Raw genomic sequence first — 57671 nt, 5'->3', positions numbered from 1 at the left:
CTACGGCGGGAACAACAACTGGTTCGCCGCCTACGCGTACTGGTATTTCAAGCTGTACGGCCACGACAAGGTCAAGCTGCTCGACGGCGGCCGCAAAAAATGGGAGCTCGACGGTCGCGCGCTGTCCAGCGACACCGTCAGCAGGCCGGCGACGTCGTACACCGCCGCCGCACCGGATAACAGCATCCGGGCGTTTCGCGACGACGTCATCGCGGCCATCAACGTCAAGAACCTGGTTGACGTGCGCTCCCCCGACGAGTTCTCCGGCAAGATCCTGGCGCCGGCGCACCTGCCGCAGGAGCAGAGCCAGCGACCCGGCCACATCCCCGGCGCCATCAACGTGCCGTGGAGCAAGGCCGCCAACGAGGACGGCACCTTCAAGTCCGACGAGGAGCTCGCCAAGCTCTACGCCGACGCCGGCCTGGACGGCAAGAAGGAAACGATCGCCTACTGCCGCATCGGCGAGCGTTCGTCGCACACCTGGTTCGTTCTTTATGAATTGCTCGGGCATCGGAATGTGAAGAACTACGACGGCAGTTGGACGGAATACGGCTCCCTGGTGGGTGCCCCGATCGAGTTGGGAAGCTGATATGTGCTCTGCACCGAAACAAGGACTGACGTTGCCCGCCAGCGTCGACCTGGAAAAGGAAACGGTGATCACCGGCCGCGTCGTGGACGGCGACGGTCAGGCGGTGGGTGGCGCGTTCGTCCGCCTGCTGGACTCCTCGGACGAGTTCACCGCCGAGGTGGTGGCGTCGGCCACCGGTGACTTCCGCTTCTTCGCCGCTCCGGGATCCTGGACCCTGCGCGCGCTGTCCAAGGCCGGTAATGGTGACGCCGTGGTGGCGCCGTCGGGTGCCGGCATCCACGAGGTCGACGTCAAGATCGCCTGACCCGCCAGCCGCCCCCGACGGGGAGGCCGCGGGACGAATAGACTTGCCGCCGTGGTGCTGTTCTTCGAAATCATGCTGGTGGTGTCGGTCGTAGTGATCTCCTGGTTCGCCCTGTACACCCTCTACCGGCTCATCACCGACGAGTCGTGACCCGCCCCGGCGACGACCCGTCGAGCTCCGCGGGCTCCGGCGACCGGGCGGTGGCCGCCGCCGCCGAACGCGCCAAGCTGACCGCCGGGCGCAACGTTCCCTCCTACGATGACCTGCCCCTGCCGGCCGACACCGCCAACCTGCGCGAGGGCGCCGATCTGAGCGATACCTTGCTGGCGCTGCTGCCGCTGGTCGGCGTCTGGCGCGGCGAGGGCGAGGGCCGTGGACATGACGGGGACTACCGGTTCGGCCAGCAGATCGTGGTCTCGCACGACGGCGGCGACTACCTGAACTGGGAAGCCCGCTCCTGGCGGCTCAGCGAGAAGGGCGACTACGAAGAGCGGGGGTTGCGCGAGAGCGGATTCTGGCGCTTCGTCAACGATCCGGACGACCCCGGCGAATCCAATGCGATCGAACTGCTGCTGGCGCATTCGGCTGGCTACGTCGAACTGTTCTACGGCCGCCCCCTGACCCAGTCGTCATGGGAGCTGGTCACCGACGCGCTGGCCCGCAGCAGGTCGGGTGTGCTGGTCGGCGGCGCCAAACGCCTCTACGGCATCGTCGAAGGCGGCGACCTGGCCTACGTCGAGGAGCGGGTGGACGCCGACGGCGGTCTGGTCCCCCATCTGTCGGCGCGGCTGTCCCGGTTCGCCGGCTAGCAACCGGCCCGAGGCCGACCTTTCTGCGTGTACTGTTCGACGTCCAAGCGTCCGATGGTCGACGATATGCCCGAGAAGGGAGGTCGGTTGGATGCGTCCCACGCGGTCACCGTCGCGCATTCTGCACCGGGCGGTCAGCGCGACCGGCCTGCTGCTCATCCTGTATCTGGCCGTCCTGGATCTGCAGCCCGCGGTCCTCGACTCGCTGCCGCCTTCGCTCAATTGGTTCGGCCGGCCAGGATCGATGGCGACGCTGGCGATCGTGGTCACCGTGCTGATCGCGGCGTGCGTGCTGACATTCCGATCGGACAGCAGCCACCGGGTGGTCGGGGTTTCGTTCACCGTGATCGCTGCGCTCGTCAGCATGGGCGCGGTGCTGGGCCTCACCTCCTATTGGGGATGCCACGACGCCAACCACCCGGCCTTCTTCACCCCGCTGATGGCGACGGCCAGTCTGGTCAAGGGCGGCACCGGCGACTTCTCGGTGAGCGGGCGAACCTGCCCCAACCCCACGCCGGTCGGGCTCGAACTGGCCCGGATCGCAGCGCTGGCGGCGATTTTCACCGGACTGGGCGGCGTGGTCGTCGGCGTGTTCCGGTCCCAGGTGGACCGGTTGCGAGCCAACCTGGCCGACTCGGTCACGGCCATCGTCGGGGTCGACGCTGACACCCAATCGATGATCAGCGCGGTCGCACGGACCCTGGACCGCCGCAGCACTCTGGTCGTCATCACCGGCGCCAGCGACGACCGGGTGGCGCGGGCCCGCAGGCAGGGCGCCCGGGTGGTGCTGGTGGATTTCAACACCCCGTCCACGCTGGTTTCACTTCGGCTGTGGCGCAACCTTTCCCGGCTCTACCTGATGGCTCCCGACCCGGCTATCAACCTGCTGTGGCTCGATCTGATCAGCCGCCGGCTCGCCGAGGTCGCCCACAAGCGGCGGTTGCCCCTCATCGTGCGCATGGACGACCCATGGCTGGCCCAGGCGTGGCGCGCCCAGCAGTTCGGCGGATCCGACACCCGATGGGCGGCCGACGTCGTCGGCAAATACGAGGTGACCGCCGGCAGGCTCCTCGATGCCATCGGCGCGACTCACCGAACGCAGCGCGTATTCGTCTGCGGCACATCGCAATTGACCCTCGCGCTGTGCGCCAATCTGACCCAGCGCGCCCTGGAGCGCGACTTCTACACCCCACCCGATGCGGTGCCGTTGCCAGCGCTCACCCTCGTCGAACGCGACGCCGAGGATTACCTGGCCGATCACGAGTTCTACCGGCAGCAGGCGGGATTCATGTCGGACGGTCCGGCCATCGACGCGGTGGCCGAGGCGCCGACCGTGCCGACCATGCTGAAGTTGATCGGCGAGGCCGACCCCGCCACGTGCGCGGTGATCTTCGTGGACGCCCACGCCGCGACGACGGCCGCCCGGCTTGCCGCCCGGTTCCCCGAAATGCCCATCCATGCTTCGGATCTCAACACCAGCATCAGTGACGACTCGATCCAGGTCGTCGGCCGGCTGCAGTCCTACTCGCTGGTGCTCGACACCCAGGAGGGCCAGGTCCAGGACGCCTGGGAACGCGCGGCACGGCTGATCCACGAGCGCTACGTCTCGACGATCGACCCGGCGGCGCCACGGTCGGCGGCCGCACTGCCCTGGGCCGCGCTCAACGAGTTCTACCGCGGGTCCAACCGCCGCCAGGTGCGCAACGCGCTGTGGATGGTGGAACAGATTGCCGGACATACCTGGAACACCTGGGGCAGCCCGCCGGCCCAGCTGTCCGGACGCGACATGGCGGGATTGCCGCCGTTGCAACAGCTGGCGTTGATGGGCTTCGACGACGACGCGGCGATGAGCATGGCCAGGGCGGAGCACGAGGACTGGTGCCGCTACTACCGCCGCAACGGCTGGAAATACGGTTCGCCGCGGGATGACTCGCGCAAGATCCACGACAAGCTGGTCGACTGGTCGACGGTCGAGACCAACCCGGATCTGCTCAACGCCGCGGTCCGCAGCCTGGCCGGCACCCTGTGGAGCCTGCGGCAGCTGGGCTTCCGCTCACGCCCGCTGTGGCAATCCTTTTCCCGGGTGGGGACGGTCAGCGCGGAGCAGCGCAGCACCCGCTGGACGTGGACGTCGGATTCGGGTCACACCATGCGCGCCGACGCCGGCGATTGGGCGATCACCGAAGACGGCAAGCTGTGGTCGGTGCGCGACGACATCTTCCGCGACACCTACGAACCCGCCGGCGATGGCCGGTGGCGACGCAAGGGACGGGTGCAAGCCCGCCCGGCCCAGCCCGGCGAGACCGTCGACACCCTCGAGGGACCCACGATCGCGGCCGACGGCGACTGGGTGGTACGCGGGCGGGCGGGCGAGCAATGGCCGGTCCCCGGTGCGGAATTCGCGCGCCGTTACGCCGAAGTCCGCCCGTCCGAAGAAGCCGGAATTCTCGACGCCTCCGACGGTTAGGTTTCGGCCGCCAGCAACCCAAATGGCAGTGAATTTGCGCCTTCTGATAGGGCCCAACACTGATACGGTATCGGCGCACGTGCAATAGCCGCCGCATCCGGGGCTTTCGCCCGAGTGAGTTCGCTCCACCTCACCAAGGAGACTTCGATGGCGCTGTTCATCAGCTACTCGAGCCAAGACCGGGCGACGGTCGATGCCCTGACGAGCGCCCTTCGGCGCGGACAGCAGCAGGTTTGGTTCGATCAGGAGCTCGGCGGCGGCGAATCGTGGTGGAACAAGATCTTGGAGCAGATCCGCTCGTGCGACGTGTTCATCGTCGCGCTGTCGAACAACTGGCTGCAGTCCAAACCCAGTCAGGCCGAGTTGCGCTACGCGCGGGCCCTGAACCGGCCGATCCTTCCGGTGCGCATCGGCGACGTCGACAGCATGCGCGTGAATCCCCTTGCCGCGTTGCAGATCATCGACTACCGCGAGCCGACCGTCGACGCCGGCATCCAACTGGTCACCGCGGTGCACGCGCTGCAGGGCAAGCCGGTGCCGTTGCCCGACCCGCTGCCCGAAGAGCCGCCGGTGCCGTTCGGGTACATCACCCGGCTGGGCAACATCCTCGCCGAAAAGGAGTTGAGCCCCCAGCAGCAGACACAACTGCTCATCGAACTCCGGTCGGGCCTCGACGAGGACGGCGACGACCCCAGCGCTCGCGGCGATATCGGCCAGCTGCTGCGCATGCTGCGCCTGCGCCACGACGTCACGTACCGCACCCGAACCGAAATCGACAACGTGCTGGCCGAAATCGAGGCCAAGAACACCGCGGGGGGCAGCCCGGCGCCCGCCGCCACGACACCTGCCGCCCCGCCCGCCGCGAAGGCGCCGGCCGGCGCGGCACCGGCCGGCGGACCGTCGACCAAGGCCCCCATCCCACCCGCGGCGGCCGGCGGATTTAACAAGCGGCTGCTGATCATCGGCGGCACCGCCGTCGCCGTGATCGCGGTGATCGCGATCGTCGTCGTGCTGGCGATGCAGGGCGGCAAAACCAAAGCGCCCAAGGCGGGCCCGAATTCGGCGCCCGCCGCCGGTTCGGGGCCGGTGGCGGGCAACGGTTCGAATACGTCGAAGCTGGACTCTTATCTGCTCGGGCCCGCCGAGATCGGTCCCATCATCGGCGACCAGGACCTGGTGGTCTCCGAGAAGGCCGGACAGCTGCGCAACCTGCGGGCGACGCTGTCCAACCCGAACTGCAAAAACGCCTGGGAGCCCATCGAAAGCTCGAACTATCAGAACGCCGACGGCTACACCGCCGTCAGTGGGCAGGCCGTGCACACCGCCGGCGAGAACCCGCCGCACCGGGTGTACGAAGCCGTCGCGGCGTTCTCGTCGCCCGAGAAGGCCGCCGCGTTCGTGCAGGCGACGGTCGACAAATGGAAGGCGTGCGCGGGGCAGTCGATCACGATGAGCTTCAACGGCAAGTCGTATGGCTGGACATTCGGCGACGTCACCGGAGCTCCGCCGAAGATCTACCAGCAGCGAACCCAAGCGGACGGAACCCGGGTCTGCCATCACGCGCTGCACGCGGCATCCAACGTGGTCGTCGACTTGTTGGTGTGCGGCCCTGACGCCGGCACCGGTCAGGCCGGCAAGATCGCCGGGGACATCGCCGCGAGGGTGAACCAGTAACCGCTCCAGACATGGAGCGGCCCCCGAGCCGTGTTCCTGGTTGGACAAAACCGGAAGCTCGGGGGCCGGGTGACTGCGGGGAATTCGCTAGCGCACTTGTGACGCCAGCTCTTCCGAGCAGGTGCTGCTAGCGCGCAGCCACCTCACATGTCCATGAAGCTATCAATTTCGCGGACCACCTCCTTCCTTGTGTACGGCCGACCGTACCCGCGGATCGGCCAGCCGACAACAGAATTCAGCGCTCAGCGATCGCTGACGATGGCGGCGTCGATCAGTTCGGCGAATTCCGCGGCCATCGGGGACGTTTGCAGTGGGCGGCCGTCGAGGGTATGCACGCGGGCCGCCAGGGTCATGCTGGAGATCAGCCAAACACCTTGAGCGGCATCCAGATCCGCGACGCGCAGCGCCCGGTAGTCGCAGTCGTACCCCTTGTCCCTGGCCACCTCGAAGAGGGCTTGCTGGGTGGTGCCGCGCAGGATCGGATACCAGGGCGGCGGTGTCAGCAGGCACGGCTGACCGTCCTGCGTCTCGGCGGCGGTGGCGATCACCACGGTCGAGCGGGGGCCCTCCAGGATGTAGCCGTCCGTGCTGACGAAGATCACGTCGCCGGCGTCTTGGCGGGCGGCATGGCGCAGGGCGGCCATGTTGACCGCATACGACAGGGTCTTGGCGCCGGCCAACAGCCACGGCATCGCGTCGACGCCGGTGGTGGACAGCCCGCGGTCGAGCGTGATCGCCGCCAGCCCGCCACGCCGGACCGCCGTCACCCGGTCGGGAACCGCGGTGACCATGACGTAGGCCGTCGGCACCGAACCACCCTCGCGCCCGCGGCTGTAGATCAACCGCATCGCGCCTTCGTCCGCGTTGCCCGCGCACCACTGTCGGGTGGCTACCTCGATCGCGCTTCGCCAGCGCGGCAGACCCGGCGCGGGCAGATCGGTCATCGCGGCTGACTGGGTCAGCCGCTGCAGATGCGGCTCGATCAGACAGGCCCTACCGTCGCGGACCAACAGCGTCTCGAAGACGCCGTCGCCGCGGACCGCCGCCAGGTCGTCGGCGTGCACCAGCGGCGCATCCGGCGAATGTATTTCGCCGTCCAGCGTGACAATCACTCCCGTCCGCCCGGCCATGGTCGAGAAGCCTATCCAATGAGGTCGACCTCACGACCGCGAGCGGGCGGAGCGACTGATGCGGTCCGTAGAGTTGACGTGTGAGCCACCCCGTCCCCGCACCCGAAGAAGGCCCCGACGCCGGTGCCGTCTGGCATTACGGCGATCCGCTGGGCGAGCAGCGTGCCGCGGAGACCGAGGCGGTATTGGTCGACCGCTCGCACCGCGGTGTCCTCACGTTGACGGGGAAAGACCGACAAACCTGGCTGCACAGCATTTCGACGCAATTCGTCAGCGACCTTCCCGACGGCGCCAGCACGCAGAACCTCAGCCTCGACGGCCAGGGCCGCGTCGAGGATCACTGGATCCAGACCGAACTGGCCGGCACTACCTACCTCGACACCGAACCGTGGCGGGCCCAGCCGCTCCTGGACTACCTGCGCAAGATGGTGTTCTGGTCCGAGGTCACCCCGGCCGGCGCGGATCTGGCCGTGCTGTCGTTGCTCGGCCCGAAGCTGGCCGACCAGGCCGTCCTCCACGCGCTCGGGGTGGCTGCGCTGCCCGCCGAGCTGACCGCGGTCCCCGCCGGTGATGGCTTCGTGCGGCGGATGCCGGGCGCCCCGGCCGGCCAGATCGAGCTGGACCTGCTGGTCCCGCGTGCTGCGGCCGGCGAGTGGCGGACTCGCCTGACGCAGGCCGGTGTGCGGCCCAGCGGAGTGTGGGCCTACGAAGCCCACCGCGTGGCGGCCCTGCGACCCCGCCTCGGCGTCGACACCGATGAACGCACGATTCCGCACGAAGTGGGCTGGATCGGTGGCCCCGGCACCGGGGCCGTCCACCTGGACAAGGGCTGCTACCGGGGGCAGGAGACGGTCGCACGGGTGCACAACCTGGGCCGACCGCCCCGGATGCTGGTGCTGCTGCATCTCGACGGGTCGGTGGACCGGCCGTCGACCGGTCAGCCGGTGCTGGCCGGTGGCCGCACGGTCGGCCGCCTCGGCACCGTGGTCGACCACGTGGATCTCGGGCCGATAGCGCTGGCGCTCGTCAAGCGTGGGCTGCCCGCCGAAACGGAGTTGGCGACCGGACCGGAGGCCTCGGTGGCTGCGGTGATCGATGTTGATTCGCTGCCCACCACCGAACAGATCGGCGCCGGACGGTTAGCTGTTGAACGGTTGCGGGGCGGTGCGGGATAATGAACGGTAACGTCCGCCACAGCTAGCAGGGGGCTCCACCGCTCGGTAGCGAGGCACGGTAAACTGTTGGCAGGACAAAACGACACCAGGAGATCGGAGCCGCCTACTCGTTAGGCCGCTCCGTTATTGCGCGAGGGGGTTCCCCCATGGGCCGCGGCCGGGCTAAGGCAAAGCAGACCAAGGTTGCTCGAGAACTCAAATACAGTTCTCCGCAGACCGACTTCCAGCGGCTTCAGCGCGAGCTGTCAGGGTCGGATTCGGATGAATCCGCGGACCTGGACAGCGACGGATCCGACGAAGCCTGGGATAACCAGGACAACTGGCGTCGTTAGACCAACGCCCCGGCGCCGATGCGTAGTGCACCGGCGCCGCGTTAGTTCGGCCGAGGTGCGAGCTTCCTAAAACCTCGGATGCTGACCGGCCATCTTCGCCCGCGGGCCCTCTTTTCCGCCTTTGCCGACGGTGCCCAGCACCCAGCAGTCCAAATGCCGTGCCGTCAGGATGGCCAAGGCACGGTCGGTGTCCTCGGGAGCCACGATGGCGATCATGCCGACGCCCATGTTGAACGTCTTCTCCATCTCCTCCCGCGTCACCCGGCCGCGTTGGGCGATCATGGCGAACACCGGCGCCGGCGTCCAAGTGCCGCGGTCCATCTCGGCGACCAGCCCGTGCGGGATGACGCGCTCCAGATTGCCGGCCAGTCCGCCGCCGGTGACGTGGCAGAAGGTGCGGACGTGGGTTTCGGCCGCGAGCGCCAAACAGTCCTTGGCGTAGATGCGGGTGGGTTCGAGCAGCTCCTCGCCCAGGGTGCGGCCGAACTCCTCCACGTAGCCCTCGAGATTCATCCGGTCGATCTCGAGCAGCACCGTGCGCGCCAACGAATAGCCGTTGGAATGCAGACCGGACGAGCCCATCGCGATGATGACGTCGCCCGGTTTGACCCGGTCGGGCCCCAGCACGTCGTCGGCCTCGACGACACCGATACCGGTGGCCGAAATGTCGTAGTGGTCGGGTTCCATCAGGCCGGGGTGTTCGGCCGTCTCGCCGCCCAGCAGCGCGCAGCCGGCCCGCACGCATCCCTCGGCGATGCCACTGACGATGGCCTTCAGGCGTTCCGGCACCGTCCGGCCCACCGCGATGTAATCCTGCAGGAACAACGGCTCGGCGCCGCACACCACGAGGTCGTCGACCACCATCGCGACCAGGTCCAGCCCGACGGTGTCGTGCTTGTCCATCGCCTGGGCGACCGCCAGCTTGGTGCCGACGCCGTCGGTGGACGCGGCGAGCAGCGGCTCGCGGTAGTCGCCCCGTAGCGCGAACAGGCCGGCGAATCCGCCCAAACCGCCCCGAACCTCGGGTCGCGTGGCTTTCGTGGCCAGCGGCTTGAACAATTCGACGGCGCGGTCGCCGGCTTCAATGTCCACCCCGGCCGACGCGTAGGTGATGCCCTGATTGCCGTGGTGGCGGTCGGGGCTCTTTCCGGGATCCGTCATCGCGATAAAGGCTACCGGGCGGCGTTGACGGCCGGTATCAAACGTCGATCAAGGAGTGCAACCGGACGCTCTCAGTGCACAATCGGCACTTCGTCGGCCGCAAGGTCGTCGAGCCCGGCGCCGCGGGCCGCATTGGCGAGCATGTGCTCGATGACGTTCTTGCCCAACGCGGTTTCCCCGGGCAGTTCGATCGGATACTGGCCGTCGAAGCAGGCGGTGCACAGCCGCGACGCCGGCTGCTCGGAGGCCGCGACCAGGCCGCGAAGCGAGATGTAGCCCAGCGAGTCGGCGCCGATGGCATGCCGCACCGCCTCGAGCATCTCCTTCTTGTCTTCGACCGCGTTGGCGATCAATTCCGCCGGTGACGGGAAGTCGATGCCGTAGAAGCAGGGCCATTTGACCGGCGGTGAGGCGATCCGCACGTGTACTTCGACGGCACCGGCCTCGCGCAGCATCCGCAGCAGGGCGCGCTGGGTGTTGCCGCGCACGATCGAGTCGTCGACGACGATGAGTCGCTTACCCCGGATCACCTCGCGCAGCGGGTTGAGCTTCAGCCGGATACCGAGCTGGCGGATGGTCTGCGACGGCTGGATGAAGGTGCGCCCGACGTAGGCGTTCTTCATCAGCCCCTGGCCGTAGGGAATGCCCGACTCCTGCGCGTATCCGACCGCGGCCGGGGTGCCCGACTCCGGCACGCCGATCACCAGGTCGGCCTCGACGGGGCGTTCGCGGGCCAGCCGTCGACCGATCTCCACCCGGGTCGCGTGGACGGACCGGCCGGCGATCGTGCTGTCGGGTCGGGCCAGGTACACGTACTCGAAGATGCAGCCCTTGGGGGTGGGGTTGGCGAACCGCGTCGAGCGCACGCCGTCGGCGTCGATCGCCAGCAGTTCGCCCGGCTCGATGTCGCGCACGAAGGAGGCGCCCACGATGTCGAGCGCCGCCGTTTCCGAGGCCACCACCCAGCCGCGGTCGAGCCGTCCGAGCGAAAGTGGCCGCACGCCATGCGGGTCGCGACAGGCGTACAGGGTGTTCTCGTCCATGAAGGTCAGGCAGAACGCGCCGCGCACGGTCGGCAGCAGGTCCAGCGCCGCCTGCTCCAAGGTGGAGTCCGCGGCGCCGTGGGCCAGCAGCGCGCCCAGGATGTCGGAGTCCGTGGTCGCCGGCGCCGGGGCGCGCCGCGCGATCAGTCCCTCGTCGCGGGCGCGGGCGGCCAGCTCGGCGGTGTTGACCAGGTTCCCGTTGTGTCCCAGCGCAACCCCGGTGCCGGCCGCGGTGTTGCGGAACACCGGCTGGGCGTTTTCCCACGTCGTGTCGCCCGTGGTCGAGTAACGGCAGTGGCCGATGGCGACGTGGCCCTGCATGGCCCCCAGCGTCTGCTCGTCGAACACCTGGCTGACCAGGCCCAGGTCCTTGAAGACCAACACCTGGGATCCATCGGCGACGGCGATGCCGGCAGCTTCCTGACCGCGATGCTGCAGCGCGTACAAGCCGTAATAGGTGAGTTTGGCGACGTCCTCGCCCGGGGCCCAAACCCCGAATACACCGCATTCTTCACGGGGTGCGTTGAAGTCCTCTTCGGGTTCTTGGACGGTCACGATTAGGCAGCTCCCCGGGGAACGGTTGGTGACGTACGGGAGTCTACGGGCACCTTGGCCGCGCCGCCGAATCCGTAGGGCGTGTTGAGCGACGAAATCCCGTTCGGAAGAGCTAAACCTGCAGTTCAGGGTTACATTCAGCCCACATCGAACAGAGGCAGGCAGTGTTCAATCTCACCGGCGCGCGAGCCGGAAAGGCGCAGCGCACCGGTGTGCTTCGCGTCGGCGAACGACGACATTCCGGTGGCCAGCAACAGCCAGGTCCGCGGTTCGGTTTCCACCACGTTGGGCGGTGTGCCGCGGGTATGCGCGGGCCCGGCGATGCACTGCACCGCGACGAACGGCGGGATCCGCAGCTCCACGCTGCGCCCGGGCGCCACCGCGGCCAGGGTGCGGGCGGTCAGCCGAACGGCCGTCGCCAATTCCTGGCGGTCGGGCGCCGGACGGGATTCGTCGCGCAGCCAATCCGCGACGGCCAGCACAGCGTGGCGGGTCTTGGCCGGATCGGCTTTGTCGCGGGGGGCCATACCCTAGGGTCTCAAAATCATGAAGCCCCGTCGCTCAAGGGCGCGGCCGCCGTTTAAGACCGCAGGCCTGGTGACGATCGTGGTCACGGGGCTGATCGGGCTGCTCCTGTACCTGCAATTTCGGGGCGACCTCACGCCGAGCACGAAGTTGACGATGGTGGCCGCCCGGGCGGGCCTGGTGATGGATCCCGGCTCCAAGGTGACCTACAACGGGGTGCAGATCGGCCGCGTGTCGAGCATCTCGGAGACCACGCACGACGGACTTCCGGCGGCCAAGGTCGTCCTGGACATCACGCCGAAATACATCAAGCAGATCCCGGCCAACGTCGCGGCGGCCGTCAAGGCGACCACGGTGTTCGGCAACAAATATGTCGCGCTGAGCTCGCCGAAAAACCCTGCGACGCAATCGATCACTCCCTCGATCGTGATCGATGCGACGTCGGTGACCACCGAGTTCAACACGCTGTTCGAGACGCTCACTTCGATCGCCGAGAAGGTGGATCCGGTCAAGGTGAACCTCACGCTCAGCGCGGCCGCGCAGGCGCTGACCGGATTGGGCGATAAATTCGGCGCCTCGCTGGCGAACGGTAACGCCGTCCTCGACGACCTGAACTCCCGGATGCCGGCCCTGCGCAACGACATTCAGCGGCTGGCGGCGCTGGGCGACACCTACGCGCGAGCCGCACCGGAGCTGTGGGACGCGCTCGACCACGCGGTGACCACCGCGCGCACACTCAACTCCCGGCAGCGCGACCTCGACGCCGCGCTGCTGTCGGCCGCCGGATTGGGCGACGCCGGCGCCGACGTCTTGGGCCGCAGCGGGCCCTTTTTCGTCCGCGGCGCGGCCGACCTGGTTCCCAGCAGCCAGCTGCTCGACGAGTACAGTCCCGAAATCTATTGCACCATTCATAATTTCGACGAGGTCGCACCGCGAATCCACAACGCGTTGGGGGATAACGGCTACTCGCTGGGCGCCCACGCGTCGGGCGCCATCGCGGGTGCCCCCAACCCGTACATCTGGCCGGAGAACCTGCCACGAACCAATGCACGGGGCGGTCCCGGCGGGCGGGCGGGCTGTTGGCAGAAGATCACCCGCGAACTGTGGCCCGCCCCCTTCCTGGTGATGGACACCGGCGCGAGCATGGCTCCCTACAACCACTTCGAACTGGGGTCGCCGCTCGCGGTCGATTTCGTGTGGGGCCGCCAATTGGGCGACTACACCATCAATCCCTGACGGCTGGTCAGCGGTTCGGCGGCTTCGCGGCCAGCACGGCGACGGCGCCGGCCTCGTTGATGGCCAGGTGCGCCAGCATGGGCGCGGCCAGGCTGCCGGAACGGTCTGCCAGCCAACCGAAGAGCCACCCCGCGATGCCGGTGACCAGCACGGTGGCGGCCACCGGCTCGCCCGTCGTGCGGGCGTCGGCGACGTGCGAGAGACCAAAAGCGCTGGCCTGCAACAACCGTCCACCGCGCGCACCGAACGCGGCGCAGCCTGCGGCGGCCAGCGCCCCACGGAAGGCGGACTCCTCCGACCACACGGTGCCCAGGGGTATCCGCCACAGCAGCCAGTCCGGCGCCGCCGCCGGTGGCTCACGGTCGGCCATCGATTGGCGCACCGGCGGCAGCAGCGTCGTCGCGGCCACCGCGCTCACCGCCGAGGACGCCGCCAGTGCACCCAGCCGCACGCCGGCCCATAGCCGGGGCGGGCCCAGGCCCAGCGGCGCCCGCGTCACCCACACCATCAGACCGCCCGCGCCGGCCTGCAGCACCGCCCGCCACACGGCCGGCAACCGCGGACCGATGAAGCTCCAGCCGACCAGCGCGGCGGCCAAAGACAATGCGCTGGCCTGACGAAAAAGCCTGGCCGACATCAGGACTCGCTGCGAGAACTCATCCGAAGAGCCGCGGCAGCACCGCCTCGGAGGTCTCGCGCAGTTCGGCCAGCGCAACCGTGAACAGCCCCTGGACCTCCACCGCGTCGGAGGCCTGGTCGACGACGCCGATGCGCACCGCGGGCAGTCCCCGCGCCTCGCACATCGAACGGAACCGGCTCTCCTCGGTGCGCGGCACCGCCACCAGCACGCGGCCCGCCGACTCGGAGAACAGCATCACAAACGGATCGGCATCCTCGGGAAGCACGATGCGGCAACCGGTTTCACCGGTCAGGGCGGCTTCGACGACGGCCTGCGCCAGGCCGCCTTCGGACAGGTCGTGCGCGGCGGACACCAGTCCGTCGCGCGATGCCGAACGCAGCACCTCGGCCAGCAGCTTCTCGCGGTCCAGGTCGACCTTGGGCGGCAGCCCGCCCAGATGGTCGGCGGTCACCTGCGCCCAGATCGAACCGTCGAATTCGTCGCGCGTATCGCCAAGCAGCAGCAGGGTTTCCCCGGGTTCGGTGCCCAGGCCGGTGGGGATGCGCCGGGCGACGTCGTCGATGACGCCGAGCACCCCGACCACCGGGGTGGGCAGGATCGCGGTCGATCCCGTTTGGTTGTAGAAGCTGACGTTGCCGCCGGTCACCGGAATTCCCAGGGCCACACAGCCGTCGGCCAGGCCGCGCACCGCCTGGGAGAACTGCCACATCACTCCGGGGTCTTCGGGCGAACCGAAATTCAGGCAGTTGGTCACCGCGACCGGGGTCGCCCCCGTGACGGCGACGTTGCGGTAGGCCTCGGCCAGGGCGAGCTGGGCGCCGGTGTAGGGATCCAGTTTCGTGTAGCGGCCGGACGCGTCGGTCGACAGCGCGATGCCGCGGCCGGTGGATTCGTCGACGCGCAGCACACCGCCATCGGCGTGCTCGGCCAGCACGGTATTGCCCCGCACGTACCGGTCGTACTGCTCGGTGATGAATGCCCGGCTGCACAGGTGCGGACTGCCCAGCAGGGCAAGCAACGTGGCGCGCAGCTCGTCACCGGTGACCGGTCGCGCCAGCCCCGCCGAGCCGTCCGCATTCAGCGCGTCCTGCGTTTCGGGGCGCGCGACCGGACGCTGGTAGACGGGGCCTTCGTGGGCGACGGTGCGCGGCGGGACATCGACGACCGTCTGGCCGTGCCAGGTGATCCGCAACCGGTCGCCGTCGGTGACCTCGCCGATCACCGTGGCCAGCACGTCCCATTTGCGGCACACGGCCAAGAAGGCGTCGACGTTGTCCGGGGTGACCACGGCGCACATCCGCTCCTGGGATTCGCTGCAGAGGATCTCCGCGGGCGTCATCTGAGTAGTGCGCAGCGGCACGGTGTCGAGCCGGATCGCCATCCCGCCGTCACCGGCTGACGCCAATTCCGAAGTGGCGCACGACAATCCGGCACCGCCCAGGTCCTGGATGCCGACCACCAGGTGACCGGCGTACAGCTCGAGGCAGCACTCGATCAGGACCTTCTCCATGAAGGGGTCGCCGACCTGAACCGAGGGCAGCTTCTTGCGGGATCCCTCGCTGTCGAAGGTGTCCGAGGCCAGCACCGACACCCCGCCGATGCCGTCCAGCCCGGTGCGGGCACCGAACAGGATGATCTTGTTGCCGGTGCCCGACGCAAAGGCCAGGTGCAGGTCCTCCTGGCGTAAGACGCCGACGCACATGGCGTTCACCAACGGGTTGCCGGCGTAGCACGCGTCGAATACGGTCTCGCCGCCGATGTTGGGCAGCCCCAACGAGTTGCCGTAGCCACCGATGCCGCGCACCACGCCGTCGACCACGCGACGGGTGTCCGGGGCGTCGGCCGCGCCGAACCTCAGCTGGTCCATCACCGCGACCGGTCGCGCGCCCATCGCCATGATGTCGCGGACGATCCCGCCGACACCGGTGGCCGCACCCTGGTAGGGCTCGACGTACGACGGGTGGTTGTGCGACTCCACTTTGAAGGTGACCGCCCACCCGTCGCCGATGTCGACGACGCCGGCGTTCTCGCCGATGCCGGCCAGCATGCCGGTGCGCATCTCGTCGGTGGTGGTCTCGCCGAAGTAGCGCAGGTGCACCTTGGACGACTTGTAGGAGCAGTGCTCGCTCCACATCACCGAGTACATCGCCAGCTCGGTGTCGGTGGGGCGGCGGCCCAGAATCTCGCGGATGCGCTGGTATTCGTCGTCTTTTAGGCCCAGTTCGGCGAAGGGCTGCGGCTCGTCGGGAGTGGTGGCGGCGTGCTCGACGGTGTCGATGGCCTGGGTGCGCGCACTCGTCCCGGAGACAGTCACGCCAGACAGTCTAGGGCTGAGCTTCGGCTACTGGCGCACGACGCAGAAGACGTTGCCCTCGGGGTCGGCCAGCACCACCCAGCGGAAGGTATCGCCGAACTGGTGCCGGCCGACCTCGGTCGCTCCGGCCGCCGTCAGCCGCGATACCTCGGCGTCGACGTCGGACGCACCCAGATCGAGGTGCACGCGGTTCTTTCCGGGCGTGGGATCGGGCACCTTCTGGAATCCGAGCCGCAGCCCTTCGCCGAAGGTCACCGCGGTGAACTCGTCGGCGAGCACCTCGTGCGTCGTCCCGCCGAATTGTTTGGCCCACCAGCCGGCCAGCTTCGCGGGGTTGTCGCAGTCGAAGGTCAGCATCTCCACGTTGAGCGCCATACCGGCAGACCCTATGCCGCTAGGTGGGGGAAAGGAACGCCTGCATCGCGGCCGAGTAGGCGGCCACGTCGTGAGCGCCCATCAACTCGCGCGCGGAGTGCATCGCCAGCTGCGCGGCGCCGACGTCGACCGTCGGGATGCCCGTCCGCGCCGAGGTCAACGGTCCGATCGTCGACCCGCACGGCAGGTCGGCCCGGTGTTCGTAGCGCTGCAGTGCGACTCCGGCCTGCCGGCAGGCCAGCGCGAACGCCGCCGCGGTGCGGCCGTCGGTGGCGTAGCGCAGATTCGGGTGCACCTTGAGCACCGGCCCGGCGTTGACCGCGATCGGGTGGCCCGGCTCGTGCCGCTCCGGGTAATTGGGATGGGTGGCGTGCGCCATGTCCGCCGAGGCCAGCAACGATGCCGGCAGCCGGCGCAGATAGTCCTCGCGGGTACCGCCCGCCGCCAACACAATTCGCTCCAGCACGGTGCCCAGCAAGTCGGACTGCGCACCGTGGTCCGACGACGAACCGACCTCCTCGTGGTCGAAGAGCACCAGCACCGGCAGATAGGACGCCGGTCGTTCGACGGCCACCAGCGCCTCCAGCCCCGCATAGCAACTGGCCTGATTGTCCAGCCGGGGCGCACTCAGCAGGCCGCCGTCGGCGCCGATCACCCTTGCGGAGGTCAGGTCGTGGGTCATCAGGTCGGCGGCCAGCACGTCGGCCGGCGTCACCCCGGCGCGCTCCGCGACGAAATCGACGAATGACCGCACGCTCTCCCCGACGCCCCAGACCGCATTGACGTGCCGCTGCGGATCCAGCGTCAGCGACTTGCGGTCCTCGGCCAGATGAATGGCCAGTTGCGGCACCCGAAGAATCGGCTCGTCGATCCGCACCAGTTGGTGCGCGATCCCGCCGTCGTGATCGTGCGCCCGCACCGACAGGCGCCCACTGATTCCCAGATCACGGTCCAGCCAGGAGTTGAGCCACGCGCCCCCATAGGGTTCCAGCGCCACCACCCGCCAGCCGGCGACCACCCGGTCGGGATGCTGCTTGACCCTGAGGTTGGGACTGTCGGTGTGCGCACCGATGATCCGGAACGGGCCGTGCGCCCCGTCCGAACTCCAGGCGACCAACGAGCCCGCCCGCACCGTGAAGTAGCGCCCCGGCTCGGACGGCCAGTGTTTAGCCTCGCTCAGTTCGGTGTATCCGGCAGCGATCAGCCGAGCGGCCACCGTGGCGCAAACATGAAATGGCGACGGAGAGGCGTCGATGAAATCGCAGAGTCCTTGCGCACTCGCTGAGGACTTCGCTTGGTTTCGAGGCCCGCCGGACATGCTCAACATCATCGCTGTCCGCCACCGGACGGTTCACGCTGGGTTCGGTTGCGCGGTCCTTGCTCGCTCCGCTTCGTGCGCTCGCCGTCGCCACGCTGGGTTCGATTGCGCGGTCCTTGCTCGCTCCGCTTCGTGCGCTCGCCGTCGCCACGCTGGGTTCGGTTGCGCGCTCCTTACTCGCGCCGCTTCCGGCGCTCGCCGTCGCCACGCTAGGGTCACCAACGTGCCCCCCGTCCAACCGCAACCCATCCTCGCGCCGCTCACCCCTGCGGCGATCTTCCTGGTGGTGACCATCGACGACGGCGGGGAGGCGACAGTGCACGACGCGCTGCCCGACATTCCCGGGCTGGTGCGTGCGATCGGTTTCCGCGAACCACAGAAGCGGTTGTCGGCGATCGCCTCGATCGGCTCCGACGCCTGGGATCGCCTGTTCTCCGGACCGCGCCCCGCCGAATTGCATCGGTTTCCCGAGCTGAAGGGACCGCGGCACACCGCTCCCGCCACCCCGGGGGACCTGTTGTTCCACATCAGGGCCGAGAGTCTGGATGTCTGTTTCGAACTGGCCGACCGGATCCTCAAAGCGATGGCCGACGCGGTCACCGTGGTCGACGAGGTGCATGGCTTTCGCTACTTCGACAACCGTGACCTGCTCGGATTCGTTGACGGCACCGAGAACCCGGACGGCGCGTTGGCGGCCAGTGCCACCGCGGTCGGCGACGAGGACCCCGACTTCGCCGGCTCTTGCTACGTGCACGTGCAGAAGTACCTGCACGACATGTCGTCGTGGAATTCGACTCCGGTCGCCGAGCAGGAGCGGGTGATCGGCCGCACCAAGCTCGATGACATCGAGCTCGATGACGACGTCAAGCCGGGCAACGCCCACGTCGCCCTCAATGTGATCACCGACGACGACGGCACCGAACTGAAGATCGTGCGGCACAACATGCCGTTCGGCGAGCTTGGCAAGCGTGAATACGGCACGTATTTCATCGGCTATTCGCGTACGCCGAAAGTCACCGAACAAATGCTGCGCAACATGTTCCTCGGCGATCCGCCCGGCAACACCGACCGCATCCTCGACTTCTCCACGGCCGTCACCGGCGGCTTGTTCTTCTCCCCCACCCTCGACCTCCTCGATGACCCGCCGCCGCTGCCCACCGCGCCGGCGGCGGAAACGCCTGTTGCACAGGGCGGCTCACTTTCGATCGGCAGCCTGAAAGGAACCACTTCATGAACAACCTCTACCGCGACCTGGCACCGGTCACCGAAGCCGCCTGGAAGGAAATCGAACTGGAGGCGGCGCGGACCTTCAAACGCCACATCGCCGGGCGCCGGGTCGTCGACGTCAGCGAGCCGGGCGGTCCGGTCACGGCCGCGGTGAGCACCGGTCGACTGACCAACGTGGCGTCACCCACCGACGGCGTGGAGGCTCACCTGAGGGAGAGCAAGCCCCTTGTCCGGCTCCGGGTTCCATTCACCCTCTCGCGCTACGAGATCGACAACGTCGAGCGCGGCGCCAATGACTCCGACTGGGACCCGGTGAAGGAGGCCGCCAAGAAGCTGGCGTTCGTCGAGGACCGGGCCATCTTCGAGGGTTACTCCGCGGCGTCCATCGAGGGCATCCGCTCCGCCAGCTCGAACAAGTCGCTGACCCTGCCCGCGGATCCGCGCGAGATTCCCGACGTCATCACCCAGGCGATCTCCGAGCTCCGGCTGGCCGGTGTCGACGGCCCCTACTCGGTGCTGCTGTCCGCCGAGGTCTACACGAAAGTCAGCGAGACGACCGAACACGGCTATCCGATCCTCGAACACATCGACCGGCTGGTTCCCGGAGACATCATCTGGGCCCCCGCCATCGACGGTGCCTTCGTGCTGACCACCCGCGGCGGCGACTTCGACCTGCAGCTCGGGCACGACGTGTCGGTCGGGTACACCAGCCACGATGCGGACACCGTGCAGCTGTATCTGCAGGAGACCCTGACCTTCCTGTGCTACACCGCGGAGGCGTCCGTCCCGTTGACCCCGTAGGAATAAATGCGCGCGGGCCAAGGACTTCGCCTACAGGTCCAGCACCACATCGGTTTCCGGGACCGCCGAACAGATCAGGACCGACCCGTCGCCGGGTGACTCCAGCGGTCGCTGAACGTAAGTGGTCGTCCCGTCGACGATGCCGGTGACGCACACGTGACACACCCCGCTTCGACAGGAGAAGCGGGTCGGCACGTCGCAGGCTTCGGCCAGATCGAGGATGCTCCGGAATCGGGGTGGCCAGTTGACCGTTAATCCGCTGCGCGCGAACGTGATCGCCGGCCCGGTGCCCAGCGTTCCGACGGGCGGGTGCGGCGGCCTGCGCTCCCCGATGTCGACAATGCCCGGGTTGATCGCCGGCAGCGCGCCGAACAGCTCGCTGTGCATGCGCCCCGGGTCGAACCCCATGACGGCCAGGTCCTCGCGCATGTCCGTCATGAATTGCGTTGGACCGCAAAGGTAAACGGTGGCGCTCACCGGCAGACCCAAGGCCGCGAGGGACTCGCGGCGCAGGCGGCCCTGCGTTGCGGTATAGAAGACCTGCTGTCTGGCGTGCGATAACGACTCGATGAGCGTCGTGACTTCCTCTGCGAACGCCTGGGTTTCGCGATCGCGAGTGGTGTGCAGCCACCAAATGTCACGCCGGCTCCCGGCGGCCGACAGCGCATGCAGCATCGCCAGTACCGGAGTCGCGCCGATTCCGGCGGAGAACAGAACGACCGGGCCGCTGTCGTCGGTGAGGTAGAAATCGCCGCGTGGGGCCGCCGTCGCTATCAGCGACCCGGGACGGATGTGGGCGTGCAGCCATCGGCTCACCACACCGTGCTCCTCGCGCTTGACGCTGATGCGGTAGGACCCGGTGGAGGAATCGTCCGACAGGGAGTAGCTGCGCAACGGCGCGGGATCGCCGGCGCCGGCGATCTTGACCGTCAAGTACTGGCCGGGAAGCGCCGGCGGTAAAGGATTCCGGTCGTCGGCTTCCAGCCGGATCGACAGCACTTGTGCACTCTCCCTGTGGGTTTGGGTGACGCGCAGGGACCGAAACCCCGTCCACGCGGGTTCGACTCCCACGGGTGGCGCTACCGCGGGAACCGCACCCTCGTGTGCGGCCAGCAGGTCGTGAAAAGACTGCTGCCAGCCCGGACTGAGCGCCGGAACGTCGACGGCCTTGCGCAGCGTTTCGACGTTGCGGTCGGGCAGATAGAGCAGGGCGTCGACGTCGGCGACGCTGAGTTCGTGACGGCCGCGGCGCGTCCGCACGATGTCGTCGCCGGCCCGCACCTGCCCCTCGGTGATCACGCGGAGGTAGAAGCCCGGACGATGTTGGGAGACAAGCAGGTTGGGCATGTCGGGCTCGTCGAGCCGGATGCCCACGCGAAAGCAGGTGACGCGCGGCTGGGTGACCTCGAACTCGGCATCGCCGATGCGGTAGCGGTCGCCGATGCAGACGTCGTCGTCGGCGAGCCCCGTGACGGTGAAGTTTTCCCCGAAGTGGCCCGGCTGCAGGTCGTCGCGACCCAGGTAGATCTTCCAAAAGTCATAGGACTCGCTCTGGTACACCATGACCGCGCGTTGTTCCCCGCCGTGACCGGCGAGGTCGCCCTGGCCGTCGCCGTCGACGTTCAGCCGGCGCACCATGACCGGGCCCGCGACAGGGGTCTTCCAGATCCCGGTGTAGACGGTCTTATCCCGCCAGTGCACGTCTTTGGGCGTGCCCACGTTTACCGAAACGAGCCTGCCCACTGTGTCACCTCGAACCAGCCCCTATCGCGCGAGCCGTCAACTGGGATGATCGGCCCAGAGTATGGCAGGCCGGTGCGCTGGGCAACATATCCGCTTCGCGGCCTGTTGCCTCTCGCCGGTTTGGTGCATACTGGGTCGTGTAACCCAGAACTTGTGTTCTGGATTTCGCCCACCTACATCGGACGCCACCACGACGCTCGGTGCCGAATCCCGTTGAGTCAGGGGAACCTCGTGCCTGCCGTTCATCATCGATACGCCACCGTCGACGGCCATCGGCTCTTCTATCGCGAGGCCGGGGATCCCACCGCCCCCGCGGTGGTGCTGCTGCATGGGTTTCCCACCAGCTCCTACATGTTCCGCCACCTGATCCCGGCCCTCGCCGACCGCTACCGCGTCATCGCACCCGATCACCTGGGATTCGGCCTGTCCGACGCCCCACCGGTCGAGGAGTTCGACTACACGTTCGACGCGCTGACCGAGCTCACGGCGGGTCTGCTGGGAAGCCTGGGCCTCGACCGGTATGCCATTTATGTCCAGGACTACGGCGCGCCGATCGGCTGGCGACTCGCACTACGCGACCCGTCCGCGATCACCGCGATCATCAGCCAGAACGGCAACGGCTATGACGCGGGATTCGTCGAAAGCTTCTGGAAGGTCGTGCAGGCGTACCAACGGGAGCAGACGGCGGAAACCGAGGCGCCGGTGCGGCAGTTCCTCACCCTGGAAGCCACCCGGTGGCAGTACCTGACCGGGGTGGCCGACGAGACGCTGGTCGATCCCGAGTCGTGGTATCACGACTACTCGCTGCTCTCCCGCCCCGGCAACGATCTGGTGCAGCTGAAGCTGTTTCGCGATTACGCCACCAATGCGCCGATGTATCCGCGCCTGCACGAGTACTTCCGTGCCACCCGGGTGCCCCTGCTTGCGGTGTGGGGGCGCGGCGACGAGATTTTCGGGCCGGCCGGCGCCGAAGCGTTCGCCGACGACCTGCCCGAGGCCGAGATCCACCTCCTCGACGGCGGGCATTTTCTGCTGGAGTCCGCGGGCGAGGACGTCGCCCGGTTGATCCGGGCCTTCCTGGCCAGGCGAGTCCAGCCCTGATCCCGATGTATGGGCTGGATATCCCATAAATGAAGGGGCTCCCGGGTTAGCCTGACGCGATGGCCCATCCCGATGTTCACGACGAACAACGGTTGACCGCCAAGGGGCGGGCCACCCGGGACCGGATCGTGCAGGCCGCCGCCCAGCTGATCGTCACCGAGGGCCTCTCGGCGGCCAACATGGAGAATGTGCGGCGCGCGGCCTCGGTCAGCGGCTCACAGCTTGCCCACTATTTCGCCGATAAGGCGGCGCTGATCCGCGCGGTGATCCGCCGCCAGATCGGCGTGGTGCTGGATTTTCACCGCCAGCCCACGCTTCGGGGCCTGGGTTCTTTTGACGACTTCGAGCGGTGGATCGACCTGAACATGCGCTACCTGCGCCGCATCGGGTACTTCGGCACGCCGACCTATCACGCGCTGGCGGCCCAGTTGGCGAAATCCGACGACACGACGCGCGACGCGTTGGCGGCCGGTTATCGGCGGTGGGTCGACTTGTTGCAGAGCGCAATTGCGCGAATGAAGGACGACGGCCTGCTGGTCGCCGATGCCCACCCTCGGCAACTCGCGTGGGTGATCGTCGCCGCGCATCAAGGCGGCGGCGTGTTGACCTTCACCTACCAAGAGGAGTGGCCGCACGCCGACGCGATTCGTTTCGCGGTGAACTACCTGCGCATGTTCGCCACCGACAGCGCCGAGCGGGCGCCGCGTCCGCCGCGCCGGTCGCGGGTCCGCCGCCCGGCACGGCAAGCCGGCTGACCCTCCACGTCCAAGGTGCCAACATGACCGAACAGCCCTCATCGCGGTTCACCCGCAAGGGATTGGCGACCCGGGCGCGCATCATCGAGGTCGCCGCCCGGCTGATGTTCGAGCGTGGCGTCGCCAACACCAGTGTCGACCAGGTGCGCCGCACCGCCGGGGTGGGCGGATCCCAGATCTCGCACTACTTCCGCGATAAGCGCGACTTGACCCGGCACGTCGTCGAGGCGCGCCGAAACGACCTGCGGGCGTTCCACTCCCAGCCGCGGTTCGCCGGCCTGGACAGCTTTGATGCGCTGCAGGCGTGGGCGAAAGCCTGCGTGTCCGACATCGACGCCGTGTACCGGGTCGGGGGTTGCGTCTACGGGTCTCTGGCGGGCGAATTGATCGAGGCCGATCGCGAGATGCACGACGACCTCGCCGCGGGATATGACCAATGGATCGAACTGTTTCGGGCGGGCCTTGAGTCGATGCGCGAGCGCGGCGACCTGCGTCCGGACGCCGACCCCCGGCATCTGGCGGTATCGCTGGTCGCCGCCCACCAGGGCGGCGCGATGCTCACCCACGCCACCGGCGATCCGCAACCGCTGCGGGCCGCCGTCAATGCCGCCGTCGACTACGTGCGCTCCTTCGCACCTCAACACCCCTCGCGCAAGGCGCGATCCACGTCGTCGCGCGGCCGACGCAAAGCCTGACGGCGCCACTCCCCTGGACATAGTGGGAAGCTGCGCCCATAATAATGGGTCATACGGCCCATTCGGTGCCATAGACCGAGCACCACTAACGATCTGGAGGGGGCGGTACGTGGCTGCCACCGATTCGCCCCGGCTGCCCACCGCGCCCGCGGTGGTACGCGAGCAACCCGGCGGGGAAACCATGCGGGCGATCATCCTGGAACGGTTCGGCGGACTGGACAGCCTGGTCTACACCGAGATCCCCAAGCCGTTGCCCAGGGACGGCGAAGTCGTCATCGCGGTAAAGGGTTTCGGGATCAATCACGCCGAACTCCACATGCGCCGAGGGGAATGGGCAGAGGCCGCCGAGGTCAGCGGGATCGAGTGCGTCGGCATCGTCGACTCATGTCCGGGAGGCGAGTTCCCGGTCGGCGCCAAGGTGGCCGCACTGATGGGCGGCCTTGGCCGGACGATCAACGGCAGCTATGCCGAATACACGCGCGTGCGCGCGGCGAATGTCGCCCTCATCGAGTCGGACCTACCCTGGTCGGATTTGGCCGCCTTGCCCGAGACCTACGCCGTCGCCTGGACATGCCTGTTCCGCAACCTCGACCTGAAATCCGGACAGACGTTGGTGTTACGCGGCGCCACCTCATCATTCGGCCAAGCCGCGCTCAAGATGGCGGTCGCCGCCGGCGCGCGGGTCATCGCCACGGCACGAAGCAGCGATCGCTTCCCGATGCTGGAGCGGCTCGGTGCTTCGCGCGTCGAGCTGGAGAGGCGCGACCTCGCCGCCCACATCGCCGAAGCCAAACACATCGACGCGGTCCTGGACCTGGTGGGCAACAGCACCATCCTCGACTCCCTGGACATGTTGCGGCGCGGCGGAACGGCATGCCTGGCCGGATGGCTGGGCGGACTCGATCCGATCGGCGATTTCAACCCGCTGCTGCGCATGGCCAGCGGGGTGAACTGGAACTTCTTCGGCAGCTTCGTCTTTGGAACACCGGGTTTTCCGCTCTCCGACGTGCCCCTGCGAGACATCGCCCGGCAGGTCGCCGACCGCGAGCTGGATGCCAAACCGTCACACGTCTTCGCTTTCGACCAGATCCGCGAGGCGCACCGCGTGATGGAGGCGGGCGAAGCCGGCGGGAAGATGGTCGTCGTCATGCAGTGACGCGATCGTGGGCGCCGGCAGATTTTGTTCGAAGGAGGGACACGACGATGGGGCTGGCATGGCAGCAGGGTCCGCTTGCGACCGGCTCGGTGGGACATTTCCTGACGGAGCAGCCGCTGCCAACACGGTTGCTCTTCGCCGAGCCACTACGGCGACGCATGAGAGTTCGCTTCGCGGACAGCTGGATAGCCGACAGCGAAGACGTGATCCTGTTGCACGAGCCGGGTCGCTACCCGGTGGCCTACTTTCCGCTCCGTGACATCGAGGCCGGGATCCTGGTGGCCGAGGACCGCGTCACACAACACCGCGATCTCGGCGCGACCCAGTGGTTTGCGGTCAAGGCCGCGGGGCGCGAGGTTGGTCACGCGGCGTGGCAACACACCGCGCTTGCCCCTCATGCCGCCGTTCTCGATCGCCGGGTGGCGTTTGCCTGGCGCGCGATGGATGCCTTCTACGAAGAAGAGGAACGGATCGTCGGCCACGCCACGGACGCCTATCATCGCATCGACATCCGCTCCACGGCACGTCATCTCGTGGTACGGGACGGTGACCAGGTGATCGCCGACACCCACCGCCCGCTGGCGCTGTATGAATCGGGTTTTGCGCCTCGCTGGTACGTGCCGCGCGACGACGTCGACGAGGCCGCCCTCAAACCCGTTGATGTACAGACATTTTGCCCCTACAAGGGAATATGTTCTTACTACGACATCGGCAGCCACCAGCGCGCGGCGTGGTCCTACGTCGACGCTTGGACGGGGGTCGCACGGGTCCGCAACCTGCTCTCCTTCGAACCGGACAAGATCAGCGTGCAGCTTGACGGCAGACAACTGCGGCTGGAACCCGGCCAGACCGTGATCCCGCACGGCGTCGACCGCGGACTCGACACGGACGAGGTCTTAACGAAGAACTCGACCGGGAGTGCGTCATGAGCGCATCCGCGCGGAAAACCAGCCCAGACCGGGTGGGGGCATTCTCCGACGGGGTGTTCGCCGTACTCATCACGATCCTCGTACTGGAGCTCAAACCACCGAAGGCCTTCACGTTCAACGCGCTGCTGCCTGAGTGGCCCACCGGGTTGAGTTATGTTGTCAGCTATGTGTTTATCGCGATCGTGTGGGTAAACCATCACCACCTGTTCGGCTATGCGGAGGTGGCGACGCCGCGACTGGTCTGGGCGAACTTTGCGCACCTGTTCTCGGTGTCACTGATTCCGATCACCACCGAGTGGATCGCCGATAGCCGACTGGCCGCCGCGCCCGTGACCTTGTATGCGTCGGTGTTCGTGCTCGTCAACATCACCTATCTGGCCCTGTGCCAGGAAGTCGTCGATCGGCCCGCCCATGACGACCTCACGCAGCGCGTGCGACGACTCCTGCGGATGAGATCGTTCTTCACGGTCGGCGTCTTCGCCGCGGCCGCAGTCGTCGCACTCAGGTGGCCGGCGGCCGGGATGGCACTGATCTGCCTCTGCCTGGCCGGGTATCTGCGGCCGGACATTCCCACCGCGAAGAAGGCCGAGTCCTAGCATGCCGAAACCGCCCGTCCTGGTATTCGACGTCAACGAGACGTTGCTCGATATCGATTCCATCGCACCGCTTTTCGACGAACTGTTCGGCGACGAGCGAGTGCTGCGGGACTGGTTCGCGCAGCTGGTCATGTACTCGATGACCATCACGCTGTCCGAGCATTACGTGACGTTCCCGGTGCTTGGCCAAGGGGTGCTGCGCATGCTTGGGGATATCCATCGGGTGAACATCACCGAGGGCGATCTGGACCGCCTGAAGAACGCGCTGCTCACCATGCCGGCACACCCCGATGCCGCCGACGGGCTTGCGGCCCTGCGCGACAACGGTTTTCGGCTGGTGGCCTTGACCAACTCCCCGCCCAATCCCGACGGCCCGACGGCGCTGCAGAATTCCGGGCTGGCAGGCTTTTTCGAACACCAGCTGAGCGTCGACGCCTGCAGCGCCTTCAAGCCGTCGCCCGCCGTGTACCGGTACGCGTGCGAGACGGTCGGGGTCGCCCCGGCGGATTGCATGATGGTGGCCGCGCACGTGTGGGACACCATCGGCGCCCAGCATGTCGGATTCAGTGGAGCCCTGCTCACGCGGCGCGGCAACGCGCCGCTGCCGGTCGACGGCCTGCCGCAGCCGGACATCGTCGTCAGCGATGTGCGCGGGCTCGCCGAGCGCCTCGGGTCCACTGACCACTGACGCCTCGGGGCCATGGCCATCTACCCATGCGAAAGGATCGTCGATCATGGCATCAGCCACCGGAGGAGACTTCGACGTCGTAGTGCTCGGCGCCGGACCGATCGGGCAGAATGCCGCCGAACGTGCCCGGGCGGCAGGCCTGCGCGTGGCGCTGGTCGAACGCGAACTCGTCGGCGGCGAGTGCTCGTATTGGGCGTGCGTGCCCAGTAAGGCATTGTTGCGTCCGGTCATTGCCATTGCCGATGCCCGCCGGATCGACGGCGCGCGGGACGCGGTCACCGGTTCCATCGATGTCGACGGCGTGTTCGGCCGCCGCAATCGCTACGTCACCGACTGGGACGACAGTGGCCAGGCCGACTGGGTCGACGGAATCGGCGCGACGCTGATCCGGGGACATGGACGATTGGACGGCCCGCGCCGAATCGTCGTCATCAACGGCGACGGCGAACGAGTGAGATTGACCGCACGGCATGCGGTTGTCATATGCACCGGAAGCCGCTCGGCATTGCCCGATCTGCCGGGCATCACCGAGGCGAGGCCATGGACCAACCGGCACGCCACCGATAGCAGTGTGGTCCCGCAGCGCCTGGCCGTAGTGGGCGCGGGCGGCGTGGGCGTCGAAATGGCGACGGCCTGGCAAGGCTTGGGCTCCCGGGTGACACTGCTGGCACGCGGGCCGGGACTGCTGCCCCGGATGGAGCCCTTCGTGGGCGAGCTGATCGGACGCGGGTTGACCGATGCCGGCGTCGACGTGCGGCTCGGGGTCTCGGTTCGCGCGCTGCGCCGGCCGGACGACTCCCACGTGATCCTCGACCTGGACGACGGCACCGAGTTGCAGGTCAACGAGGTCCTTTTCGCCACCGGCCGTGCACCGCTGACCGACGACATCGGCTTGGAGACAGTGGGATTGACACCGGGGAGCTGGCTCGAGGTGGACGACACCTGCCTGGTTCGCGGTGCCGACGAGGACGGCTGGCTGTACGCGGCGGGCGACGTGAATCACCGGGCGTTACTCACTCATCAGGGCAAGTATCAGGGCCGAATCGCGGGGGCGTCGATCGGAGCCCGCGCAGCGGGGAAGCCATTGGACACCAAACCGTGGGGTGCGCATGCGACGACCGCCGACCATCACGCGGTGCCGCAGGCCTTCTTCACCGACCCCGAGGCCGCCGCCGTCGGACTGACGGCTCAGCAAGCCGAACAAGCCGGATACCGAGCCCGCACGGTCGATATCGAGATCGGCGATGTGGTGATGGGTGCCAAGCTCTACGCGGACGGATACGCGGGCCGGGCGCGGATGGTGGTCGACCTGGATCGCGGCCACCTGCTCGGCGTCACCATGGTCGGCCCGGGCTGCACCGAGTTGCTGCACTCGGCCACCATCGCCGTCGCCGGGCAGATTCCGATCGACCGGCTGTGGCACGCCGTACCGTGCTTCCCGACCGTCAGCGAGCTGTGGCTCAGACTGCTCGAAGCGTATCGGGATGTCGCGGACGATAATTGAGTAATGGCCACCTCAGATGGATTCCATCCGGACTTCGACGACACCGCGGCACCGGTCGCACGCAACCGGGTACGCCACATCAAGGCATCCGAGATCAGCTCCGATACCGCGCAGTCGGAGGGGCTGCGGCGCTTCGCCGCCCTGTCCGGCCGGTCGGTCGGTGCGGAGAAGCTCTGGATGGGTGAGACGCACGCTGCGCCGCAATCGGCCTCGGACAACCATCACCACGGTGAATCGGAGACGGCCATTTATGTGCGAAGCGGCAACCCGGAGTTCGTCTTTCACGACGGCACCGACGAGGTTCGCATCGCGGCCGCGCCCGGCGATTACGTCTTCATCCCGCCCTATCTGCCGCACCGAGAGGAAAACCCCGACCCCCACACCACCGCCGAGGTCGTGATCGCCCGTAGCACCCAGGAAGCGATCGTGATCAATCTTCCCGCGCTGTATCCGCTGGCCGGACCTCAGTAAACGGCGATCTCGATCAGGTTCCCGTCGACGTCACGGCAGTAGTGCGAGGTCATCTCCCCCAGCGCCCGTTCGTACCACGCGGCGGTGGCCTCGACGTCGCGGCAATTCACGACGACGTGGTCGAACCGTTCCACGGCGATCGACACCTTCGACCCTCCTGACCCGCGCGATCTGCAGCCGCCCGCTCGTCGAGCGGCGCTACGCGAAAAGCGTTCGGTACCACAGTAATCCGCACCGCTAGCCGCCCGCGCCCGCGGCCATGCTTTACGGCCGGCGAATAGGACGTTTTAATACCTTTCGTGGCCCCTGACCAGTTGGACCTCGACGTTGCCGACCTCCGGATCTCTCGCGGTAGCGTGCCGGCCAGCACCCAACTCGCCGAAGCCCTCAAGGCGGCCATCGTCCAACAACGGCTGCCCCGCGGCGCGCGCTTGCCCACCGAGCGAGAACTGATCGATCGCACCCGCGTGAGCCGGGTGACCGTGCGTGCGGCGGTCGGGCTGCTCGAACGGCAAGGATGGCTGGTGCGCAAGCAGGGCCTGGGCACCTTCGTCGCCAACCCGGTCAAACAGGAACTCGGGCCCGGCGTGCGCACCATCACCGAGGTGCTGGCCAGCTCCGGGATCACGCCGAACGTTGACGTCCTGTCGCATCGTGTCGAAGACGCACCGCAGCGGATCGCCGACACGCTGGGTCTGTCGAAAGTCCTGTGTGTGCACCGGCGTTTTCGCGACGGCGACCAGCCCCTCGCGCTGATGATCGCCTACCTGCCACCGGGATTGGGCCAGGCCGTGGAACCGCTGCTGAAGAGCGCAACCGACGAGCAGACCGCGCAGGCGTTGGAAAGCACCTACACCATGTGGGAGCGGCGCCTGGGCATTCCTGTCGCCCGGGCCAACTACGAGATTCACGCGGCCGGCGCATCGCTGGAGGTGGCCGGCGCCTTGAATCTGCCGCTCGGGTCTCCCGTCTTGGTGCTCGAACGCACCAGCTACGGCCATGACGACAAGCCTCTCGAGGTCGTGGAATTCCACTATCGTCCCGAGCGCTACAGGTTTTCGGTCACGTTGCCGCGCAACGTGCCCGGCCCCGGGGCCGGTATCGTCGAGCGGCGCGAACCCACCTGAGCGCGGGAAAAGGCTGCCGGCCGGCACTCACTCAGCGAATTCTCAACAAATTCTTCGGTGCCGCATCGCTCGGCTCCAAGCATTCCCAAAGTCACCGGCCGCACCATCAATCCATGACGAATGAGCAGCTGTGCGCAAACCTCGTCGAACGGTACCTGCGCACCCGCGGGCGGCGCTATTTCCGCGGCCACCACGACGGCGAATACTTCTTCGTCACCAACGCCCCGCGGCGCTTGCACGTCCACTTCGAGATCTCTCCCGCGCACGACGACGTGTTGATCATCCGCGTCACTCCCGGGCGCTATTTCCCGGCGGCCGACCGCCCCTGGCTGACGTACTTCTGCGACAGGTGGAACCGCCTCGACCGCCAGGTCACCGCGATCGTGCACGGTTCATCCGATCCGCAGCGCATCGGTGTGGCGGCCCGCAAGTCGCAATGGATCCGGCGCGACATCTCCTTCAGCGATTTCGCGTCCTTCGTCGACCGGACCATCGCGGACGCCACCGAACTCTTCGAGGGGCTGAGCCCCACCGCCGAACCGCTGTCCACGGAACGGCCGTTGCTGCGCGACGCCGGCTGACGTGCCGGCCCGCTACCTACTTCGGCGGAGCATCCGGGCGAGGCTCGCCCAACTTCGCCCGGATCGCACCCCACGGATCGGCGTAGCGTCCGGGGGTATCCCGGTAGGCCGCACGGCGTTTGAGGAACTGCCGCGCGAGCGGCGAGATCAGCCGCATCGGGTAGCGCCGCCACCGGGCAATGGCCCGCATCTCGTCGAGCATGTCCGGCCACGAGTGGCGCTGAAATTGCAGAACCTGTTGGGCGCGAACGGTGTCCATCCAGTCGGTGACAAACCAGTCATCGTCGCTGTCCGGATCGCCCGGCCGACCGCCGGGCAGGACGTCGGCCAAACCGCGGGCGGCGGCCAGGGCCTTGCCGACATCCCCCTGCCGAAGGCGGTGCGACTCGTCACCGGCGATCAGCAGCGTCTCACCGGCGACGTCCGCTGTGACCGCCGCGGCGAACGCGCGCGCGACATCGCGGACGTCGACGGTATGGATGCGGCCGTCGGTCGGCAGGGCGCTTTCGAAGAACAACGCATCGACGCTGAACGGCATCGCGTCCGGTTCGACGCTTATCACCCCGGCCAGCCGCAGGTTGACCCAGTCGAGATCGGAGGCCCGGATGTGCTGTTCCGCTTCGGCCTTGTGCGCGCCGTAGAGGTCGGCCGGGTTCATCGGGGAGTCCGGACGTAACAGTTCGTGATGGCGGTAGGGGTTGCGCGCGCCGTACACGGCGTTGCTCGACGCCTGGATGAACCGCACCGGATGCGGCCGCGACTGCGCCGCGCGCAGCAGCGCGACGGTCGCGTCGACGTTGACGCGGCGCCCCACTGCGGGCCGGCGATAGATCAGCGGCGGGATCACGGCGGCCAGATGGACGATGGCGGTGGGTGAGGTCTCGGCGAGCAGGCGGTCAACCTGACCAGCGTCGGTCAGATCCGCCCAGTGCGCCTCGGCACCGGCGGGCAGCGATGTCGCGGCTTTCCGCTGGGCGGCGGAGCCCAGGTCGGCGGCGACGACGCGATGGCCGTCGGCAACCAGGCGGCGCACCGTTTGCGAGCCGACGAGGCCGAAACCGCCGGTAACCAGAACCTTTTCGGACATGCCCCCCCACAGATGTTTGCCCCCAGCAAACGGATATGACATTCTCTTAAATGGAGAGTACCATATGTCCATCAGCGCCTGAGGTTTGAGACCGGCGTCACACCGGCAACAAGTAGCAAAGGGCACGGGCAGACAGCGGGGAGCCATGAAGGGCAGCGGTGTTGACGCGGCGGACAACCACGAAACCGCCAAGTGGGATCCGGCTTTCACCGAGCAGGTCACGAAAGTGCTCGGACCGGCCATCAAGCGCTACTACCGGGCCGAGGTGCGCAACATTGACAACGTCCCTTCCTCGGGGGGAGCCCTGGTGGTCTCCAACCACTCGGGCGGCATGCTGACCCCGGACGTCCTGATCTTCTCCCCCGCCTTCTACGAGAGGTTCGGCTACGACCGCCCGGTCTACACCCTGGGCCATTACGGGCTGTTCATCGGGCCGCTGGACGGCTGGCTGCGCCGCCTCGGGGTCATCGAGGCCAGCCGCGAAAACGCCGCCACCGCCCTGCATTCCGGCGCGGTGGTGCTGGTGTTCCCCGGTGGCGACTACGACTCCTACCGGCCGACCTTCAGCGCGAACACCATCGACTTCAATGGCCGCACCGGCTACGTGCGGACCGCCATCGAAGCCGGGGTGCCCATCGTGCCGGCCGTCTCCATCGGCGCGCAGGAGACCCAGCTGTTCCTGACCCGCGGCAACTGGCTGGCCCGCAAGCTGGGGCTGACCAAGGCCCGGATGGACATCCTGCCGATCAGCGTCGGGTTCCCATTCGGCGTGAGCGTGATCTTCCCGCCCAACGTGCCGCTGCCGGCAAAGATCGTCACCGAGATTCTCGAGCCGATCGACGTCGCCGCCCGGTTCGGCAATGACCCCGACGTCGACGAGGTCGACGCCCACGTACGCGCCGTCATGGAGGCCGCGCTCAAGCGGCTGGCCGGGCAGCGCCGGTTCCCGATCCTGGGCTGACGGTGCCCCGGGCCGCGGGAGGTGGCGCGTGAAACGACTCAACGGCATGGACGCGATGCTGCTCTACAGCGAGACGCCCAACCTGCACACGCACACGCTGAAGGTGGCCGTCATCGACCCCGCCGACTATGACGGCGAGTTCGGCTTCGAGGCGTTCCGACGCCATGTGCGCCGTCGGCTCCATCTTCTGAAACCGTTGCGCTACAAGCTCGTCGACATCCCCTGGCATTTGCATCACCCGATGTGGCAGGAGGACTGCGACGTCGATCTGGACTACCACCTGCGGCGAGTGCGGGTGCCTGCACCGGGCGGCCGGCGCGAGCTCGATCAGGTGATCGGCGAGGTGGCGTCCACTCCCCTGGACCGCACTCGCCCGCTGTGGGAGTTTCATTTCGCCGAGGGACTGGCCGGCGGTCGCTTCGCCTTGATCGGCAAGGTCCACCACGCGCTGGCCGATGGTGTCGCGTCGGTCAACCTGCTGGCCCGCGCGATGGATCTGCGCGATGGGCGCACCGACGAGCGTGACAACGACGAAGCCGGCGTCACAACGTCCAATGCCGACCTGCTGCGGGCGGCGGCGCGCGACCATGTCCGGCAGATCGGCGAGCTGCCGGGGCTGCTCAAGGATGCGGCCGTCGGGATGATGCGGGTGCGCCGCCGGTCTCGTGAGCGCGGGGATCACCCCGACCTGGCCGATCCGTTCGATGCGCCGCCGACCTTCCTCAACCATGTCGTCTCGCCACGGCGCTGGTTCGCCAGTGCGTCGCTGTCACTACCGGAGGTCAAGGCGACGGCAAAGGCGTTGGGTATCACGGTCAACGACGTGGTGCTTTCGATGGCGGCCGGCGGGTTGCGGACACTTCTCCTGGCTTATGACGGCGCGGCGCAGCGCCCGATCATCGCCTCGGTGCCGACGGCCACCGACAAGTCGGACCGGATCACCGGCAACGAGATCAGCGGTCTGATGATCTCGCTGCCGGTCCATGTCGGCGACCCCGCGGAACGGGCCCGACTGGTCGCTCTGGCCACCAAGATCGCCAAGGAGGACCATGAAGTCCTCGGCCCGGAGCTGTACGGGAAAATGATGGCCTATCTCCCGACCGCCTTCGCTCCCGCCGCATTTCGGTGGCTGGGCCTGCGCGACGCGCCGAACAAGCTGATGAACGTCGCCGTGTCCAGCGTGGTGGGCCCGCGCGAGCGGGGCCACTTCGGCGGCGCGACCGTCAGCGAGATCTATTCCACCGGCGTGCTTTCACCCGGCGCCCCGGTCAACATCACCGTGTGGAGCTATGTCGACCGGCTCGGCATCGCGGTGCTCACCGACGACCGAACCTTCAAGGATCCGCACGAGGCAACGGACGCCATCAGCGCATCCTTCGCCGAATTACGCGATGCCGCAGGCGTTTCCGCTCAGCCCGCGAGCACCCCGTCCAGCACCGAATAGAACAGCCCCAGGCCGTCATCGGAGGGCCCGGTCAGCGCTTCGATGGCGTGCTCGGGGTGCGGCATCAGACCCACCACGCGGCCGTCGGCGGAGCTGACCCCGGCGATGTCGTGCAGCGAGCCGTTGGCGTTCTCGTGGTAACGGAACACCACCCGCCCCTCGCCCTCGAGCTCCTCGATCACGTCGGCGGGCGCCACGTAGCGTCCCTCGCCGGACTTCAGCGGGACCAGCAGATCGGCGTCGGGCTCGAAACGCGACGTCCATGCCGTCGAGGTCGAGGCCACCCGCAGCCACACGTCGCGACAGATGAAGTGCAGACCCACGTTGCGAGTCAGCGCGCCGGGCAGCAGCCCGGCCTCGCAGAGCACCTGAAAACCGTTGCAGATGCCCAACACTGGCATGCCGCGCCGCGCCGCCTGCACCACCTCGGTCATCACCGGCGCGAACCGGGCGATCGCCCCGGCGCGCAGGTAGTCACCGTAGGAGAAGCCGCCGGGCACCACCACGGCGTCGACACTCTTGAGATCGGCGTCGGCATGCCACAGGTTGACCGCCTCGGCCCCGACGCGGCGCGCCGCGCGGGCGGCGTCGACGTCGTCGAGCGTGCCGGGAAACGTGATGATCCCGATGCGCGCCGTCACTGCGTCTCCCGGCTGATCGTCCAGTCTTCGATCACGGTATTCGCCAGCAGCGATTCCGCTATCTCGGCAAGCACCGAATCATCGACGCTGTCGTCCACTTCGAGCTCAAATCGCTTGCCCTGCCGCACTTCCGAGATTCCCGGATGTCCGAGGCGACCCAGCGCGCCCACAATCGCCTGACCCTGCGGGTCGAGAATCTCCGCTTTGGGCATCACGCTCACGATCACCCGGGCCACCGGCGCTCCTCCTCAGTTGGCGGTTTTCGGCGCCAACTCTACCGGCGAACGCCCAGCCAGGGTTACGGACACGAGGCAATATAGGCCTCGCACAGCGGTGCGCTCATGGCGTTGAGCACCGGATCGTCCGCCATCGCCGGCCAGGCCACCTGCGGCGGCGCCGTCGACCACAACGTGACCTCGCTGATCGTGCTGCTGGCCGGGTGGGCGAACAGGTAGGTGTGCATCACCACCGGGCCGCTGATCACGGCGGCCATCCGATTCGCTTCGTCGCTGGTCAGCGACGGTGATTCCTGCGGTGCACGCTGCTGGCAGGCCCGCAACGCGGCGACGGCATTGCCGAACGCGGTGGCCGCGATCGCGCCGCCATGCGCCGTATCGCCGCGCCAGTGCAGGACCTGGGCCTGCAGCTGCCATTGCCCGTCCGGATGCTGAACGGTCGAGCGAGCCGCGACCGCCGAGTCGCGAGGGTCCTGGGGTAGCGCCGGCGCGGCGCACAGCTCCTCGAACCGGAAGCGCGGCCCGGGCGCCGAACCGGTCGTCTGCACGGCCTGGGCGGCGAGCGCGGGCCAGTGATACACCGCGTCCAGCGGCACGGCATGCTGATCGATCCACGCGGTGTTCGGGATGCGGTCACACACCCCCGGGCAAGTCTCCGGCTCCCCGTGCGCAGGAATGACGACGATCAGAGCAACTGCGAAACTGCCGGCGACCAGGAACGTGGCCAGGATCACGCGCATCGGCAGCTTGTCCATCAAGGCACAATCGTAGATATGCAACTGACGCATTTCGGCCATTCGTGCCTACTTGCCGAGTTCGACCACACCCGCGTGCTCTTTGACCCCGGTACCTTCGCGCACGGCTTCGAGGGAATCACCGGCCTAACCGCCATCCTGATCACCCATCAGCATCCCGACCATGTCGACGCCAAACGGCTGCCCGCATTGCTCGAGGGTAACCCGGACGCGGCGCTTTATGCCGACCCACAGACCGCCGCGCAACTGGGCGCGCCCTGCCGCGAGGTCCACGTCGGCGACGAACTGCAGATCGGCGAGCTGACGGTTCGCGCCGTCGGCGGCAAACATGCGGTCATTCACCCGGAAATCCCTGTGATAGAGAATATTTCGTTCTTGGTGGGCGATGCCGACCATCGTGCGCGGTTGATGCATCCCGGCGACGCGCTGTTCGTGCCCGACGAGCCGGTGGACGTGTTGGCCACGCCGGCGGCCGCACCGTGGATGAAGGTGTCCGAAGCCGTCGATTACCTGCGCGCGGTGGCACCGGCGCGTGCCGTTCCTATCCACCAGGGGATCATCGCCCCGGATGCGCGGGGCATCTACTACGGACGGCTCACCGAGATGACCACCACCGACTTCCAGGTGCTGCCCGAAGAAGACGCCGTCACGTTCTAGCCGTCGGGTTCGCCCCGCACCCCGCTAGGTGATGTCGTCGGCGGCGCCGCGGCCGGCGGCGCGGCCGGAGAAGATACAGCCGCCCAAAAACGTGCCCTCCAGGGCGCGGTAGCCGTGCACGCCGCCGCCACCGAACCCGGCGACCTCGCCGGCGGCATACAGACCGGTGAGCGGCGTGCCGTCCGCCTTCAGCACCCGGGAGGCAAGGTCGGTTTCGATGCCGCCCAACGTTTTTCTGGTCAGGATGTGCAACTTGACCGCGATCATCGGTCCCGCCTTCGGATCGGTCAGCCGGTGCGGCGCCACCACCCGGCCGAGCCGGTCGCCCAGATAATTGCGGGCGGCGTGTATCGCGGTGATCTGACCGTCCTTGCTGAACTTGTTGGCGACCTCCCGATCCCGGGCGGTGACCTCGGCCTCCACCGTGGCGTAGTCCAGCTGCTGCACGTCGGGCAGCTTGTTCATCGCGGTCACCAAGTCGCGCAACGAGTTTGCGCTGACGAAGTCCACGCCTCGATCGACGAACGCCTGCACCGGCCCGGGCGGCCCGGAACGCGCCCGGTTGCGCAGCAGCTCGCGAACGCTCTGTCCGGTCAGGTCGGGATTCTGCTCCTGCCCGGAGAGCGCGAACTCCTTCTCAATGATCTTGGCGTTCAACACGAACCACGTGTAGTCGAACCCCGATTTGGTGATGTATTCCAGGGTGCCCAGCGTATCGAAACCGGGATAGAGCGGTACCGGCAAGCGCTTGCCGCCCGCGTCCAGCCACAGCGACGACGGGCCCGGAATGATGCGGATCCCGTGCAGCGGCCAGATCGGGTCGTAGTTGGTGATTCCCTCGGTGTAGTGCCACATCCGGTCGGGGTTGATCACCCGCGCGCCGGCCCGCTGCGAGATGGCGATCATCCTGCCGTCGACATGGGCCGGCACCCCGCTCAGCAGTTGCTCGGGTACGCGACCCATGCGCTTCGGCCAATTCTTGCGCACCAGCTCGTGGTTGGCGCCGATGCCACCGCTCGTCACGATCACCGCGTTGGCACGAAATTCGAACTGCTCCATCTGTTTTCGCGAGGAAGCGACTCCCCGCGGCGTGGCCGAGGGCTCCAGCACCGTGCCCCGGACGCCGGTCACGGCCTCACCCTCGACGATCAGCTCGTCGACCTGATGGCGGTGGGCAAAGCGCACCGTCGAGCGGTCCCGCAGCTGACGGGCGAATATCTCCACCAGCGCGGGCCCGGTGCCCCAGGTGATGTGGAAACGGGGAACCGAATTGCCATGTCCGAGTGCGTCGTACCCGCCGCGCTCGGCCCAGCCCACCAGCGGGAAAAGCTTGAGCCCCCGCGAACGCAGCCAGCTGCGTTTCTCCCCGGCGGCGAAATCGACGTAGGCGTGCGCCCATTGGCGTGGCCAGTAGTCCTCGGGACGGTCGAACGCCGCCGTGCCGAGCCAGTCCTGCAACGCCAGCTCGTGGCTGTCGCGGATGCCCAGCCGGCGCTGCTCGGGGCTGTCGACGAAGAACAGACCACCGAAGGACCAGAAGGCCTGCCCGCCCAGGTTGGCGCTGTTCTCCTGGTCGACGACGAGTACCCGCAGGCCGCGATCCACCAGTTCGCAGGCGGCCACCAGGCCGGCCAGTCCCGCCCCGACGACGATGGCATCAGCGCCGAACCCCGCAACCGAAGAATCGCTCATGTCGGACCAGGGTAGTGCCCGCGACCAGCGGGTCAGGCAGTCGCTTCGTCAGGCGGCGTCGAGCACTGCCTTGGCGCCGTCCCAGCGATACACGGTGGGACTGCAGTCGTGCATCAATGCCAGGTCAACGGCGTCCACCATGGCCTGCAGCGGCCCGGGTTTCCGGAGGTGGCGCGCCGCGACCGCGACCCGCACGACACCGCCGCGACGGGCGATCCGCTCGGCGGACAGCACCACCATCCGGCACCACCACGGCTCGGTGAGGAAGCCTTCGCCGATGCCCAGGACTCGTGCGCGGACGGTGCTGTGCCGCACCAGGTCGGTGATCCCATGTAGATCGGCCAGCAGCCGGAATCCGTTGTCCGGCAACGCTTTGACGACGCCGGGTGACACCACCCAGCCGGGCGCGGCGAACAGCCGGGTACGCAGCCCGAGGTGCTCGAGCACCCGGTCGGCGGCCATCAATCGCAGATTCGCCTCGTGCGCCCGCAGGATCGCGAATTCGCCGCGGCGCTTCTTGGTGGCGGCGTCGTCGTAGCCGTGCAGCACGATGGCGTCACCGCCGGCGCGACGGGTGGTCAGCCAATCGACGGTTTGCGGGTCGTGGTCGAGCCGGTAGTCACCGGACAGGCGGGGAGCCACGAGCAACGACACCGGTACCTCGCGGGCATCCATTTGCGCGCAGAACGCCTCGACGTCGGGCAGGGTGCGTTCCCCAATCCCCGAGACCGAGACGATCAATTTTCCAGACACACCAGCAGTTTGCCGATCCCAAGTGTCGGAACGGTGAAGGACACGCAGACAGCAGGCGTATATGCGTTCGCCCAAGAGGGTTGGTTACTTTCGGCCGCCGCAACGGCAGCGCAGATCACGACCGCCGCGACCGTCAGCGCCCGCGATCTGTTCGATATGCTAAGCAACGCCATGGATGAGGCCTCGTACGCAGCGGCCAAAACGCCGCTGCCCCACGCCCGCCCCGGGCAGCCGGCCGTCGAAGAACGGGAATATCCCGACAAGCTCGACGCCCCGCTGTTGCGGATCTCCGGCGTGTGCATCTTGGCCACGGTGATGGCGATCCTGGATGTCACGGTGGTCAGCGTCGCGCAACGCACCTTCATCGATCAGTTCGCGTCCTCGCAGGCCGTCGTGGCCTGGACGATGACCGGCTACACGCTCGCCCTGGCGACCGTGATCCCGATAACCGGGTGGGCGGCCGACCGGTTCGGCACCAAACGGCTCTTCATGGGTTCGGTGATGGCATTCATGCTGGGCTCGCTGCTGTGTGCGATCGCCTCAAACATCGTGCAGCTCATCGTTTTTCGCGTGGTGCAGGGCATCGGCGGCGGCATGCTGCTGCCGTTGGGATTCATGATCCTGACCCGCGAAGCGGGCCCGAGACGGCTCGGGCGCCTGATGTCGATCCTGAGCATCCCGATGCTGCTCGCCCCGATCGGCGGGCCGATCCTGGGCGGCTGGCTGATCGACACCTCGAGCTGGCGGTGGATCTTTCTGATCAACGTGCCGATCGGGTTTCTCACGATCGCGCTGGCCGCCATCGTGTTCCCCCGCGACCACCCGGCCCGGTCGGAAACCTTCGACGCCGTCGGCGTGCTGCTGCTCTCGCCGGGCCTGGCGACGTTTCTGTTCGCGGTGTCGTCCATCCCGGGCCGCGGCACCGTCGCGGACCGCCACGTGCTGGTACCGGCGGTCATCGGGCTGGCACTGATCGCGGGCTTCGTCGCGCACGCGTGGCATCGTGCCGACCACCCCCTGATCGACCTGCGGCTGTTCCGCAATCCCGTGCTCACCCACGCCAACGTGACAATGCTGGTCTTCGCCGGCGCCTTCTTCGGCGCCGGCCTGCTACTGCCGAGCTATTTCCAGCAGGTGCTGCACCAGACGCCGATGCAGGCGGGCGTGTACATGATCCCCCAGGGACTGGGCGCCATGCTGACCATGCGGCTGACCGGACCGCTGGTCGACAGGCAGGGCCCCGGCAAGATCGTGCTGGTAGGGATCGCGCTGATCACCGCCGGTCTGAGCGCCTTTGCCTTCGGGGTGGCCACCCAGGCCCACTACCTGCCCACGCTGCTGGTCGGGCTGGCGATCATGGGCCTGGGCATGGGCTGCACCATGATGCCGCTGTCGGTCGCGTCGGTGCAGGCGCTGGCGCCCCATCAGATCGCCCGGGGAACGACGCTGATGAGCGTCAGCCACCAGGTTGGTGGCTCGATGGGAACAGCCCTGATGTCGATGATCCTGACCAACCAGTTCAACCGGAGCCCGAACATCGGCGCAGCAAACAAGCTCGCCGCCCTGCATCAGAAGGCGGCGATCGACGGCGTGCCGGTGAACCCGTCCGCCATCCCCCTGCAGTCGCTCGCTCCCGGATATTCGAGCAATCTGGTACACGATCTTTCCCACGCCTACACCGCGGTATTCGTGATCGCCGTCGTGCTGGTGGCGTGCACCGTGATTCCGGCATGGTTTCTGCCGAAAAAGCCGGCAAGCGAAACGGCCGGCGAATAATATAAACCGTCCCAATGGGCGCGCGACCAGCCCGTTTGCCGATTTAGCGTCGGTCCGAGACGCAATCTGCGCAGTACTGAATTACATGCGTGCGAATACTCGAATACGAGTAAAAACCCTTCAGCCGGGGCAATCCTGCGGATATGCTCAGCGGCGCCATGCAGAAGACCCGTTCCGCAGCTCTCACAGTCCCGTTGCCCACCACTCCGGGACCGTCCCTGCGCTCCGACGAGTACCCCGACAAGCTGGACGTCGCGCTGTTCCGGATCGCCGGGGTGTGCGGGCTGGCCTGCATCATGGCGGTGCTGGACAGCACGGTCGTCGCCGTCGCGCAGCGCACCTTCATCGCACAATTCGGGTCCACCCAGGCCATCGTCTCGTGGACGATCGCCGGCTACATGCTCGCGTTCGCGACCGTCATCCCGATTACCGGGTGGGCGGCGGATCGGTTCGGCACCAAACGCCTGTTCATGGGTTCGGTCCTGGTGTTCACGTTGGGATCGTTGCTCTGTGCGATAGCGCCGAACATATTGTTGCTGATCCTGTTTCGGGTAATCCAGGGTATCGGCGGCGGCATGCTGCTGCCGCTCAGTTTTGTCATTTTGACGCGCGAGGCGGGACCGAAGCGGGTCGGCCGCCTGATGGCGGTGGGCGGAATCCCGATTCTCTTCGGCCCCATCGGCGGGCCCATCCTGGGCGGCTGGCTGATCGGCGCCTACGGCTGGGAGTGGATCTTCCTGATCAACCTGCCGATCGGCCTGACGGCCTTCGCGCTGGCGGCGATCATGTTCCCCAAGGATCGCTCGGCCCCCTCGGAGTCCCTCGACATCACCGGTGCGCTGCTGCTGTCGCCCGGCGTGGCGATCTTCTTGTGCGGGGTGTGTTCCATCCCGGGCCGGCACACGATCGCCGACCGTTACGTGCTGGGCCCGGCCCTGGTCGGACTGGCGTTGATCGCCGCATTCATCCTGCATGCCTGGTACCGCACCGACCACCCCCTGATCGACCTGCGACTGTTCCGGAATCCGGTGGTCACCGAGGTCAATGTGACGCTGCTGGTGTTCGGGGCCGCCTCGGTCGGTGTCGGGCTGCTGGTGCCGAGTTTCTTTCAAATCGCCTGCCATGAGACGCCGATGCAGTCCGGCCTGCACATGCTGCCGATCGGGATCGGCGCGGTCCTGACCATGCCCCTCGGCGGGGCCTTTATGGACAAACGCGGGCCCGGCATCATCGTGCTGATCGGGCTGCCGCTCATGACGGTCGGCCTGGGGGTATTCACCTACGGCGTCGCCACGCAGGCCGCTTACTCACCGGTCCTGGTGACGGGGCTCGCGATCGTGGGCCTGGGCATCGGGCTGACCACCACACCGCTGTCCGCGGCGGTCATGCAGGCTCTGGCGCCGCATCAGGTCGCTCGCGGAACGACGCTGCTCAGCGTGAACCAACAGGTGGGCGGGTCCATTGGGGCCGCGCTCCTGGCGGTGATCCTGACCAATCAGTTCAATCGCAACGAGACCCTGATGGCGGCGAACGAGATCGGCGGGGTGCGCCCGGGTGCCGGCAAGCGGGGCCTGCCGGCCGATCCGTCGGCCGTCCCGGGGCACCCGCTGACCCCCGATCTGGCCAGCCACGTGTCTCACCACTTGGCGCACGCCTATACGACGGTGTTCGTGATTGCCGCCGTGCTGGTGGCGTTCACCATCATCCCGGCGTCGTTCCTGCCGAAGAAGCCGCCGAGCCTGCCGTCCGGCGAATAGCCGGACCGCGGCCGTGCGCTAGCTGCCGGCCATCATCGAGGCGCCGCCATAGCGATCCGGCTCGGCGGCGGCCAACAGCCACGCGTATTGGAAGGCGGCTTCCTCCCAACTCTTGTAGCGGCCGCTGACACCGCCGTGCCCCGCGTTCATCTGGGTCTTCAACAGGACCGGGCTGCCGTTCTCGTTGGCGTGGCGCAGCGCCGCAACCCACTTGGCCGGCTCCACGTAGTAGACCCTGGTGTCATTGAGAGACGTCATCGCCAAAATCGCCGGGTACCGCCTGGCCTCGACATTCTCATACGGCGAATAGGACTTCATGTAGGCATAAACATCCTTGTCCGCCAGAGGGTTTCCCCACTCGTCCCACTCGGTGACGGTCAGCGGCAACGAGGGATCCAGGATGGTGGTCAGCGGGTCGACAAACGGCACCTGCGCGAGGATTCCGGCGAACAGGTCCGGCGCCAGGTTGGCCACCGCCCCCATCAGCAAGCCACCGGCGCTGCCCCCCAGTGCCACCAGCTGACGCGGTCGGGTGACCTTCGAGTCCACCAAATGTTTTGCGACGGCGACGAAGTCGGTGAAGGTGTTCTTCTTCTCCAGGAGCTTGCCGTGCTCGTACCACAGTCGGCCCATCTCGCCACCGCCGCGGACGTGGGCGATCGCGAACACCATGCCGCGGTCCAACAGCGACAACCGGGCGATGGAAAAGCTCGGGTCGGTGCACAACTCGTAGGCGCCGTAGCCGTAAAGCAGTGCGGGCGCCGGGAATTCGATATCCGCCCGGTGCACGATGGACACCGGGATCCGGGCGCCGTCGTCGGCGACCGCCCAGTCGCGCCGTTCCACATAGTCGTCGGGCCGGTAATCGCCGAGCACGGGTTGCTCGCGCAGCAACGTGCGTTCCCCGGTGGCGAGGTCGATGTCGTAGACCCGGGCCGGAACGACCAGGGATCCGGACCTGATCCGCAGCTTGGGTGCATCCCAGTTGGGGTTACCGGCCAAGCCGGCCGACATCAGCTCAGACTCGAACGAAAGCTCCTCAGGCTCACCATATGTGGCGTCGGCATTGATAGGCCACAGCTGCAGCCGGGGCAACGCCTCCCGCCGATGGCTGACGACGAGGTGGCCGGCGAATGCGTCCACCGCGTCCAGCCGCACATCGTCGCGGTGCGGGATCAGGGTGCGCTGCTGCGTCGGGTCGCTGACCGGCGCCTCGGCGAGGGTGAAGTTGACCGCGCCATCGTTGTGCAGGATCAGAAACCGGTCCTGCCCGCCGATCACCGCGTGCTCGACCGAGTACTCGACGCCCTCGCGGCGCGGCAGCACCACGGTGAACTGTGCCGCCGGATCGGCGGCGTCGGCGTAGCGATATTCGGAGGTGATCGAGGATCCGGAGGCGATCAAGACGTAGGCCTCGCTGCGCGTGAGCCCCACACCGAGCCAATACTTTTCGTCGGCTTCGTGATAGACGAGCTCGGACTCCGCACCGGAGCCCACCCGATACCGCCACACTTTGTCGGGACGGTGGGCGGCATCCAGGGTCAGGTAGTACACGGTGCGGTTGTCGGCGGCCCAGGTCGCGCCCGCCCCGATATCGGCGATCTCGTCGGGATACAGCTCACCGGTGCGTAAGTCCTTGAATCGCAACGTGTAGCGCTCATCACCGACGGTGTCGACCGAATACGCGAGCAGGTTTCCATCCAGGCTCACGGTTGCCGCGCCCAGGGAGAAGAACTCGTGCCCCTCGGCTTCGGCATTGGAATCGAGCAGAATCTGCTCGCCCGGGATCTCGGTGTTCTCGTCCAGGGCGGGCGGATCCCAGTCGTCGGAGCCGCTTATCGGACAACGGCACTGGACGCGGTATTGCTTGCCCTCGAAGGTGCGTGCGTAGTACCACCACTCGCCCTGCCGGGTCGGTACCGACAGATCCGTCTCCTTGGTGCGCGCCTTGATCTCGTCGAAAATCTGCTGCCGCAGCGGTTCGAGGTGAGCGGTCATCTGATCCACGTAGGCGTTCTCGGCCTCGAGGTAGGCGATGACTTCGGGGTTGGCCTTTTCACGCAGCCACTCGTATGGGTCGATGAAGACGTCGCCGTGATGCTCACGCCGGCTCTCCACCCGCTTGGCGACCGGAGGTACCGACCCGTCCAGGTGCGTTTCGGTCATGCGCTGGGACCGATCCAGTCGCCGAAGCTCAAGCCGGAAATGCGTTCGTAGGCATCGATATAACGGTCACGAGTGGCCTCGATGATGTGTTCCGGCAGCGGCGGCGGGGGTTGCGAGCCGTGCCGGTCCCAGCCGGAGTCGGGACCCGTCAGCCAATTGCGGACGAACTGCTTGTCGAAGCTGTTCTGGACCACACCAACCTGATACTCGTCGGCCGGCCAGTACCGCGACGAATCCGGGGTGAAGATTTCGTCGGCCAGCAGCAGATTGCCGTCGCGGTCGGTGCCGAACTCGAACTTGGTGTCCGCGATGATGATTCCCTTCCGGAGTGCGTGATCGGCGGCCTGTATGTAGATCTGTAACGTGCGGTCGCGCAGCTGGTTGGCGCGTACCCCGCCGACCATCTCGATCACCCGCGCGAACGGGACGTTCTCGTCGTGATCCCCCAGTGCGGCTTTCGTCGCGGGGGTGAACAGCGGCTCGGCGAACCTGCTGGCTTCCACCAATCCCGGCGGCAGCGTGATGCCGCAGACCCGCCCGGTGGCCTGGTAGTCCAGCAATCCCGAGCCGGTCAGGTAGCCGCGCGCCACGCATTCCACCGGAAACATTTCCAGCCGGCGCACCACCAGCGCGCGGCCCCGCACCTCGTCGGGGATGCGTGGGTCGTCCGGCGGGCCGGCCAGGTGGTTGGGCGCGTCGACCAGGCCGAAGAAGAAGACGCTCATCGCGGTGAGGATGCGGCCCTTGTCCGGGATGGTGCTGTCCAGGACGAAGTCGTACGCCGAGATCCGGTCGGTGGCGACCAGCAGCAGGTGCTCGTCGTCGACGCGGTACAGCTCGCGGACCTTGCCGCTGGCCAGGTGCTGATAGTCGGACAGTGCAGGCATCCGGTCAGCCTATCGGGCACCTGCAAACGGGCTTTGTGCTGGGATCGGGGCTATGACACCGCGGTTTCTGCCCTACTCCACCAGGCCCGGCCGGCTGGCCGCCCAGCTGCTCAGCGACTTCGCCGTCGTCGTGTGGACGGTGCTCTGGCTGCTCGTGGGGCTGGCCGTCTACGACGCCATCGCGACCATCGCCGACGCCGGGCGGCAGGTCGCCAGCGGCGCGGACGGGATTGCCGGCAACCTGGCGTCCGCCGGCCACGGCGCGCAGCACATCCCGGTGGTGGGCGACACGGTCAGCGAGCCGCTCAACTCCGCCAGCCAGGCCGCGCTGGACGTCGCGGCCGCGGGCCACAATCTGGACAGCGCGGCAAGCTGGCTCGCGGTGCTGCTCGCGATGGCGGTCGTGGCGCTCCCGATCCTCGTCGCGGTGCTGCCCTGGCTCTTTCTGCGGCTCCGGTTCTTTCGGCGCAAGTTGGCGGTGACCGCGTTGGCGGCAACCCCGGCCGGTGCGCAGTTGCTTGCGCTGCGCGCCCTGACTAACCGCCCGCCGCGGAAACTGATCGCCGTCACCGCGGACCCGGTCGGCGGGTGGCGCCGTGAGGATCCGGCCACCATCGGCGCCCTGGCCGCGCTGGAGCTACGGTCGGCCGGAATCACTCTTCGCGGGTTTGCGCAGCACGGCACGCGCTAAGAGCAACAGCCCGGCCACGACCACAATGAGCCACGCCGCCAACGCATCCCAGAAGAACACCAGCGAAACGGTGAGCAGCTGGTGTCGGCCGAGCTCGACCGCCATGGCGAAGCTGGCCGCCGAGTACATGCCCAGCGGAAACACAAACGCCCACCACACCCCGGCGAATTGCAGCATGTTGGGATGACGCCTGATGCGGTGCAGCACAAAGTAAATCAGCGGCGGTATCCACAAAGTGGCCGTCACCCAGGTCACGATGCTGATCGCGCGCACCGGACCGGCCAGCCAGGAGGGGGCCACGGCGTGGATGGTGTCTCCGGCCAGCGTCGCAATCGCCATGCCGCCCATCAGGATCCACGTGTCGGGTTCGAAGCCGTCGCGGTCCCGGCGTTCGTTGACGACACGCCAGAGGGTCAGCCACGTCATCAGGCCATAGATGCACAGCGCCGCCACCCACCCGGCCACGGCGACCGCCAGCCACCAGTGATGGCCGGTCTGCCGGGCCGCCCGGGCGATCACGATCGCCAAACCGGAGGTGCCCACGCTGGCCAGCTGCCAGGGGCCGTGGGCGCGGTCGCGAAGCTCTGTCCACCGGTGCGCCAGCATGTTTCGCGCGCTGAACAGGATCAGCACCAGCCAGGCTGCCAGGGCGACCACGCCGAGCACCCGCGCCATCCACACCTTGGACGACAGGCGAGTGTCGATCACCGCGCAGGCGGCGACGAAGGTGATCAGGCGCAGGGTGATGTCGGGATCGGTCAGATCCCAACGCAACTGCTGGCCGGGTATGGCGGCCTTCGCGACGACCAGGACAACCAGAAACAACAGCCCGACCGTGGCGATGGCACCCATCGTGTCACTGATCAAGCGGTACCCGTGATCGTGCGCGCCGATCGACAAGATTCCCGTCGCCATCACCGCGGCGAACGCGTCGGGTGAGGGCTCGACATCGGCGAACCGGATCGTCACGGGCGTTCGTGTAGCTCCACGACGAGGTGCCGAATGCCGGTGTGCCGATTGCTGCGGGCCCATTCGACCGGACGGACGACCCGGACCCCGCCGAACCGAGACAGCAGCTCTTCGAACAGCACCCGCAGCTCGAGGCGGGCCAGATTGGCGCCCAGGCAATAATGCACACCCTGGCCGAATCCCAGATGCGGATTGGGCTTTCGGGCGATATCGAATTCGTCGGCGTTCTCGAACACGCCGTCGTCGCGATTCGCCGAGCCTTCCCAGATCTGGATCTTCTGCCCGGCCTCGATCGATTGGCCGCCCAGCGTGACGTCGCGGGTGGCGGTGCGGCGCTTGGAGGGCGACGGCGACGTCCACCTCACCATCTCCTCGACGGCAGTGGGCAATGCGTCGAGATCGCCACGCAGTGAACGCAATTGGTGCGGATGGTCGGCCAGCGCCAGCAGGCCGCCCGCGACGGCGTTGCGGGTGGTCTCAGCGCCGGCGCTGAACAACAGGCTGAAGAACAGGTACAGCTCGAGGTCGGACAGCGCGGACCCGTCGGCGTCGTCCAGCATGGCATTTGCCACGATCGACAACATGTCATCGGTCGGGTATTCGCGCTTGGACGCGATCAGCTGCTGGCCGTACTCGTACATCCGCGACCCGGCCGCCGCGTCTCTTTCCGAGACCGACAACTGCGATAGCGAGGCCTTGCGCGAACCACCGAAATCGAACTGCGGCTCGATGGCCTCGAACAACCAATGACGTTCGGATTCAGGGACTCCCAGCAGGATGCAGATCATCTGCATCGGCAGCTCGGCGGCGATGTCTACCAGGAAGTCGAACGGCTCGCCCGGCACCACCGCGTCCAGCAGCCGGCGCGCCCTGGTCCGCAGGTCGTCCTCGACCAGCCGGATCATCCGCGGCGTCAGCCCGGAGCTGACCAGCCGCCGGATCTGCGAATGCCGCGGATCGTCCATCATGTTGAGCACCTGGCCGGCGATCGCCAGGTCCTGCAGCAGGGTGCCGCCATATGGCCGCGAGCCCCCGGTGACCGATGAATACGTCACCGGATCCTTGAGCACCTCAAGCGTTTCCGCGTACGTGGCGACCGACCAGAAGCCCTCGCCGTCGGGGGTGTTGTCGGTCGGTGCGTGCCAGTACACCGGCGCCTCCCGCCGATGGATGGCGAACAGGTCGTGGGGAAACCCATTGGCGAAGTTGTCCAGATCGGTGAAGTCGATCTCGGCGAGCGCGCCGGCCAGCGTCACAGGATCGCACCCGGGGCGTATTTGGCCGCGTCCGGGTAGCGGCTCACCAAGGCGTCCACCTGGGCCGCCACCTCGTCCACCTGGTCACCGGCCGCGCCGGTGAACGCCTTCTTGTCGGCCAGCGCGGCGTCCAGCGCCGCCCGGTCCAGCGGCAGTCGCTCGTCGGCGGCCAACCGGTCCAGCAGGTCGGGTTCGGCCCCGCGTTCGCGCATCGCCAGCGCGGTTGCCACCGCATGCTCGCGGATCACGTGATGCGCGGCCTCGCGGCCCATGCCGGCGCGCACCGCGGCGATCAACACCTTGGTGGTGGCCAAAAACGGCAGATAGCGGTCCAGCTCGCGACCGATCACCGCCGGATAGGCGCCGAACTCGTCGAGCACCGTCAGGAACGTCTCGATCTGCCCGTCGATGGCAAAGAAGCTGTCCGGCAAGGCAACCCGGCGCACCACCGAGCAGAACACGTCGCCCTCGTTCCATTGCGCACCGGCCAGTTCGGCGGCCATCGAGGCGTACCCGCGCAGCACCACCTGCAGCCCGTTGACCCGTTCGCAACTGCGGGTGTTCATTTTGTGCGGCATCGCCGACGAGCCGACCTGCCCTTCGGCGAAGCCCTCGGTGACGAGCTCGTGCCCGGCCATCAGCCGGATGGTGTGCGCCATCGATGACGGTCCGGCGCCCAATTGCACCAGCGCCGAGAGCACGTCGTGGTCCAGCGAACGGGGATACACCTGCCCGACGCTGGTCAAAACCGTTGCAAATTCCAGGAATTCGGCGGCACGCCGCTCGAGTTCGGCCAGCTTCGCCGCGTCGCCATCCAGCAGGTCGAGCATGTCCTGCGAGGTGCCCATCGGCCCCTTTATGCCGCGCAGTGGGTATCGGTCGATCAGCTCCCGCAACCGGGTCAGGGCGATCAGCGTCTCCTGCGCCGCCGAGGCGAACCTCTTGCCCAACGTGGTGGCCTGCGCGGCGACGTTGTGGCTGCGGCCGGCCATCACCAGGTCCCGATAGGCCACGGCCCGCTCGGCGAGCCGCGCCGAAACCGCCACGCCGTGCGCGAAGACCAGTTCCAGCGAACGCCGGATCTGCAGTTGCTCCACGTTCTCGGTCAGGTCGCGACTGGTCATGCCCTTGTGCACGTGCTCGTGACCGGCCAGCGCGTTGAATTCCTCGATGCGCGCCTTGACGTCGTGGCGCAGCACCCGTTCGCGATCCGCGATCGACGCCAGGTCGACGTCCTCGATCACCCGCTCGTAGTCGGCGATCGCCTCGGACGGCACCGGAACGCCCAGTTCCGCCTGCGCGCGCAGCACCGCCAGCCACAGCCGGCGCTCGGCGACGACCTTGGCCTCCGGCGACCAGATCGCGACCATCTCGGCGCTGGCGTACCGGGCGGCCAGTACATTCGGAATGCTCACTTGGTCCTCACGAACACACAGCTTACGGTCGCGGTCATAGCCTATGCGGATGTACTTCGCCGGCGTCGACCTCGCGTGGGCGGGCCGCAACCCGACCGGCGTCGCCGTCGTCGACCCCGGCGGCGCCCTGGTGAGCGTGCGGGCGGTCCGCCACGACGACGAGATCCTGGCCGCGTTGCACCCCTATGTGCAGGGTGATTGCCTGGTCGCCTTCGACGCGCCGCTGGTGGTGAACAACCCGACGGGCCAGCGTCCGGCCGAGACCGCACTCAACCGCGACTTCCGCAGGTATGAGGCCGGGGCTCACCCCTGCAACACCGGAAAACCCGAGTTCGCCGACGGCCCGCGCGCGGGCCGGCTGGCCGCGGCGCTGGGCCTGGATCAGGATCCGCGATCGCCCGCCGCCCGGCGCGCCATCGAGGTCTACCCGCATGCCGCGACCGTTGCGCTGTTCCGCCTGGAGCGGACCCTGAAATACAAAGCAAAGCCCGGGCGCGCCGTCAACCGGCTCAAATCCGAGCTGTCGCTGCTGATGGACGGCGTCGAGCGGCTGGCGCAGGCCCCGATCCCGCTGCACGTCGCAGGGCACGGCGACTGGATCGCGCTGCGCCGGACCGTCGCGGCCGCGCAACGCAAAAGCGAGCTGCGCCGCGCGGAAGATCCGGTCGACGCCGTGATCTGCGCCTATGTGGCCCTGTACGCGCAGCGCCGCCCGGACGACGTGACGATCTACGGCGACCTCGACACCGGCTACATCGTGACGCCGTCGCTGCCGGCGGATCCGATGCGCGCGTAGCGGTCGGTCAGATCTGCACGGGCCGCTGATCGATCGGCGCCAGCACCTCGATGAGATCGACCACCGCCCCCTGCGCCGCCGCGCGCGGATCCCGCCCCTCCACCAGGGCCGACACCACCGAACCGTCGACCGCGCAGATCAACGTGCACACCAGCTCGATGTGCACCGAGCGGCCCGACCTCTCGATGGCCTCGGCCACCGCCTCGGCGCGCTGGCGCAGGCTGCGACGCATGGTCTCGCGCAGCGCGGGCAGGCGGGTGCACGCGACGTGGCGCTCGTAGCGCGAGATCAGCTGCTCGGTAAGACCCGGGCCGGACACGTCGCCCACGAGCAGATCGGCCAACACCTCGGCGATGGTCTCCGGTCCCCGGCGCCGCCGCGACAGGGCGCTGACCCGCGACCGCAGCTGCGCCACCTCGATCATGGCGATGTGTTCGACCGCGCGTGCGATCAGATCGTCGAGGGACGAAAAGTAATAAGTGGTGGACGCCAAGGGCAATCCGGCCCGCCGCGCGACCGCCCGGTGCCGCACCGCCTCGAACCCGCCCTCGGCCAGCAGCTCGGCGGCAGCGCTGACGAGCGCATACCGTCGACGTTCTCCTTTTGGAGTAACCGCTGCTGTCACGAGTAGCCATCGTGCCAGCAAAAGTGGTACAGCATTGCCATTTCAGCCAAACGGCCAAGGCATAATGGCCCGCATGCCCGACTTGAGCCGACGCGCCGTACTGGGTCTCGGCGCCAGCGCGGCCATCGGGGCGATGGGCGCCTACGGCCTCGACATCCTGTTTGCGCCGCGCACATCTCACGCCACGCCGGTATCGACGGCCGGCACCCGGATGCCGCTGGCGCCGGCTCCGAGCCCGCCCCGCGATCCCGCTGCCCCTGCGGCGCCCGCGCCCACCATGGTGACCGGTTCCTTCGTCTCCGCCGCGCGCGGCGGGGTGAACACCAACTGGGCCATCGCGCGTCCGCCGGGCCAGACCAAGCCGCTGCGACCGGTGATCGCGCTGCACGGCAAGGGCAGTGACGCGTCCACCGTGATGGCCGGCGGCGTCGAGCACGGTCTGGCACAGGCTGTCGATGCCGGGCTGCCGCCGTTCGCGGTGGTCGCGGTCGACGGCGGCGGCAGCTATTGGCACAAGCGGTCTTCCGGCGAGGACAGCGGCGCCATGGTGCTCGACGAGCTCATCCCGATGCTGGGCAACCAGAATTTGGACACCTCACGGGTGGCGTTCCTGGGCTGGTCGATGGGCGGCTACGGCGCGTTGCTGCTCGGCGGTCGGCTGGGACCGGCCCGTACCGCGGCGATCTGCGCGGTGAGCCCGGCGCTGTGGATGTCCTCGGGTGCGGCCGCGCCGGGCGCGTTCGACGGGCCGGATGATTTCGCGGCGAATTCGGTGTTCGGCATGCCGGCCCTGGCCTCGATCCCCATCCGGATCGATTGCGGCGACAGCGATCCGTTTTACTCCGCGACCATGCAGTTCATTGCGCAGCTGCCCAATCCGCCGGCCGGTGGCTTCTCTCCCGGTGGGCACGACGGCGCGTTTTGGAGCTCGCAGTTGCCCGCCGAGCTGACCTGGATGGCGCCGCTGCTGACGGCGTGAGGACACCTCGAGCGTCACGCCAGTGCGGCGGTGGCCGCCGAGCGTCACGCCGGCGTTACGCTCGCGAAGGTGACCGCACCTTTCGAGTGGAACTTCCCGTACGCCTGGCCGCGCAAGCCCATCTTGGCGGAAAACGTTGTGTGCACGTCGCAACCACTCGCCGCCCAAGCGGGCCTGCGGATGCTCGCGCAGGGCGGGAGCGCGGTGGACGCGGCGATCGCCACGGCCATCACCCTGACGATCGTCGAGCCGGTGTCCAACGGCATCGGTTCGGACGCTTTCGCCATCGTGTGGGATGGCCGGCAACTGCACGGGCTGAACGCCTCGGGCCGCTCGCCCGCGGCCTGGACGCCGGAATACTTTGGCGGCAAACCCGTTCCACTCCTCGGCTGGAACTCGGTGACGGTGCCCGGCGCCGTGTCGGCGTGGACCGAACTACACGCCAAGTTCGGCAAGCTGCCGTTCCAGCGGCTCTTCGACCCGGCAATATCCTACGGCCGCAACGGTTTCTTGGTTTCACCGACCGTCGCCGAGCAATGGGCCGCGCAGGTGCCGCTCTTCCGGGACCAGCCCGGTTTCGCCGAGGCGTTTTTGCCCGGCGGCCGAGCACCGAAGCCCGGCGAGCGGTTCAGCCTGCCCGATCATGCGGCCACGCTCGAAACGATCGCCGCGACCAACGGCGAGGCGTTTTACCGCGGGGAACTGGCGGTCAAACTCGAGGCACACGCGCTGGGCAACGACGGCGCCATGCGGACCAGTGACCTGGCGGCCCACCGCGCCGACTGGGTGGGCACGATCGACGGCGGCTACCGCGGCTACACGGTGCACGAGATCCCTCCCAACGGGCAGGGCATCGTCGCGCTGATCGCCCTGGGCATTCTCGAGCACTTCGAGATGGCCGCGCTGCCAGCCGATTCCGCCGACAGCGTGCACCTGCAGATCGAGGCGGTGAAGCTGGCCTTCGCCGACGCCCAGGCCTACGTCGCCGACGTCGAGCACATGGCGCTGCAGCCGGAACGCCTGCTCGACAGCGAGTACCTGATGGGTCGCGCGGCATTGATCGATCGCGCGCGGGCCAGACCGGCGTCCGCCGGGGCGCCGACGGGCGGAACCGTCTATCTGACCGCCGCCGACGCCGCGGGGATGATGGTGTCGATGATCCAGTCCAACTACATGGGCTTCGGTTCGGGCGTGGTGGTCCCGGGCACCGGCATCGCGCTGCAGAACCGGGGGGCGAATTTCGCTGCGGCCCTAGGCCATCCGAACAGCGTTGGCCCGGGCAAACGCCCCTACCACACCATCATCCCGGGGTTTGTCACCAAAAACGGAGCCCCGGTCATGAGCTTCGGGGTGATGGGCGGAATGATGCAGCCCCAGGGCCACGTCCAGGTGATGGTGCGCATCGCCGACCACGGGCAGAACCCGCAGGCGGCCTGTGACGGACCGCGGTTCCGGTGGGTGGAGGGCATGCAGGTCAGCTGCGAAAAGGGTTTCCCGGATGCGACGCTGGACGAGTTGCGCCGGCGCGGGCACGATCTGGTTGCCGTCGACGACTACAACCAGTTCGGCAGCTGTCAGGCGATCTGGCGCCTCGAGGGTGGCTACCTGGCGGCCAGCGATCCGCGCCGGGACGGTCAGGCCCTGGGATTTTGAGGGCCTTCTAGACGCGGATCTTCCCTTCCGCCGCCAACTGCGCGATGTCGCTGCGGAAATGACTGCCCGGCAACCGGATTGAGCGAACGACTTCGTAGGCTTTGGCCCGCGCGGCCGCCAGGTCGGTGCCCGTCCCCACCACCGACAGCACTCGACCCCCAGACGAGACGATTGCGCCGTCGTCGCGGCGCGCCGTTCCGGCGTGCAGCACCCCGTCGGCTTCCGAGCCGACGATGACGTCTCCCACGCGGGGGCGTCCGGGATAGCTCTCGGCCGCCACCACCACCGTCACGGCGGCACCGTCGTGCCAGCGCAGCTCGCCGAAGTCCGCCAAGGTACCGCTGCCGGCCGCGTACAGCAGCTGCCCGAGCGGCGATTCCAGCAGCGCTAGTACCGCCTGCGTCTCGGGATCGCCGAAGCGGCAATTGAATTCGACCACGGCGGGCCCGTTCGCGGTGATCGCCAGACCGGCATACAGCAACCCGCTGAACGAGCTTCCCCGCGCAACCATTTCGGCCGCAACGGGTTCGACGATGTTGCTGACCACGCCGCGATACACCTCGTCGGGGAGCCACGGCACCGGCGCGTAGGCACCCATACCGCCGGTATTCGGCCCGCTGTCGCCGTCGCCGACACGCTTGAAATCCTGCGCGGGAAGCAGCGGCATTACGGTTTCGCCATCGACGACGCAGAACAGCGACACCTCCGGGCCGTCCAGGTAGGACTCCAACAGCACCGGGTGCCCCGCCTCGAGCAGCCCGGCGGCGTGCGCGGCGGCCACGCCGCGATCCGGGGTCACCACGACACCCTTACCGGCGGCCAGGCGGTCGTCCTTCACCACCCAGGCCGCATCCCCCGCCGGTGGGCCGAACCGGTCCAAAGCGCTGTCCAAAAGAGCGGGGCTGTCGACGATTTCACTGCTCGCGGTACGCACCCCGGCCGCGGCCATCACCTCTTTGGCGAAAGCCTTGGAGCCTTCGATGCGAGCGGCATCCTTGCCTGGGCCGAAGCAGACGATTCCCGCGGCCCGCACCGCGTCGGCGACCCCGAGGACCAGCGGCACCTCGGGCCCGATGACCACCAAGTCGGCGCGGACCTCGCGGGCCAGGGCGACGACGTCATCCGCCGAGGTGATGTCGACGTCATGCTGGTCGGCCAGCCGAGCGGTGCCGGCGTTGCCCGGAGCGATCGCCAGCCCCGTGACCTGCGGGTCTTTGCGCAGCGCCAACAGCAACGCATGTTCACGGGCACCGGAACCAATCACCAGGACGCGCACGACACGTCAGACTAGCCCGGTCAGCCGGCGCACGCCCACAGTCCCCGGAATCAGAGGATCTTCTCCAGCAGCCCCTTGAGGTCGTTGCGCTGCGCGGCGGTCAGGCGTCCGAGGCGCTTGTCGAACTCGTCGGAGAGCAATGTCAGTCCCTTGCGGACGGCCTGGCGTCCGGCCGGGGTGAGCAGCAACCGGTGGCGGCGCAAATCGGACGGGTCGATCTCACGACGCACGAACCCCGCGGCCTCGAGCCGCTTGAGGTAAAGCGTCACCGTCGCCTTGGGCATGCTCAGCGTCGCGGCCAACTCGGCCGGGTAGGGATGCTCGTCGATCTCGGCGAGCAGGAACAGCTCCTTGGACTCGACGCCCAGCGCGCAGATGCCGGATTCGGCGCACGAGATGACCGAGAGCAACACCCGGTAGTTCAGTGACCAGATCCTGGCCGCATCGACCGCAGACATCGACTTGCCAGATCGTTCAGGTATGAACTAGTTTTGTTATGAACAACCTCATAGTCGAACAATCTACCAGGGAGTGGGCGCCATGACGCTGGATCAATACGTGACACTCGGGCGGTCCGGTTTGCGCGTCAGCCCCCTGTGCCTGGGCGCGATGACGTTCGGCGAAGACCTGGGCTGGGGCACCAGTGTCGAAGAGTCGCAACAGATCATCGACCGCTACATCGAACTCGGCGGCAATTTCATCGACACCGCCAACTTCTACACCCGAAGCCACTCCGAGAAGATCATCGGTGACCACATCGGTCGCCACCCCGCCCGCCGCGATCGGCTGGCGATCGCGACCAAATTCAGCGGCAACCTCTATCCGGGTGACCCCAACGGTGGCGGCTCGGGCCGCAAGTCACTGATCAGCGCATGCGAAAACTCGTTGCGGCGCCTGCAAACCGACTACATCGACCTGTACTGGCTGCACATCTGGGATGCGAACACCCCCATCGAGGAGACCATGGCGGCGCTCGAGGACCTCGTTCGCGCCGGCAAGGTGCGCTACATCGGCGTTTCGGATACCCCGGCGTGGAAGATCGCCCAGGCCAACCTGATCGCCGGCTTCCGCGGCTGGTCGGCGTTCGTCGGGCTGCAGGTCGAGTACTCACTGCTGGAGCGCACCATCGAACAGGAGCTGGTGCCGATGGCCTCCGAATTCGGCCTCGGCATCACGCCTTGGTCGCCGCTGAAGGGCGGCGTCCTCAGCGGCAAGTACACCCGCGCCAACAGCGGGCAGCACAGCGCCGACCGCGGCGCCATGGTCGACGCCTTCCTCAACGAGAAGACTTACGCCGTAATCGACGAACTCGAGGCCATCGCGCGTGCGCACCAGACCAACGTCGCCAGCGTCGCGCTGGCCTGGGTGCGCGCGCAGCACGCCGTCTCGTCGGTCATCATCGGCGCGCGCCGGCTCTCCCAGCTCGAGGACAACGTCCGGGCCGTCGACGTGAACCTCGAGGCCGGCGAGCTGGCGCGGCTCGATGCGCTGACCAAGCCCAGGTTCGGGTTTCCGCACAACATGCTGGAAATGGCCCCGGGCATCATCAACGGCGGAACGACGGTCAACGGGGTCACCGGGCCGATCTCCGAGTACGTGATGCCCGAAGGTGTTCAGCCGTACTGAGATTGGCGCGTCACTCGCCCGAATGCATCTTCAACGCGGCATCCACGTTGGCCTTCTTGTCCTCTCCGGAACCCTTCGCCGCGGCCTTCTTGCGTTTGGCGACGACGGTGTCGACGGCGCCGTTGAGCGCCGAACCCAGCGGGAAGCCGAGGTAATGGGTCAGGAAGACGGCCATCTCCTTCAGTTCGGTCTCGGTGAGCTCGCCGTTGAGAAGTGCGGCGTTGATCTGGATTTCGGCCAGGTCGCGGTTTCCGATCGCGGTCACCGCCGTCAGCGTCATGATGCGCTTGTCGCGCATCGATAATCCCGGTCGCGTCCAGATGCTGCCGAACAGGTGGTCGACGGTCAGGTCGAAGTACGCGTCGCCTTCGATATTGGGCATCTCCCAGCCGTAGACCTCGTTCATCTTCGCGAGGCCCTTGCTGCGCAGCTCGTCCATTACGCCTCTTTCTCCGTGTGCGGTACGCCGAGGTCCGCGGCCAATCGCTGGTAGGCCAAATCGGCGAACGGCAAATCGACCGACACCGATTCGCCGAGAGCCAACGCCAGGCT

Annotated in this window: 57 protein-coding genes (2 of these 57 running past the window's edge); 31 read left to right on the top strand and 26 right to left on the bottom strand. The window is 67.7% G+C overall.

All coding sequences use genetic code 11. The features are described from left to right. From A5688_RS07020 to A5688_RS27665, 5 genes are all read left to right on the top strand, one after another. Positions 1-589, top strand: the 3' portion of a protein-coding gene (locus tag A5688_RS07020; RefSeq protein WP_067909988.1) for a sulfurtransferase. 245 nt of this gene lie to the left of the window's left edge; 589 of the gene's 834 nt are visible here — the last part of the coding sequence; its start codon lies beyond the left edge, outside the window; it ends in the stop codon at positions 587-589. Between the two features lies 1 nt (position 590). Beyond that, positions 591-893, top strand: a complete 303-nt coding sequence (locus A5688_RS07015; protein WP_066880637.1) for a DUF1416 domain-containing protein — start codon at positions 591-593, stop codon at positions 891-893. Between the two features lie 146 nt (positions 894-1039). After that, positions 1040-1702 (top strand): FABP family protein, encoded by a 663-nt coding sequence (locus tag A5688_RS07010; RefSeq protein WP_067829359.1) that lies wholly within the window; start codon positions 1040-1042, stop codon positions 1700-1702. A 91-nt stretch (positions 1703-1793) separates the two neighbouring features. Beyond that, a complete protein-coding gene (locus tag A5688_RS07005) occupies positions 1794-4169 on the top strand; it encodes a RyR domain-containing protein (RefSeq protein ID WP_067909990.1) in 2376 nt (791 codons plus the stop codon). Positions 4170-4316: 147 nt separating this feature from the next. Then, a complete protein-coding gene (locus tag A5688_RS27665) occupies positions 4317-5843 on the top strand; it encodes a sensor domain-containing protein (protein ID WP_165607457.1) in 1527 nt (508 codons plus the stop codon). 242 nt (positions 5844-6085) lie between these two features. Here A5688_RS27665 and A5688_RS06995 read toward each other — a convergent pair whose 3' ends face one another. After that, positions 6086-6955, bottom strand: coding sequence for an aminodeoxychorismate lyase (locus tag A5688_RS06995; protein WP_120312493.1), 870 nt, complete (start codon positions 6953-6955; stop codon positions 6086-6088). Positions 6956-7053: 98 nt separating this feature from the next. Here A5688_RS06995 and A5688_RS06990 point away from each other — a divergent pair, with 98 nt between their 5' ends. Both A5688_RS06990 and A5688_RS26735 read left to right on the top strand, forming a co-directional pair. Then, positions 7054-8148 (top strand): YgfZ/GcvT domain-containing protein, encoded by a 1095-nt coding sequence (locus A5688_RS06990; protein ID WP_067829371.1) that lies wholly within the window; start codon positions 7054-7056, stop codon positions 8146-8148. Between the two features lie 146 nt (positions 8149-8294). Next, complete coding sequence (locus tag A5688_RS26735; protein WP_082951069.1) at positions 8295-8480, top strand: DUF3073 domain-containing protein; 186 nt, start codon at positions 8295-8297, stop codon at positions 8478-8480. Positions 8481-8546: 66 nt separating this feature from the next. On the opposite strand, the gene purM is transcribed toward A5688_RS26735, so the two are convergent. The 3 genes from purM to A5688_RS06975 all read right to left on the bottom strand — a co-directional run bounded on the left by purM (position 8547) and on the right by A5688_RS06975 (position 11766). After that, the gene (purM, locus tag A5688_RS06985) at positions 8547-9641 is read right to left on the bottom strand and encodes a phosphoribosylformylglycinamidine cyclo-ligase (RefSeq protein ID WP_067829373.1); all 1095 of its coding nucleotides are present in this window, start codon (positions 9639-9641) and stop codon (positions 8547-8549) included. A 71-nt stretch (positions 9642-9712) separates the two neighbouring features. Then, entirely contained in the window at positions 9713-11239 is a 1527-nt protein-coding gene (gene purF, locus A5688_RS06980; RefSeq protein ID WP_067829376.1) for an amidophosphoribosyltransferase, read from the bottom strand. A gap of 137 nt (positions 11240-11376) precedes the next feature. Further along, entirely contained in the window at positions 11377-11766 is a 390-nt protein-coding gene (locus A5688_RS06975; RefSeq protein ID WP_067829377.1) for a sterol carrier family protein, read from the bottom strand. A gap of 19 nt (positions 11767-11785) precedes the next feature. Here A5688_RS06975 and A5688_RS06970 point away from each other — a divergent pair, with 19 nt between their 5' ends. Beyond that, positions 11786-13000, top strand: a complete 1215-nt coding sequence (locus A5688_RS06970; protein WP_067829379.1) for an MCE family protein — start codon at positions 11786-11788, stop codon at positions 12998-13000. A 7-nt stretch (positions 13001-13007) separates the two neighbouring features. On the opposite strand, the gene A5688_RS06965 is transcribed toward A5688_RS06970, so the two are convergent. The 4 genes from A5688_RS06965 to A5688_RS06950 are packed head-to-tail and all read right to left on the bottom strand — an operon-like array spanning position 13008 to position 17656. Beyond that, a complete protein-coding gene (locus A5688_RS06965; protein WP_067829384.1) occupies positions 13008-13637 on the bottom strand; it encodes an Rv0804 family intramembrane glutamic endopeptidase in 630 nt (209 codons plus the stop codon). A 19-nt stretch (positions 13638-13656) separates the two neighbouring features. Next, a complete protein-coding gene (gene purL, locus A5688_RS06960) occupies positions 13657-15954 on the bottom strand; it encodes a phosphoribosylformylglycinamidine synthase subunit PurL (protein ID WP_067829391.1) in 2298 nt (765 codons plus the stop codon). A gap of 27 nt (positions 15955-15981) precedes the next feature. Then, entirely contained in the window at positions 15982-16329 is a 348-nt protein-coding gene (locus A5688_RS06955; RefSeq protein WP_068268103.1) for a VOC family protein, read from the bottom strand. Between the two features lie 19 nt (positions 16330-16348). Further along, the gene (locus A5688_RS06950) at positions 16349-17656 is read right to left on the bottom strand and encodes a M18 family aminopeptidase (RefSeq protein ID WP_067910860.1); all 1308 of its coding nucleotides are present in this window, start codon (positions 17654-17656) and stop codon (positions 16349-16351) included. Positions 17657-17870: 214 nt separating this feature from the next. Between A5688_RS06950 and A5688_RS06945 the strand changes: the two genes are divergently transcribed. Together A5688_RS06945 and A5688_RS06940 are read left to right on the top strand one after the other, a co-directional pair. Continuing rightward, positions 17871-18881, top strand: a complete 1011-nt coding sequence (locus A5688_RS06945; protein ID WP_067910731.1) for a Dyp-type peroxidase — start codon at positions 17871-17873, stop codon at positions 18879-18881. Next, a complete protein-coding gene (locus A5688_RS06940) occupies positions 18878-19675 on the top strand; it encodes a family 1 encapsulin nanocompartment shell protein (RefSeq protein ID WP_067910735.1) in 798 nt (265 codons plus the stop codon). The genes A5688_RS06945 and A5688_RS06940 overlap by 4 nt, the downstream gene beginning before the upstream one ends. A 30-nt stretch (positions 19676-19705) precedes the next feature. Here A5688_RS06940 and A5688_RS06935 read toward each other — a convergent pair whose 3' ends face one another. Further along, on the bottom strand, positions 19706-21418 hold the full coding sequence (locus A5688_RS06935; RefSeq protein WP_067910738.1) for an MOSC and FAD-binding oxidoreductase domain-containing protein: 1713 nt from the start codon (positions 21416-21418) through the stop codon (positions 19706-19708). 231 nt (positions 21419-21649) lie between these two features. Between A5688_RS06935 and A5688_RS06930 the strand changes: the two genes are divergently transcribed. The 9 genes from A5688_RS06930 to A5688_RS06890 all read left to right on the top strand — a co-directional run bounded on the left by A5688_RS06930 (position 21650) and on the right by A5688_RS06890 (position 29313). Continuing rightward, positions 21650-22519, top strand: a complete 870-nt coding sequence (locus tag A5688_RS06930; protein ID WP_067910863.1) for an alpha/beta fold hydrolase — start codon at positions 21650-21652, stop codon at positions 22517-22519. Positions 22520-22578: 59 nt separating this feature from the next. Next, positions 22579-23274 carry a TetR/AcrR family transcriptional regulator gene (locus tag A5688_RS06925; protein ID WP_067829411.1) on the top strand — a complete coding sequence of 232 codons (696 nt, stop codon included), beginning with the start codon at positions 22579-22581 and terminating at the stop codon, positions 23272-23274. Positions 23275-23297: 23 nt separating this feature from the next. Further along, on the top strand, positions 23298-23969 hold the full coding sequence (locus tag A5688_RS06920) for a TetR/AcrR family transcriptional regulator (RefSeq protein WP_067829414.1): 672 nt from the start codon (positions 23298-23300) through the stop codon (positions 23967-23969). A gap of 109 nt (positions 23970-24078) precedes the next feature. Next, positions 24079-25125, top strand: a complete 1047-nt coding sequence (locus A5688_RS06915) for a zinc-binding alcohol dehydrogenase family protein (RefSeq protein ID WP_067829418.1) — start codon at positions 24079-24081, stop codon at positions 25123-25125. A gap of 47 nt (positions 25126-25172) precedes the next feature. After that, positions 25173-26054, top strand: a complete 882-nt coding sequence (locus A5688_RS06910) for a DUF427 domain-containing protein (protein ID WP_067910741.1) — start codon at positions 25173-25175, stop codon at positions 26052-26054. Then, positions 26051-26650, top strand: coding sequence for a TMEM175 family protein (locus tag A5688_RS06905; protein WP_082951071.1), 600 nt, complete (start codon positions 26051-26053; stop codon positions 26648-26650). Before A5688_RS06910 ends, A5688_RS06905 begins: the two co-directional genes overlap by 4 nt. Before the next feature lies 1 nt (position 26651). Further along, positions 26652-27338 (top strand): haloacid dehalogenase type II, encoded by a 687-nt coding sequence (locus A5688_RS06900; RefSeq protein WP_067910745.1) that lies wholly within the window; start codon positions 26652-26654, stop codon positions 27336-27338. A gap of 46 nt (positions 27339-27384) precedes the next feature. Continuing rightward, positions 27385-28842 (top strand): dihydrolipoyl dehydrogenase family protein, encoded by a 1458-nt coding sequence (locus A5688_RS06895; protein ID WP_067910748.1) that lies wholly within the window; start codon positions 27385-27387, stop codon positions 28840-28842. Positions 28843-28845: 3 nt separating this feature from the next. Then, on the top strand, positions 28846-29313 hold the full coding sequence (locus A5688_RS06890; RefSeq protein WP_067910751.1) for a cupin domain-containing protein: 468 nt from the start codon (positions 28846-28848) through the stop codon (positions 29311-29313). Here A5688_RS06890 and A5688_RS27660 read toward each other — a convergent pair. Further along, a complete protein-coding gene (locus A5688_RS27660; protein ID WP_165606886.1) occupies positions 29307-29459 on the bottom strand; it encodes a VOC family protein in 153 nt (50 codons plus the stop codon). The genes A5688_RS06890 and A5688_RS27660 overlap by 7 nt on opposite strands. Positions 29460-29612: 153 nt before the next feature. Here A5688_RS27660 and A5688_RS06885 point away from each other — a divergent pair, with 153 nt between their 5' ends. Beyond that, positions 29613-30440, top strand: a complete 828-nt coding sequence (locus A5688_RS06885) for a GntR family transcriptional regulator (RefSeq protein ID WP_067829439.1) — start codon at positions 29613-29615, stop codon at positions 30438-30440. Between the two features lie 113 nt (positions 30441-30553). Beyond that, positions 30554-31021, top strand: coding sequence for a hypothetical protein (locus A5688_RS06880; RefSeq protein WP_067910754.1), 468 nt, complete (start codon positions 30554-30556; stop codon positions 31019-31021). A 16-nt stretch (positions 31022-31037) separates the two neighbouring features. On the opposite strand, the gene A5688_RS06875 is transcribed toward A5688_RS06880, so the two are convergent. Next, positions 31038-32108, bottom strand: coding sequence for an NAD-dependent epimerase/dehydratase family protein (locus A5688_RS06875; protein WP_067910757.1), 1071 nt, complete (start codon positions 32106-32108; stop codon positions 31038-31040). Positions 32109-32253: 145 nt separating this feature from the next. On the opposite strand from A5688_RS06875, the gene A5688_RS06870 reads away from it, so the two are divergent. Together A5688_RS06870 and A5688_RS06865 are read left to right on the top strand one after the other, a co-directional pair. After that, complete coding sequence (locus tag A5688_RS06870) at positions 32254-33069, top strand: lysophospholipid acyltransferase family protein (RefSeq protein WP_067910761.1); 816 nt, start codon at positions 32254-32256, stop codon at positions 33067-33069. A 28-nt stretch (positions 33070-33097) separates the two neighbouring features. After that, entirely contained in the window at positions 33098-34513 is a 1416-nt protein-coding gene (locus A5688_RS06865) for a WS/DGAT/MGAT family O-acyltransferase (RefSeq protein WP_207546618.1), read from the top strand. On the opposite strand, the gene purQ is transcribed toward A5688_RS06865, so the two are convergent. The 3 genes from purQ to A5688_RS06850 form a co-directional block, all read right to left on the bottom strand. After that, on the bottom strand, positions 34480-35154 hold the full coding sequence (purQ, locus tag A5688_RS06860; RefSeq protein WP_067910764.1) for a phosphoribosylformylglycinamidine synthase subunit PurQ: 675 nt from the start codon (positions 35152-35154) through the stop codon (positions 34480-34482). The two genes, A5688_RS06865 and purQ, sit on opposite strands and share 34 nt — an antisense overlap. Further along, entirely contained in the window at positions 35151-35390 is a 240-nt protein-coding gene (gene purS / locus A5688_RS06855; RefSeq protein WP_067001259.1) for a phosphoribosylformylglycinamidine synthase subunit PurS, read from the bottom strand. Before purS ends, purQ begins: the two co-directional genes overlap by 4 nt. A 62-nt stretch (positions 35391-35452) precedes the next feature. Further along, complete coding sequence (locus A5688_RS06850; protein WP_207546617.1) at positions 35453-36187, bottom strand: ATPase; 735 nt, start codon at positions 36185-36187, stop codon at positions 35453-35455. Here A5688_RS06850 and A5688_RS06845 point away from each other — a divergent pair. Continuing rightward, on the top strand, positions 36164-36802 hold the full coding sequence (locus A5688_RS06845) for an MBL fold metallo-hydrolase (protein ID WP_067829453.1): 639 nt from the start codon (positions 36164-36166) through the stop codon (positions 36800-36802). The two genes, A5688_RS06850 and A5688_RS06845, sit on opposite strands and share 24 nt — an antisense overlap. Before the next feature lie 24 nt (positions 36803-36826). Here the strand turns inward: A5688_RS06845 and A5688_RS06840 are convergent, their stop codons facing one another. Then, positions 36827-38494: an FAD-binding dehydrogenase gene (locus A5688_RS06840; protein WP_067829456.1), complete on the bottom strand. Its 1668-nt coding sequence runs from the start codon at positions 38492-38494 to the stop codon at positions 36827-36829. A gap of 48 nt (positions 38495-38542) precedes the next feature. Continuing rightward, the gene (locus A5688_RS06835) at positions 38543-39247 is read right to left on the bottom strand and encodes a DUF2334 domain-containing protein (protein WP_067829459.1); all 705 of its coding nucleotides are present in this window, start codon (positions 39245-39247) and stop codon (positions 38543-38545) included. A 156-nt stretch (positions 39248-39403) separates the two neighbouring features. On the opposite strand from A5688_RS06835, the gene A5688_RS06830 reads away from it, so the two are divergent. Both A5688_RS06830 and A5688_RS06825 read left to right on the top strand, forming a co-directional pair. After that, positions 39404-41023, top strand: coding sequence for a DHA2 family efflux MFS transporter permease subunit (locus A5688_RS06830; RefSeq protein ID WP_242660286.1), 1620 nt, complete (start codon positions 39404-39406; stop codon positions 41021-41023). A 143-nt stretch (positions 41024-41166) separates the two neighbouring features. Further along, a complete protein-coding gene (locus A5688_RS06825) occupies positions 41167-42780 on the top strand; it encodes a DHA2 family efflux MFS transporter permease subunit (RefSeq protein ID WP_067829463.1) in 1614 nt (537 codons plus the stop codon). An 18-nt stretch (positions 42781-42798) separates the two neighbouring features. On the opposite strand, the gene A5688_RS06820 is transcribed toward A5688_RS06825, so the two are convergent. Beyond that, positions 42799-44946 carry a S9 family peptidase gene (locus tag A5688_RS06820; RefSeq protein ID WP_067829466.1) on the bottom strand — a complete coding sequence of 716 codons (2148 nt, stop codon included), beginning with the start codon at positions 44944-44946 and terminating at the stop codon, positions 42799-42801. Continuing rightward, on the bottom strand, positions 44943-45833 hold the full coding sequence (locus tag A5688_RS06815; RefSeq protein WP_067829471.1) for a phosphoribosylaminoimidazolesuccinocarboxamide synthase: 891 nt from the start codon (positions 45831-45833) through the stop codon (positions 44943-44945). Before A5688_RS06815 ends, A5688_RS06820 begins: the two co-directional genes overlap by 4 nt. 52 nt (positions 45834-45885) lie before the next feature. Here A5688_RS06815 and A5688_RS06810 point away from each other — a divergent pair, with 52 nt between their 5' ends. Then, on the top strand, positions 45886-46524 hold the full coding sequence (locus A5688_RS06810; RefSeq protein ID WP_067829475.1) for a hypothetical protein: 639 nt from the start codon (positions 45886-45888) through the stop codon (positions 46522-46524). Here the strand turns inward: A5688_RS06810 and A5688_RS06805 are convergent. Genes A5688_RS06805 through purB form a run of 3 tightly spaced genes read right to left on the bottom strand, consistent with a single transcriptional unit; the run spans position 46471 to position 50164 of the window. Further along, positions 46471-47493 carry a tellurite resistance/C4-dicarboxylate transporter family protein gene (locus tag A5688_RS06805; protein ID WP_067910767.1) on the bottom strand — a complete coding sequence of 341 codons (1023 nt, stop codon included), beginning with the start codon at positions 47491-47493 and terminating at the stop codon, positions 46471-46473. The genes A5688_RS06810 and A5688_RS06805 overlap by 54 nt on opposite strands. Then, positions 47490-48749, bottom strand: a complete 1260-nt coding sequence (locus A5688_RS06800) for a cytochrome P450 (protein ID WP_067829482.1) — start codon at positions 48747-48749, stop codon at positions 47490-47492. The genes A5688_RS06805 and A5688_RS06800 overlap by 4 nt, the downstream gene beginning before the upstream one ends. Further along, entirely contained in the window at positions 48746-50164 is a 1419-nt protein-coding gene (gene purB / locus A5688_RS06795; RefSeq protein ID WP_067829485.1) for an adenylosuccinate lyase, read from the bottom strand. Before purB ends, A5688_RS06800 begins: the two co-directional genes overlap by 4 nt. Before the next feature lie 49 nt (positions 50165-50213). On the opposite strand from purB, the gene A5688_RS06790 reads away from it, so the two are divergent. Continuing rightward, a complete protein-coding gene (locus tag A5688_RS06790; RefSeq protein ID WP_067829490.1) occupies positions 50214-50960 on the top strand; it encodes a DUF429 domain-containing protein in 747 nt (248 codons plus the stop codon). Positions 50961-50967: 7 nt separating this feature from the next. On the opposite strand, the gene A5688_RS06785 is transcribed toward A5688_RS06790, so the two are convergent. Then, complete coding sequence (locus tag A5688_RS06785) at positions 50968-51585, bottom strand: TetR/AcrR family transcriptional regulator (protein ID WP_067829494.1); 618 nt, start codon at positions 51583-51585, stop codon at positions 50968-50970. A gap of 61 nt (positions 51586-51646) precedes the next feature. Here A5688_RS06785 and A5688_RS06780 point away from each other — a divergent pair, with 61 nt between their 5' ends. Next, a complete protein-coding gene (locus tag A5688_RS06780; protein WP_067910872.1) occupies positions 51647-52564 on the top strand; it encodes an alpha/beta hydrolase-fold protein in 918 nt (305 codons plus the stop codon). A 69-nt stretch (positions 52565-52633) separates the two neighbouring features. Next, positions 52634-54217 carry a gamma-glutamyltransferase family protein gene (locus A5688_RS06775; protein ID WP_067910874.1) on the top strand — a complete coding sequence of 528 codons (1584 nt, stop codon included), beginning with the start codon at positions 52634-52636 and terminating at the stop codon, positions 54215-54217. Positions 54218-54224: 7 nt separating this feature from the next. Here A5688_RS06775 and purD read toward each other — a convergent pair whose 3' ends face one another. Then, a complete protein-coding gene (purD, locus tag A5688_RS06770; RefSeq protein ID WP_068268101.1) occupies positions 54225-55493 on the bottom strand; it encodes a phosphoribosylamine--glycine ligase in 1269 nt (422 codons plus the stop codon). A gap of 50 nt (positions 55494-55543) precedes the next feature. Beyond that, positions 55544-55951, bottom strand: coding sequence for a MarR family winged helix-turn-helix transcriptional regulator (locus A5688_RS06765; RefSeq protein WP_067829504.1), 408 nt, complete (start codon positions 55949-55951; stop codon positions 55544-55546). 73 nt (positions 55952-56024) lie between these two features. Between A5688_RS06765 and A5688_RS06760 the strand changes: the two genes are divergently transcribed. Next, positions 56025-57119, top strand: a complete 1095-nt coding sequence (locus A5688_RS06760) for an aldo/keto reductase (protein ID WP_067829507.1) — start codon at positions 56025-56027, stop codon at positions 57117-57119. Between the two features lie 10 nt (positions 57120-57129). On the opposite strand, the gene A5688_RS06755 is transcribed toward A5688_RS06760, so the two are convergent. Together A5688_RS06755 and A5688_RS06750 are read right to left on the bottom strand one after the other, a co-directional pair. After that, a complete protein-coding gene (locus A5688_RS06755) occupies positions 57130-57558 on the bottom strand; it encodes a carboxymuconolactone decarboxylase family protein (RefSeq protein WP_067910773.1) in 429 nt (142 codons plus the stop codon). Next, a protein-coding gene (locus A5688_RS06750) for an NAD(P)-dependent oxidoreductase (protein WP_082955095.1) crosses the window boundary here: on the bottom strand, positions 57558-57671 show its 3' end. Its footprint extends 744 nt past the window's final position; the window shows 114 of its 858 coding nt (coding positions 745-858); its start codon lies beyond the right edge, outside the window — the gene reads right to left on this strand; its stop codon occupies positions 57558-57560. Before A5688_RS06750 ends, A5688_RS06755 begins: the two co-directional genes overlap by 1 nt.

It is taken from the genome of Mycobacterium mantenii (genome assembly GCF_001667865.1).
Taxonomy (GTDB): Bacteria; Actinomycetota; Actinomycetes; order Mycobacteriales; family Mycobacteriaceae; genus Mycobacterium; species Mycobacterium mantenii_A.
This window is presented reverse-complemented; position numbering and strand designations above follow the sequence as displayed.

Excerpts from the sequence above, each read along its gene's own strand:
- A5688_RS06875 (WP_067910757.1), bottom strand. The coding sequence starts at position 32,108 with ATGTCCGAAAAGGTTCTGGTTACCGGCGGTTTCGGCCTCGTCGGCTCG.
- A5688_RS06880 (WP_067910754.1), top strand. The coding sequence starts at position 30,554 with ATGACGAATGAGCAGCTGTGCGCAAACCTCGTCGAACGGTACCTGCGC.
- A5688_RS06925 (WP_067829411.1), top strand. The coding sequence starts at position 22,579 with ATGGCCCATCCCGATGTTCACGACGAACAACGGTTGACCGCCAAGGGG.
- A5688_RS06845 (WP_067829453.1), top strand. The coding sequence starts at position 36,164 with ATGCAACTGACGCATTTCGGCCATTCGTGCCTACTTGCCGAGTTCGAC.
- A5688_RS06955 (WP_068268103.1), bottom strand. The coding sequence starts at position 16,329 with ATGGCGCTCAACGTGGAGATGCTGACCTTCGACTGCGACAACCCCGCG.
- A5688_RS06950 (WP_067910860.1), bottom strand. The coding sequence starts at position 17,656 with ATGTTGAGCATGTCCGGCGGGCCTCGAAACCAAGCGAAGTCCTCAGCG.
- A5688_RS06790 (WP_067829490.1), top strand. The coding sequence starts at position 50,214 with ATGTACTTCGCCGGCGTCGACCTCGCGTGGGCGGGCCGCAACCCGACC.
- A5688_RS06815 (WP_067829471.1), bottom strand. The coding sequence starts at position 45,833 with ATGCCTGCACTGTCCGACTATCAGCACCTGGCCAGCGGCAAGGTCCGC.
- A5688_RS06905 (WP_082951071.1), top strand. The coding sequence starts at position 26,051 with ATGAGCGCATCCGCGCGGAAAACCAGCCCAGACCGGGTGGGGGCATTC.
- A5688_RS06840 (WP_067829456.1), bottom strand. The coding sequence starts at position 38,494 with ATGAGCGATTCTTCGGTTGCGGGGTTCGGCGCTGATGCCATCGTCGTC.
- A5688_RS06810 (WP_067829475.1), top strand. The coding sequence starts at position 45,886 with ATGACACCGCGGTTTCTGCCCTACTCCACCAGGCCCGGCCGGCTGGCC.
- A5688_RS06820 (WP_067829466.1), bottom strand. The coding sequence starts at position 44,946 with ATGACCGAAACGCACCTGGACGGGTCGGTACCTCCGGTCGCCAAGCGG.
- A5688_RS06830 (WP_242660286.1), top strand. The coding sequence starts at position 39,404 with ATGCTAAGCAACGCCATGGATGAGGCCTCGTACGCAGCGGCCAAAACG.
- A5688_RS07015 (WP_066880637.1), top strand. The coding sequence starts at position 591 with ATGTGCTCTGCACCGAAACAAGGACTGACGTTGCCCGCCAGCGTCGAC.
- A5688_RS06900 (WP_067910745.1), top strand. The coding sequence starts at position 26,652 with ATGCCGAAACCGCCCGTCCTGGTATTCGACGTCAACGAGACGTTGCTC.
- A5688_RS06755 (WP_067910773.1), bottom strand. The coding sequence starts at position 57,558 with ATGGACGAGCTGCGCAGCAAGGGCCTCGCGAAGATGAACGAGGTCTAC.
- A5688_RS06850 (WP_207546617.1), bottom strand. The coding sequence starts at position 36,187 with ATGGCCGAAATGCGTCAGTTGCATATCTACGATTGTGCCTTGATGGAC.
- A5688_RS06975 (WP_067829377.1), bottom strand. The coding sequence starts at position 11,766 with ATGGCCCCCCGCGACAAAGCCGATCCGGCCAAGACCCGCCACGCTGTG.
- A5688_RS07005 (WP_067909990.1), top strand. The coding sequence starts at position 1,794 with ATGCGTCCCACGCGGTCACCGTCGCGCATTCTGCACCGGGCGGTCAGC.
- purM (WP_067829373.1), bottom strand. The coding sequence starts at position 9,641 with ATGACGGATCCCGGAAAGAGCCCCGACCGCCACCACGGCAATCAGGGC.
- A5688_RS06870 (WP_067910761.1), top strand. The coding sequence starts at position 32,254 with ATGAAGGGCAGCGGTGTTGACGCGGCGGACAACCACGAAACCGCCAAG.
- A5688_RS06970 (WP_067829379.1), top strand. The coding sequence starts at position 11,786 with ATGAAGCCCCGTCGCTCAAGGGCGCGGCCGCCGTTTAAGACCGCAGGC.
- A5688_RS06910 (WP_067910741.1), top strand. The coding sequence starts at position 25,173 with ATGGGGCTGGCATGGCAGCAGGGTCCGCTTGCGACCGGCTCGGTGGGA.
- A5688_RS26735 (WP_082951069.1), top strand. The coding sequence starts at position 8,295 with ATGGGCCGCGGCCGGGCTAAGGCAAAGCAGACCAAGGTTGCTCGAGAA.
- A5688_RS06890 (WP_067910751.1), top strand. The coding sequence starts at position 28,846 with ATGGCCACCTCAGATGGATTCCATCCGGACTTCGACGACACCGCGGCA.
- A5688_RS06965 (WP_067829384.1), bottom strand. The coding sequence starts at position 13,637 with ATGTCGGCCAGGCTTTTTCGTCAGGCCAGCGCATTGTCTTTGGCCGCC.
- A5688_RS06895 (WP_067910748.1), top strand. The coding sequence starts at position 27,385 with ATGGCATCAGCCACCGGAGGAGACTTCGACGTCGTAGTGCTCGGCGCC.
- A5688_RS06920 (WP_067829414.1), top strand. The coding sequence starts at position 23,298 with ATGACCGAACAGCCCTCATCGCGGTTCACCCGCAAGGGATTGGCGACC.
- A5688_RS06940 (WP_067910735.1), top strand. The coding sequence starts at position 18,878 with ATGAACAACCTCTACCGCGACCTGGCACCGGTCACCGAAGCCGCCTGG.
- A5688_RS06765 (WP_067829504.1), bottom strand. The coding sequence starts at position 55,951 with ATGTCTGCGGTCGATGCGGCCAGGATCTGGTCACTGAACTACCGGGTG.
- A5688_RS27665 (WP_165607457.1), top strand. The coding sequence starts at position 4,317 with ATGGCGCTGTTCATCAGCTACTCGAGCCAAGACCGGGCGACGGTCGAT.
- A5688_RS06825 (WP_067829463.1), top strand. The coding sequence starts at position 41,167 with ATGCTCAGCGGCGCCATGCAGAAGACCCGTTCCGCAGCTCTCACAGTC.